This is a genomic window from Clostridium sp. CMCC3677, from assembly GCF_023845585.1.
In the GTDB taxonomy this organism is placed as follows: Bacteria; Bacillota; Clostridia; order Clostridiales; family Clostridiaceae; genus Clostridium; species Clostridium aquiflavi.
Genome location: NZ_JAMQHS010000016.1, coordinates 1 through 42,605 on the forward strand (window position 1 = coordinate 1; position 42,605 = coordinate 42,605).

A 42,605-nucleotide genomic window follows, 5' to 3' on the forward strand; every position below is an offset into this window, starting at 1 on the left:
ATGGAGCTGGCAATAGGAATCGAACCTACAACCTGCTGATTACAAGTCAGCTGCTCTACCGTTGAGCCATGCCAGCATTATTTACTTTTTAATTTATGGTGGGCACAACAGGGCTCGAACCTGTGACCCTCTGCTTGTAAGGCAGATGCTCTCCCAGCTGAGCTATGCGCCCATAAGATAAAAAATGGTGACTCCTAGGGGAATCGAACCCCTGTTACCACCGTGAAAGGGTGGTGTCTTAACCGCTTGACCAAGGAGCCATATTAATTTTTCGAAAATATTTTTTAAATGGAGCTGGCAATAGGAATCGAACCTACAACCTGCTGATTACAAGTCAGCTGCTCTACCGTTGAGCCATGCCAGCTAATTTAATTGGCGACTCAGAAGGGGCTCGAACCCTCGACCTCCGGCGTGACAGGCCGGCACTCTAACCAACTGAGCTACTGAGCCATCTTATGGTGGGCACAACAGGGCTCGAACCTGTGACCCTCTGCTTGTAAGGCAGATGCTCTCCCAGCTGAGCTATGCGCCCATAAGATAGAAAATGGTGACTCCTAGGGGAATCGAACCCCTGTTACCACCGTGAAAGGGTGGTGTCTTAACCGCTTGACCAAGGAGCCTTGGTTTTTTATTTTTCGTGACCGTGTTCCCGACCACATAGACTATAATACATAATTTTATATTATGTGTCAACACATTTTTTGATTTTTTTTATTATTATATTTTTATTTAGTGCTAAATCAACAATTTTTGCTCATTATTATAACTTCCTTTTATCTCATTAATAGCCTTCCCAAACCCAGATAACATCCTATTTCTATCCTGTATTTCTTTTTCAATTTTATTGATTTCATTAAAACAAATATTTAAAAAGTTTTCTTCAGAAACTTTATTGATATTTATGCTATACCCTTCTTTTTTGAAGTTTTGTCCTGAAGATAATACTTCTATAGGGAACTTATTATTTACAAATATTAATATTTCTTTATCCCATATACCCCTTCTATTTATCTTATATTTATCTTTTAATACATTTAATTCTATTACTTTTTCATTTATTTCATCTTCCAGGGACTCCAATAATGCCATATAAAAGAATACAGATATTCCTTTTGTCAGTTTAATTTTTAAAAATTGCTTATTGCTTATTAAAAATTCATCAACCTTGTTTTCAGGAATTAATTCTATATCTTCTATTTGAAATGTTTTTAAACCACTTCCTGTAGGATAATTTATTACAGCTTGATCAAAATTCATTCTTCTAATTTGAAAAACTGAATCATAGTCTTCTAGTTCTTTATTAATAACTTTTGCTTTCATAGCTAAAATCACCACTTCTTATAAATATTTTGGCTTTGTTTTAAGTTTATTATTCCTTGCTTTTAAGATTTATATTACTATGTTAGAATTTATTTAAGTAATTTAGAAAACACTTATATAAGTATTACTTTATAATTCATTTAAATATAAGGAGATTAACATATATGATTCATCATGATTTAATAGTTGTTGGCGGTGGAGCTTCAGGATTAATTGCTGCAATAATGGCTAAGGATTTAGGAAAAGATGTCGCTATAATAGAAGCAACTGATAGAATAGGTAAAAAAATTCTTACCACTGGAAATGGTAGATGTAATATATCTAATAATAATATCTGTTCTCCATTTGTTAATTTTCATAGCGAAAATAATAATTTTTTTACTAAAACATTAAATAAATTTACAATTGAAGATACAAAAAATTTATTTTTATCATTAGGTTTACCTATTGTAGAACTTGAAAATGGTAAGATGTTTCCAAAATCACTTCAGGCATCTTCAGTAGTTGATATATTGAGAATGTGTTTAGATGATAAAAATATTCCTCTATACACCAATTGCAAAGTTACAGATATAAGAAAATCAAAGAAATTCACCATTAATACAAATAATGAAGAATTTAAAGAATTTAGCTCTAGAAAATTAATTTTAAGCTGTGGTGGTAAATCTGCCCCTAAAACAGGATCTGATGGCTCTGGATTTAAACTTAGCAAAATACTAGGTCATAATATAGTAGAACCTCTTCCTGGCATTGTTCAGCTTAAATTAGACTATCCTTATTTGAAAGCATTATCAGGAATTAAATTTGATGGTGAAGTAAGTATTCTAGTTGATGGTGAAGTAATTAGAACAGAAAAAGGTGAAGTACTATTTACTGACTACGGAATATCAGGTCCACCAATTTTACAATTATCTTCATATGCTTCAAAAGCACTTTATAAGAACAAAGATGTAAAAATTAGTGTTGATATGTTCCCTAATGAAACAAAAGAAGAAATAGAGAATTTTATATACAGTCATTTTTCAATTTTTAACTATAGAGAAATTTCATCTTGTTTAATAGGTGTGATAAATAAGAAAATGATATCTACTCTTTTAAAGGATGTCGGTATTAAAGATATTCATTCTTGTTGCTCTGAATTAGATTGGAAGTATTTAAGTATATTGATTTCTAGATTAAAAAACTGGGAATTTAAATGCACTGGTACTAATGGATTCTCCAACGCTCAAGTAACACTTGGCGGAGTTAATACTAAAGAAATAGACGATAATATATTAGAATCAAAAATAGTGAAAGATCTTTATTTCTGTGGTGAAATAATGGATGTCCATGGTGATTGTGGAGGATTTAATTTACAATGGGCTTGGAGCTCAGGATGTTTAGCTGGTAAATCTGCTGCTGAAAAATAAATTTTAGTGTTTTAAAAACATAAAGCGATATCAAAGTATAAACATTAAACCCTACTTTGATATCGCTTTATTATCATTAATATTATTTTTTTATCCAATCTGCTTCTAAGAATGTTATTTCAGTTCCCTCATCATTTTTTATTTTATGATAAGTCTTTAAATTATTTTCATCTATTTGTCTTAAAGTCGCTGTTGACGAAATTGTTTTTCCATAAGTAGTTTCTTTAGCAAATAGCACTTTAATTCTATTTAATTCATATTCTTTTACTGTTTCAAGTGGAACTGCTTCAATGGCCCATTCTATATATTTTACGTTATTTACGTGCTTATTAGAGTCTATATCGCTATATCTGATTTGAAACTCTTTAATAAATTGTTCTTCTTCAACCTTTTCTATATCTTCCATTGATACATCATGATCTAAATCACCATCTACCCCATAAAATTCATATTGTTCTTTTTGTATTCTCATAGGTCTTCTCTTTTCAATATTTATTAAAAAGAATAGTGCTAATGCCTCTCCTATTAAAATACCATCTGAATCTTTAATAGAATATTTTCTTAATCCATAGAATTTTTTAAAACCTATAGCTTGTGTTGTTAAACTTATAGTTTCTCCAAACTTAGGATATCTGTACATTTTTATATCATACTTATAAAACACCCACGAACAATTATTCGTTGTACAGTATTCCATTCCTCCGCCTATTAATTCAGACTGTCTACTACCTACATCACATATATAGTTAATAATAGATGATAGCTTACATTTTAAATTTGAATCTACATCATAATAATTAACTTCATATTCTTTACTAAAAATCTTACCCATAATTATAATATTACTAAAGTAAAAATAATCCCTATTTACTGTGTAATATTTCCCCCCTCCTTTATATACATAATATCTATTATACTGCAAATTCTTCCTATATATAATGTTTTTTATACAGCACAGTTTAAATTTTTGTAAATCATAATTTAATAGTAAAAAGGCCATTGCATTTTTGCAACAGCCTCTTCTTTTTAAGTATTATTTATTTAATGCTTCTATTAATTCATCTAAATTAATTCCATGTACCATAGCAGCTTCTTCTATTGTTTCAGCTTGAGCTGATGGACATCCGACACATCCCATACCAAAGCTCATTAAAACTTCAGCCTTAGATGAATCATTTTTAACTACTTCACCAATTGTCATGTCCTTTGTTATCATATTTTTCACCTTCTTATTCATAAAACTCAATTCATACAAATATTATCTACTATGAATTATATTTTATACTAAAAGTAAAGTCAATAACATGAAAACTTAATATTATATACTATCTATTCTTATAGTTTGTTCTCTCTTTGGTCCAACACCTATTATAGAAATCTTAGTATCTGTAAATTCAGCTATTCTATTTAAGTATTTCTTAGCATTTTCAGGTAGTTCCTCATATGTTCTAGCTTCTGCTACACTATCATCCCAACCATCAAATTCTTCATATACTGGTTCACATTTAGCTAGATCTTCTAAACTTGCTGGGAAGTAATCTATAACTTTACCATCAAATTTATATCCTACACATACTTTTAATTTTTCTAATCCTGCTAGTGTATCTATCTTAGTAACAGCTAATGAAGTCAATCCACTTACTCTTGCAGCAGTTTTAACTATAACTAAGTCTAACCAACCACATCTTCTTGATCTTCCTGTTGTTACTCCATATTCATGACCCTTTTCTCTTATCCAATCTCCAGTTTCATCAACTAATTCTGTAGGGAATGGTCCTTTACCAACTCTTGTAGTATAAGCCTTTGTTATTCCTACTGCATTAGTTATCATGTTAGGTCCAATACCTATACCACTACATACACCACCAGCTGTTGTGTTAGATGATGTAACATAAGGATATGTTCCATAATCTATATCTAAAAGCATTCCTTGCGCACCTTCAAATAGTACAGTTTTGTTTTCTTTAATATTGTTATAAACATTAACTGAAGTATCTTGAACAAAAGGTCTTAATTTCTTTGCAAATTCTAAATATTCATTTAATATTTCACTAAAGTTTAAAGGTTCTCCACCTAATACCTTAGTAATATAGTCATTTTTCATTCTTATATTTTCTTCTAATTTTTCTTTAAAAACATCTTCATGCATAAGATCGCAAACTCTTATTCCACATCTTTCAAACTTATCTGTGTAACATGGACCTATGCCCTTTCCTGTAGTTCCTATATCATTTTTACCTCTTGCTTTTTCTTTTAAAACATCTAGTGTTTTATGATATGGCATTATAAGTTGTGCTCTATCACTTATGATTAATTTTTCTGGTGTAACTTTAACTCCTACACCTTCTAAATAATTTATTTCTTCAAATAGAGCTTTAGGATCTACTACTACTCCATTTCCAATAACATTTAATTTATCATCATATAGTATTCCTGATGGAATTAAGTGCAATTTATATTGCTTATCTCCAACTTCTACAGTATGACCAGCATTATTACCTCCTTGAAATCTAACAACAACCTCAGCTTCTTCTGCTAGATAATCTGTCATCTTTCCTTTTCCTTCATCTCCCCATTGGGCTCCTAAAACAATAAATGCTGACATTCGTTTGCCTCCTTAAATACAAGCTTTAATAGCTTTTATGTAAAAATATTTGGATGTTTATTTAATTTTTAAATAACTCTCCTTTTAAATATTAGCAAAGTCAAATCATATGGTCAACTAGGCATCGAATATTTTTTTGATTTTTTTAATAATAATTCGTATAATTGAATTATCATTAGAATTATACCGTTAAATTTTATAAAAACTATTGAGGAGTGTTGGTATGAATATTTATGAAGAATCTTTAAAGTTCCACAAAGAAAAAAGAGGTAAAATAGAAATTAAATCAACTTGTGAAGTAAAAAATTCTAAAGACTTAAGCCTAGCCTATACCCCTGGAGTAGCTGAGCCTTGTAGAGAAATACATAAAAATCCTGATAAAGCATATGAGTATACTAGAAAGTGGAATTCTGTTGCTGTTATATCAGATGGTACAGCAGTGTTAGGACTTGGTGATATTGGACCACTTGCAGCATTACCCGTTATGGAAGGTAAAAGTGTTTTATTTAAGGAATTTGCAGATGTTGATGCATTTCCTATAGTTTTAGATACTAAAGAAGTTGATGAAATAGTTTCTACTATTTGTAATATAGCTCCAACTTTAGGTGGAATTAATCTAGAAGATATTTCAGCTCCTAGATGTTTTGAAATAGAAAAGAAATTAAAAGAAAAATTAAATATACCAGTTTTTCATGACGATCAACATGGAACTGCTATTGTTGTTCTTGCTGGTATGATTAATGCTTTGAAAATAGTAAATAAAAATCTAGACGATATTAAAGTGGTTATAAATGGTGCTGGCTCTGCTGGAACTGCTATATGTAAATTGTTAATATCTTCAGGAGTTAAAAATGTTATTATGTGTGATATAAATGGAATAATTACAAAAGGTAAGGATTCTAATAATTCATATATGGAAGAATTAGCTCAAATAACTAATCCTAATAATGAGAGTGGTAACTTAAAAGATGCAATAAAAAATGCTGATGTATTTATAGGTGTGTCTGCTCCTAATATAGTATCAAAAGAAATGGTTAAGACTATGAATGAAAATGGAATAATATTTGCTATGGCAAATCCAACTCCAGAAATATTCCCTGAAGATGCAAAAGAAGCTGGAATTGCTGTAATGGGCACTGGACGTTCAGATTATCCTAATCAAATAAATAACGTATTAGCTTTCCCTGGCATATTTAGAGGTGCATTAGATGTAAGAGCATCAGAAATAAATGAAGAAATGAAAGTTGCTGCTGCTTATGCAATAGCTAATTCTGTTTCTAATGAAGAGTTAAGTGCTGAATTTATAATTCCTAAAGCATTTAATTTAGATGTTCAAACTATTGTTGCAGATGCTGTGAAAAAAGCTGCAATTGAAAGCGGAGCTGCACAAATATAACAATACTTAATTTAACTAAAATATTAGTTTTTATAAATTAAAGATATAACTTAGAAATTATTCAACAGTTATATCTTTAATAATTATATTTTAATTTATTACAATGCTTTATTGCCTCTTTCACCAGTTCTAATTCTCACACATTCTGCAATATCTATAACAAATATTTTACCATCTCCAACATCTCCAGTTCTTGCAATTTCCGAAATTAATGAAATAACTTCTTCTACCTTATCATCTTCAACAACCATTTTTACTTCTATTTTAGGCAATACATTTGTTATAACTTCACTACCTCTATGATATTCAGTCCAACCATATTGCTTTCCACACCCCATAACTTGGTTGATTGTCATTCCATTAATGTTTTTATTTTTTAAAGCTTCTTTAATCTCTTCAAGTTTTGAAGGTCTAATAACAGCTTCTATTCTCTTCACAATAAATTTCCCTCCTTAATCTAATCCAGTAAATGCAGGATAAGCAGATTCACCATGTTCAACAACATCAAGGCCATCAGCTTCTTCTGAACTTTCAACTCTAATATCACTAAATAATTTCATAACTTTTATAATTAAGAAAGTCATAATTCCTGCAAATATAATTGTTATTATAATGCTTAATATTTGAGCTATAAAAAGACGAGTATCTCCAAATAAAAGTCCATTCCATTGTGCCCCTGAGTTAATTGATGTATTACCAAAAAGACCAGTAGCAATAGCACCCCAAACTCCTCCCATACCATGACATCCAAAAGCATCAAGTGCATCATCATATCCAAATTTTGCTTTTACCCTTCCTATAAAAAAGAAACATATTGGTGATACAAGTGCTCCAATTATAATTGAAGACCAAATTGGAACAAATCCTGCTCCAGGTGTAATTGCAACTAACCCTACAACTGCGCCTGTTGCTGTACCAAGTACTGTTGGCTTACCATGTTTAACTTTTTCAATTAACATCCATGAAAGCATAGCAGCAGCTGCTGAAGTATTTGTTGTCATAAAAGCATGAACTGCAAGCGTTCCAGCTCCTAATGCACTACCGGCATTAAATCCAAACCATCCAAACCAAAGTAATGATGCTCCAAGTACTACAAGCGGTATATTGTGAGGCTTATATGACATCATACCATAACCTCTTCTTTTGCCAAGCATAATACAAGCTATGAGTCCTGAAATACCTGAACTAATATGTACTACATTACCACCTGCAAAATCAACTGCACCTAAAGCTTTAATTAATCCACCATCACCCCATACCATATGAGCCATTGGATAATAAACTAAAATTGACCAAGCTGCAATAAAAATAAATAATGATGAAAACTTCATTCTTCCTGCTAAAGATCCTGTTATAAGTGCTGGTGTTATTATTGCAAACATCATTTGAAATGCAGCAAAAAGCAATTGTGGTATATTACTTGCATATGCAGCATTAGGATGTGCTCCTACGCCAACAAGTCCTAATAAATTAAAACCACCTATTATTCCATGAAAATCATTACCGAATGACAATGAATAACCTATTAAAACCCACATTACAGATGCAAGACCACAACTAAAAAATGATGTCATAATTGTATTTAGCACATTCTTTCTTCTTTCCATACCACCATAAAAAAATGCAAGCCCAGGTGTCATTAAAAATACAAATGCTGAACAAATTATAATAAATGAACTATCTGCTAAATTAATTTCCATAAAAGTTCCCCCTTTAAATTAAAATTACTATTAATTTAAAAACTTTTAATTGCTAGCTTTAAAGTTTTAAATTTTTTTATAATTAATATAAAAAAAAGGAGTTAAAAAACTGCGAATGCATCGCATTTTTTAACTCCATTGTTTATGTTTTATAGTATATTATTCTCATATAATTTTGTCAATAATGTTTTAATATAAAATTTTGATTAACTTTTAAATATAATTTTGCTTACTTTTTATTAATTCATTTAACATCTGATATATTTTCTTACATTAAATATAAATGTTTATTATTTTTTATTACTCTTATATTTCAACATTTGATCATAATATTATAAATCCCATAGTTGCCATTAAATTTTTTAATCATTATAATTTGTAGTTTTTTTAATTTTATTTATAGATTTATATTTTTAAAAATTATTCACACAAATTTTCAAAATACTTATCCACATAAAATTTTTTTGAAATTTATCCACAATTCATAATTAAAAAGTTATCCCCAAAAAAAGTTTGAATTTTTGTCCACAAAACAGAGGGAGCAATATAATTTTTTATTTTTTATGATTAATTAAAAGAAAAACTATATTTATTTTTTTAAATTTTATAATTATATTTTTAATGTGTATTTATATATGCAATAGAGCTCTTAAGTTCAATTACTTAGTCCACTTCGCTTATGCATATATAAATACTCCATTAAAACATAATCTATTTCAGATACACTACATATTTTTAGACTTCTCTGCGCATTTATCCATAGCTTCTATAACACTGCTTCTAAAACCTAACTTTTCTAATTCAACTACAGCATCAATTGTAGTTCCACCAGGTGAACAAACTGCATCTTTTAATTCTCCTGGATGTTTTCCTGTATCTAAAACCATTTTTGCAGAACCCAATACACTTTGAGCTGCCATCTTATAAGCTTTATTTCTAGGTATTCCTAACTTTACTGCACCATCTGCCATAGCTTCTATAAACATAAATATGTATGCTGGTGACGATCCACATAAAGCAATAAATGCATGAAAATCTTTTTCTGATATTTCAACACATTCTCCAAAACTTTCAAATATCTTTTTACATACTTCCATATCTTCTTTAGATACATTTGCATTTGGACATATTGCAGACATTGCTTCTCCAACTAAGGCTGGAGTATTAGGCATACTTCTAATTATTTTATGCTTCTTGCTTATTAAATCTTCTAAATTTTCAATTGTAATCCCAGCTGCTACACTAATTATTAATTTATCTTCAGTTAAATAATCCTTAATTTCATTAATTACATCTTTAAACATATATGGTTTAACAGATAAAATAATTATATTAGAATTTTTGACTACATCTTTATTATTAATGCTAGCATTGATGTTGAATTTATCTTTCATATTGCTTGCTGAACTTTCTGTTTTTGTAGAAACAAATATGTTCTTAGATTCAAAAGATCCTGAATTAATTAATCCTCCAACCATAGAACTTCCCATATTTCCACAACCTATAAAACCAATTTTTCTATCCATAAATTAAGCCCCCATTTTTTTATTTTTATTACATTTTAAATGCGTGTTTTAAAATAACATTTTTAAATTCAATTACTCTGTACACCTACTTATGCATATATCAACACATTCTTAAAACATAGCCTATTTTTAAAATTTTCTCCACTATAATCATAGTATAGCTACTCTTCTATTTCATAAACTAATAATGACATTAGAAGGGAGGTTAATATCTATGAACAATGATTCTATGCTTTGTTATAACTCTTTATTAAATAAAGAAGATTTTATAAATTACTTTTTAGATAAAAAAACCTTAGACTCAAAAATTCCTAAGATTAACTTAAAAGAAACTTATAATTTTTATTATATAGATATATTATTTTCCTCTAATAGGAATTATTTTTTAGAAATCTTCTATAAGAATAATTTTTTAATTTTCGAATTTTATGAATATAATGATGTAAATTATAATTTTAGAAGAATTTATTATTTAGAAGATATTAATATAGAAGAAATCTCTCTTTTCAAAGAAAAAAAAGAAATTAAAATTAATATTCCTAAAGTAAAAAAAATTAGATGTATTTAAAAATAAAATTGCTAAATTGAGCTTTACTAGTTAGAAGTTGAGAAATGAGAGTTGAGAGTTTTAATTTAAAATCAAAGGCTTTAAAACGTATATTTTAAAATTCCAAATAAGAATTTTTTCTTGATTATCAGTATTGTCTTGAGATTTAAACTAAATACGCTCATTCTCAGTTTTTCACTAATAATATATCTTACCTGATATATTATTATTTTTAACTATTGATTTAAAAATAGTAATGTAAATATTTTTATTCTTTATGAATAACATCTAAATTTCCAAATTTACTGAATTGACCAAGCCATGCAAGTTTAGCTGTTCCTACTGGACCATTTCTTTGCTTTGCTATTATGCATTCAGCAATATTCTTATCTTCAGTTTCTTTGTCATAATACTCATCTCTATATAAGAACATAACAATATCAGCATCTTGTTCTATAGAACCAGATTCTCTTAAATCCGATAACATTGGTCTATGGTCTGCTCTTTGTTCTGGAGCACGCGATAATTGCGATAATGCTATAACTGGGCATTCCATTTCCTTTGCCAGCGCTTTTATCGATCTTGATATTTCTGATACTTCTTGTTGTCTATTATCACTACTAGTACTTCCAGACATAAGTTGTAAATAGTCTATAACTATTAAATCTATTCCATATTCCATTTTTAATCTTCTACATTTAGATCTCATTTCCATAACGGAAACCCCTGCTGTATCATCTATATAAACTTTTGCTTTAGATAATGGACCTGTAGCTCTAGCTATATTCTCCCAATCCTTATCATCTAACTCACCTGTTCTAAGTCTTAACATATCAACATTTGCTTCAGAACAAAGTAATTTATATGCTAATTGTTCTTTTGACATTTCTAAAGAAAATACAACTACGCTTTTTCCTTCTCTTAACGCTGCATGTTCTGCTATATTTAATGCAAATGTAGTTTTCCCCATAGATGGTCTAGCAGCAATAAGAATCATATCACCTTTTTGAAATCCTGATGTTTTAGAATCTAAATCTGCAAAACCAGAGCCTACCCCTGTAATTTCACCTCTATTATTAAAAAGTCTTTCTATTTCAAGAAAACCTCTTTCTAAAACGTCACTTAACGGTTCAAAATCCTTTGATGTTTTCTTTTCAGCTATATCAAATATTCTTTTTTCAGCTCCATCTAATACATTTTCAACTTCGCCTTGATTATTATAGCTGGATTCTATTATTGATGTTGAAGCCTTTATAAGTTTTCTTAAAACCGATTTTTCTTCTACTATTTTTATATAAGAAGATAAATTTGCTGTAGTAGGAACTGATGCACTTATTTCTGTTATATAAGTTACTCCACCTGCTCTTTCAAGCATTTCCGTACTTTTTAAGTTTTCTAATAAAGTAATTAAATCTACACCCATATCTTTTCTAAACATATCTAATATAGCTCTAAATATTACTTTATGACCATCTCTATAGAAATCTTCTTCTTCTAAGCTTTCTAAGACTTTAGCAATAGCAGATTTATCTATAATCATAGATCCTATTACCGATTGTTCAGCTTCTATACTCTGAGGTAAAGTTCTCATAACTTGTGATTCCAAAAACAGTCCTCCCTTTTTGAATTTAATAAAATACAATCTAAACTTTAATTTAAAATAAGCTTCCTAGTTCAAGGAAGCCTATTTCATTATTCAAAAACAATATCCATAATTTCTTCTATAGTACTTACTGATTTAACTTCTATATCTTTAAGACCCATTGGAATTTCTTTTTCATTATCTTTTGGAACTAAAACTCTTTTAATTCCTTTTCTTCTAGCACCATATATTTTTTCAAATATTCCGCCTACAGGTTTTATTTTTCCTCTTAAAGATATTTCACCTGTTACTGCTATATCTTGCTTTATAGGTTTCTTTAATAATGCACTTATTATGCATAATGTAATTGCAACCCCAGCTGATGGACCATCAATTTTTCCACCACCTATAACATTAACATGTATATCATAATCTTTTATATCTTTATCAGTTATGGCTCTTATAACTGAAGCTGCATTGAATACAGAATCTTTAGCCATAGAACCTGCTGTTTCATTAAATCTTACTACTCCAGCACCTTTCTTTTTAGCCTCAAAAACATTGGCTTCAATTTCAATAGTTGAACCTAAAAATCCACTTACTCCTAAGCCATAAATATGTCCTATTTCATATTCCTCAGTATTATCAAATATTTCAAAAGGAACATGTCTTCCAACAGACAATACTTCATCTAAATATTCTAGCTTTATTTCAACATTATCTTTGCTTTGCTTTTCTATGTATAATGCATATCCATAAGCATCTGTTAATATATTTACTGCTTTTCTACCTTCAAAAGTATAATTACTAATTTTCTTAGCAACACCTTCTTCTAAAGTAACATTTAATTTTTCAGAAGCTTTTTTAACTATAAGCTCTATATCATCAGAAGATAATGGTTCAAAATAAACCTCAGTAGCTCTAGATCTTAATGCTGGATTTATTTCACTTGGACTTTTAGTAGTAGCACCTATTAATACGAAATCAGCTGGTGCTCCATTATCAAATAAATATTTTATATATTTAGGAGTTGATTCATCATCTGGATCATAATATGAAGATGAAAATTCTACTCTTTTATCCTCTAAAACTTTTAAAAGTTTATTTTGTAATATATGATCTAATTCTCCTATCTCATCTATAAATAATACTCCTCCATGTGCTTCAGTAACTAGTCCTGGCTTTGGTTCAGGAACTCCTGCCTCTGATAGATACCTTTTACTTCCTTGGTATATAGGATCATGTACTGATCCTAATAAAGGATTAGTTATTTCTCTTGGATCCCATCTTAAAGTAGTTCCATCTACTTCAACAAATTTTGATTCATCATCAAATGGAGTAAAATTTAATCTTTTTGCTTCTTTTAAAGCAAGTCTTGCTGCAGTTGTTTTACCAACCCCAGGTGGTCCGTATAATATAATATGTTGAGGATATGGAGAAGACAATTTAGATATTAATGACTTTATAGCACGTTCTTGACCTACTACTTCATCAAAACTATCTGGTCTTAAAAAGCTCATGATATTTTTACTAGTTACTTTTTCATCTAAAGAAATTAAATTATTTAATTTACTCATAGTATTATTATTTTCAATACCTTTTTGCTTTTTAATTACAGATAATTTTACTTCATCAATATACTTTTCTTGTTTCTCCATTATTGCCTGTTCAACCTTCATTTCTATTTTGTTTTGAACATATTTTTTGGCAATCTCATCTACAATCAGTTCTATAATTATTTTTACTTCTTGTTCCAAGTCCTCTTCTTTAGGAATTCCTTTTTTTTCGCCCTCAGATAGTATAGTCTTTAAAGCAAACATTCTATCACAATTATCTTGTGATTTTACATATCTATCTAATTTAAATCTAACAACTCTAGATCTAAATGCACCTTTATCTAAAATATTTTTTGTTACATTAAATAAAGCATCTATTTGAGCTTCTATTGATAAATTCCCACTCATTATACTATTTAATAAGTTTGTTTCTTCATTTGATTTCAAAACAAATCCTCCTTATTATTGTGGAATTATATTTATCTTCATTTTTGTACTAACTTCAGGATATAATTTAACTTCTATATCATAATTTCCTGATAATTTTATTGTATCCATTACTATTTTCTTTTTATCTATTTCAACATTATATTGAGTTTTTATTAATGCAGCTACATCTTTACTAGTAATAGCACCAAATAATTTTCCACTTTCACCTATTTTAGTTTTTATTGTTATTTCTTTTCCCTTTAGCTCTCCAGCTAATTTTTGTGCTGCTTCTATTTCAGCTAATTTTTTCTTTCTTTCATTTTCTTTTTTGTTATTTAAGATATGCATATTTGAATCAGTAGCTTCTTGAGCTAATTTCCTAGGAAATAAAAAGTTTCTTGCATAACCATCTGAAGCCTCTATAACTTCACCTTTTTTGCCTATCTTTTTAACATCTTGTAATAAAATAACTTTCATAGTTAATCTCCCACCTTTAAATATTTTTTTATTGCTTCTTTTAAATCATAAACGACGTCTTCAATTTTAGCGTCTGATACTTTTGCACCTGCAATATTCATGTGTCCTCCGCCCCCTAGGGTTTCTAGAACTATTTGAACATTTACATCCCCAGCTGATCTTCCACTTATATATATATCGTTATTTATTTGTGCTAAAACAAAAGATACATTTATGCCAGATATATTTAATAGTTCATCAGCAGATTTGGCTACAATTACAGTATCCACATTTTTAGGGCATATTGCAATAGCTATATTGTCATTTACTTCTGCAGATTTTATTGCTTCTGCAATAAGTAAATAATTTTCTAAGTCATCACTAAATATTTTTTTGATTTCTATAGTATCTGCTCCTGATTTTCTTAAGAATGATGCTGCTTCAAATGTTCTTACTCCAGTCTTAAATAAGAAACCTTTAGTATCCATAAATATTCCTGCGAGTAATCCTTCTGCTTCAGTTCTAGCTAACTTAGGCTTATCAATCATATATTGAATCATTTCCGTAACCATCTCTGAAGTTGATGATGCATATACTTCTATATAATTTAATATATCTCCCTCAATCATATCAGGACTTCTTCTATGGTGATCTACAATAACCTTTCTCTTAGCATTCATTACTAGTTCCAAATCAGACACGTAGCTTTTATTGTGAACATCTACTACTATAAGCAATGAATCATCATCTAAATCATTTTTTGCTTTTTCTGTGGATATAAATAAATCATCATATTTAGGATCTTTCATTAGGTTATCTAAATAATATTCTATCGCATTTGTATCATTTTGTAATACAATCTTACACGATTTACCTAATTGCTTAATAACACTTGCTAAACCCATAGCTGCTCCAAAGCAATCCATATCAGGATTCTTATGTCCTATAATATAAACATTACTACTTACGAAGATTAATTCATTCAAAGCATGTGCTACAACTCTAGCTCTAACCCTAGTTCTTTTTTCTATTTCTTTAGTATTTCCACCAAAGAACTTTATTTCATCGTTACTTTTAACAACAGTTTGATCTCCGCCTCTACCTAAAGCTAATTCTTTTGCAGTATTAGCATATTTAGCATTTTCTGCTGGAGATATTCCCCCTCTGCCAATACCAATACTTAGTGTAACTTCAATTTTATTTCCTTTATCTATCTTAGAAATCTCATCTAATATTTTAAATTTCTCATCAATCTGTTTTTTTATAAAATTATCTTGAATAGATAGAACATATTTATTAGTATCATATTTTCTTATCATTGCTTTTAAATTATTAGCATATGCATTTATTGTTCTTTCTATTTCTGCAACTAATAAAGGTCTATTACTTTCTTCAGTTGTTTCTAGTGCTTCTGTGAAATTATCAACTTCAATTAACATAACACTTTCTTTTGTAGTTTCATAACCTATTATTTCAGTTACATCATTAAAATACACTAAATATAGTTCTTCATTATCTTCTATATTAATTTTAGTTGCATAAGTATCATATAATTTACCCTTTATCTTTAATCTTTGATGTAAGGTTTCCTTATCACTTAATATGCGTCCTAAATTTATACCTCTAGCTATACTTAAAATATTTTTGTTTAATGATTCTTCCTTAGATTTCAATTCAGTAAATATAGAATTGCTCCATACAATATCACCATTTCTTCTAATTAAAGCTAGAGGATGTACAAACTGAAATATATTACTCTCTATACCCTTATTAAGTTTTTCTATAAATTCATCAATATCATTGTCTTTTTTCCAATAATAATTTAATTGATAAAAATTATCCACTAAGTAAACTAAAAAAATTATTAATGCTATTCCTGGATAATTAAAATAATATAAAATTAATGAAAATAAAATTAATATAATCGGCTTAAGTAACCTCCTCATAGTTGTTACTTTATTCATAAAAAAGCCTCCTAAATTTATTGTTAATCTCTTCTATTATTGATATAGGTCTTAAGCTTACTTAGACTTTTACCATCTCTTTCAACCTCATCTTCAGCTCTAATTCCTAATTCTAAGTTTTCTTTCATAACATGATCAACCTCTGCAAAAGAATATCCTAACTTTTCTGCGAGAACATATAATATACTAATTGCACCTGAAATACAATCTAATATGGAATTACGAGTAACATTACTACCTTTTGTTAATAATCTGAAAAATTCTCCTATAATACATAATAATTGAGCTTTTAAATTTTCTATTATTTTAACACTAGTCATTATATTTAATTCATCTTTTTTCATCTATAATCACCTCACATTTCCCAACCCTGTATAATTATTTTAAATTTTTTTACTTACTAATGCAAGGCATATACATATTTATTTGTATTATTTTTCCATTTATTTATATAATTAAGTATAAATACGTTTAACTTAAAGATTTCTGTGTAATAAAAAACCCCTGATTTCTCAGGGGAGTAATTTTATTACTATTCAGTTGTGAATGGTAATAAAGCTATGTTTCTTGCTCTCTTAATAGCATCTGTTAATTGTCTTTGATGCTTAGCACAAGTTCCAGAAATTCTTCTAGGAAGTATCTTACCTCTTTCAGTAACATACTTTCTTAACTTGTTTATATCTTTATAATCGATAGACTCAGCTTTATCTACACAAAAAGCACAAACTTTTCTTTTAGATCTTCTAGCTCTTCCGCCAGATCTTCTATTATCTTCTCTGCTCATGTTATTCCCTCCTTACCTAAATTAGAATGGCATATCCCCATCATCTACTGGAGTTATGTCTTCTTCAAAGTTCATATCATCAAATGGATTATTTGATGATGAATATTCAGTGTTGTTACCATAATTAGCACCAACATTTCCTGAAGCATTTGATTTACTTAAAAACTGAACTTCTGTAGCAACTACTTCTGTAACATATCTCTTTGTTCCATCTTTTGCTTCATAATTTCTGGTTTGAATTCTACCGCTTATAGCCATTTGGCTACCCTTACTCATGTAATTCGCAGTACTTTCAGCTTGTTTGCCCCATACAACTACAGGTACAAAGTCTGCTTCTCTTTGACCAGATTTAGAATTATACTTATCAACTGCTAATGTTAAGGTAGTTACTGCTGTTCCAGCTCCAGGAGTAAATCTTAGTTCTGGATCTTTCGTCAATCTTCCGATTAAAACTACTTTGTTCATTTAAAACACCACCTTAAACTTCTTCCTTAACAATGATATGTCTGATTATACCATCAGTAATTCTGAATACTCTATCTAATTCTTTTGGTAATTCAGGACCAGCATTAAAGCTAACTAAAGTGTAGTAACCATCGCTAACCTTTGAGATTTCATAAGCAAGCTTTCTCTTACCCCAAAAATCAACATTTTCGATTGTTCCTCCACCATTTTCTATAACACCTTTAAACTTTTCGATGTTTGCTTTTACAGTTTCTTCATCGAATGATGGGTGTTGTATAAATATAGTTTCATACTTTCTCATCATTTTCACCTCCTTTGGACTAACGGCTGTGTTATTCACACAGCAGGGATTTCATTTTCTAATTATATCAGTGTAAAATCATTAATTCAAGTTTTTTTTACTTTTTATACTATTCTTCAGTTTTTATTACCTTTTTTGCTCTTGTTTGAAATTTACTTCTAGGAAGCATTATTATTCTACCGCATCCTGTGCATTTTATTTTTATATCTGCTCCTAATCTAATAATTTCAAACTCATATGAACCACATGGATGCTGTTTTTTCATTTTTACTATTTCACCAAGTTCAAATATTTCTATCATTATAAGTCCCCCTTTTCCATATTAGCACTTACTAATTGAGTCTTAGGATATGGTATTTCTATTCCCTCTTTATCCAATCTCAATTTTATTAACTTTCTTAATTCTCTTTCCATTTCCCATTGCTTAAGAGGTTTACTTTTTCCAATTACCCTAATTGTTACACTTGAAGCGTTTAAAGCATTTACCCCTAATACTTCTATAGGTTCTCCTATATCTTCATTACCTTGTTCAAAGTTTGAACAAACTTCTTTTATTATAGAAATTGCATTATCTATATTTTCCTCATATGCAATATCAACATCTACTATAAATCTTATATTGCCTCTTGAATGATTAGTCACTTCAATAATTGAACCATTTGGAATAGAATGAATATCTCCAGTAAAGTCTTTTATTATTGTAGTTCTAATTCCTATACTTTCAACTATTCCACTAAATTTTCCTACTGTTATATGATCGCCAACACCAAATTGATCTTCAAATAATATAAAGAATCCATTTATCAAATCCTTAATCAAACTTTGAGCACCAAATCCAACAGCTAATCCACCCATACTAGCAAACGTAAATGACAATCCATTAAATAAAGTAGATATTATAGAAGTTATACCTATAAAGTAAACTGAATATTTTAAAACACTCTTCAGCACTTCTCCCAGTGTTTTTGCACGTTGTGAGTCTAGAGATAGCATTGTATTGCTTTTTATTTGTCTTTCAACAAACTTTTTAATTAAGTAATTTCCTATTTTAATAGATATATACATTAATATAAATACACTAAGTATTCTTAATGATTTATTTACTAAAAATTCAATATTATTTAATCCTATTGATATATTACCTAATTTTATCTCCTCTTGACTCCAATTAAATTTTATTAAATAATTAACCATTAATTCAAGCACTCCTAATTTTTAATTTATTCAATTGAAACATATTCACTATTATCTCTTAAATATATATTTTTATATTCAAATTTATTATCTTTAATTACTTCGTTTATCACTTCTTTATCATTAATTCTAACACATATTCCACAACTTTTAGTTATAGAAGTTGGAGTCGGCATTATTTTAAATTCATATTTACTTTCTTGTAAATATTTTTCTGCAGCCATAGCATCAAAAGTATTTTTAAAGACTATTATATAATAATTCATTTTACACCTACCTATATTCATCTATTATTTATACATTATATTATATCTAATTTTAATAAATAATAAATATATATATTGATTATTTATCTTAATACTAAGACTCTATTTTAAATATGTATTTATATATAATACGTATAGTGAAATTGTAATTAAACTTTAAAAATTCTGTTCCACACTACTTATGTATATATCAATGCTCTGCTAAAATAAACCCAATTATAATTATGTACTTAATTTTAATGATTAATTTATCATATTACATTATAATTATATATGACTAAAATTAAAGGGAGATTAAAATGTTATACTTATTTATGATTTTTAAACCATTACTAATAGGTTTTATGACTGGATTTGTATCTGCTATTCCTTTAGGTCCTTCCGGATTAGAAGCTATTAATAGGTCTATTTCTCATGGGTTTAAAGAAGGATATAAAGTATCACTTGGCGCCGTATCAGCAGATCTTTTATATATAATAATAATAAATTTAGGATTATTTAACATGCTAAATAACAATAGAAAGTTTGAAGGATTATTTTGGATCATTTCAGGATTTGTTTTATTGCTGTTTAATAATATGTCTAATAATAAAAGTAATAATAACTTAAATTCTAAATCAATAAATATATCTAATTCACGTTCTTCCAATAGTTTTTTAGCTGGCTTTTTTATAACTTTTTTAAATCCTACTACACCATCATTATGGATTGCTTTAAGTGGTACAATTTTAAGCGTGTGGAGATTACATGGACGAGTTTATTTTACTTTTGCTTTATTAGCAATGATAGTCGGAAGCTTAACTTGGTTTTTTATTCTTAATTTATTAAGCATAAAAGGAATAAAAATGTGTAAAGATGATTTTTGTAACAAAACATCAAAAGTTTTAAATTATTTTCTTTTTATATTAAGTATACTATTTATTATATGGGGATTATTAAAATTTATTTTTTAGAGGTGATATTTTAGTATGGAAGTCTATTTAGATAATTCATCAACGACTTTTCCTAAGCCAAGACAAGTTGTTGATGCGATGTATAATTATATGATTAACGTGGGTGGAAATTCAGGCAGAGGAAATTACGTAAACTCAATAGAAAGTAATAAATTGCTTTATGAAGCTAGAGAAACTGTTTGTAATTTTTTTGGATTTAATAGTTCACAAAATGTTATATTTACTAACAATGTAACTACATCTTTAAATACACTTATCAAAGGTCTTTTAAAATGTGGTGATCATGTTATTACCTCATCTATGGAACATAATTCTGTAATAAGACCACTATTTTATGCAAAAGAAAAGTTAAATATAGAAATTGATATAATAAATGCAAATACACGAGGTTTTGTAAATCCTATCGATATTGAAAATAAGATAAAATCTAATACAAAACTTATAATTCTTACTCAAGCTTCAAATGTAATTGGTTCAATTCAAGATTTAAAATCTGTAGGGGAAATTTGTAAAAAAAATAATATATTTTTTATTGTAGATTCATCCCAAGGTGCTGGAGTGATTAATCTTAATATGAAAGAAATAAATGCAAATGCGGTATGTTTTACAGGACATAAAAGCTTGTTTGGTCCTCAAGGAATTGGCGGATTCATATTAGATAATAAATTAAATGAATCATGTGAATCTTTTATTCAAGGTGGCACTGGCAGTTCATCATACTCGTTAACTCAGCCAGAATTTTTACCTGATAAATTTGAATCTGGTACACTAAACATGCCTGGAATTGTTGGATTAGCTGAAGGAATTAAATATATAAATTCAGTTGGTATCAATAATATTTATGAACATAATAATTATTTATTAAAGCATCTACTTCAAGGTTTATTAAATATAAATGACTTAAATGTTTATGGAGATACAACTGGTAATAATTCTACAACTTGTGTATCTATCAACATAAATAACTTAGATACTTCAGAAACAGGTTATTATTTAGAATGTAATAACATTAAAACCAGAACTGGATTACATTGTGCTCCATTAGCACATAAAACAATTGGTACATATCCTGACGGAACAGTACGACTTAGTATTAGTAATTTTAATTCTATTGAAGATATTGATTATACATTGAAAATTTTAAATAAAATTGCCAAAGATAAATATATATAAAGGTAGCATTGTAGTGGTGTTATACTCATTTTTAGTATTCCTAAGTTTAATTACTTATTCCACCTTTACTTATGCATATATCAATATTGTCTTAAAACAGAGCCTAAAATAGGATTACTTATTTTTAAATGTATTTTAATTTTATTATAAGCATAAATTCTGAATAAAACCTCCCTTTAAAGGAAATAATTTCTTTAAAGGGAGGTTTTATATGAAAAATTCATTTTCTATAGATTCAAGTGTTTCTACTTCATATATAAAAATATGTGATTATTTATTTTCAGAGTTGAAACCAATATTAGACGAAAAAAGGAATATTGTTTTTCTCTGCATAGGAACTGATAGATCAACAGGTGATTGTTTAGGCCCTTTAATTGGATATAAACTTGAATTTTTATCTTATGATAACATTCATATATGTGGAAATTTAAAAAATCCAATTCATTCAAAAAATTTAATTCAAAGAATAAATGAAATAAATATAAAGTTTAATAATCCTTTTATTATTGCAATAGATTCTTGCTTAGGCAAAATAAATAATATTGGGAAAATTTTTATAGATAGAAAGCCTCTTTATCCTGGAAAAGCCTTAAATAAAGACCTTCCAGCAGTTGGAGACATTTCTATAACTGGTATAGTTAATATTTCTAGTAATTTTGATTTTCTAGTTTTGCAAAACACTAGATTATATACTGTTACAATGATTGCAGATATAATTTCAAAAGCTATATATCATTTTACTTTAAAAACAAAATCTACTAATGACTATACGTCAAACAATCATGTAATATCTTTTCCTAACAATTATAATTAATATTATATTTTTATACGCTAAAAATGTAACTACTAAATTTCAAGTTGAAAACCAAGATATAAAGTTGAAAGTTATTATTTTGAGCTTATGTAATTACATAAGCTCAAATCTACTCAAAATTTACTGAATTTAACTTTCAAATAAATTTCCATATCACTTATTGGATTGTTTTTCAAATCCAGTAATTTTATACTTTTCTATAAAAAGAGCTAGTTTGAAATATATTATATTTCAAACTAGCTCTTTTTAGTAATATAGATTATTTATGTTTTTTATTTTCATATTTATTAGCAGCTTCGTTTAATACATAAAGCTCTTCTTCTGAAAGATCATATCTTGATATTCCCTTATCAATTGGTTTTGCATATGTTGTACTTTCTTCTCGTGCATAAATTCCAGTTAATAATATTCCATCATTATTATCATCTAGCATAGCAATTGAAAAACTTAAGTCACTACCTACGTTTTCAAAAGCTTTATATCTCATAATAGCAACTTTTTGAACGCAATCCTTTATCTTTGTTTCTAGCTTACTGCATTCATTTAAAGTATTTTCGGCTGTTTCTCTAATATCATCAATACTATCTAGCTTTTCAAGCAACAATTCTTCTAAGTTTTTACCATTTGTGCCTCTCATTAATCTTCTGTATTTACTTTCTAATTTGTTTATTGAATTAATTAATACAAAAATTAAAATAAATAATAAAACAATTATAACTATCATACCTATAATTAGATATGGTGTTATTTGATTAATTATCCCAAATAATTTTTCCAACTAGGTCATTCCTTTCACTAAATGTTTCACGTGAAACATTTTACTGTATATTAATAATGTCTAAAATTCTTTGTAAATCTTCTTCAGAATAGTACTCTATTTCTATCTTTCCTTTATTTTTTTTATCTAGAATATTTACCTTAGTACCAAAATAATTCTGTAGTTGATTACGTACATCCTTATAATATGGATTTAATTCTTTTAATGGTTCTTTATTTGCTTTTTCACTATTTATATTTTTAATTAATCTCTCTAATTCTCTAACAGATAATTTATTGTCAATTACTTTTTGAGCTAATTCATACTGTAAATCATTATTATCTATTGCAAGCAATGTTCTACCATGTCCTTCTGTGATAATTCCTTCAATTAAGTATTGTTGAACTCTTTCATCTAAATTAATTAATCTCATTGTATTTGCAATTGTAACTCTAGATTTTCCAATTCTATTACTTAATTCAGATTGTGTTATTCTAAAGTCCTCTAATAATTTTTTATAAGCTAGTGCTTCTTCAATTGGATTTAAATCTTCTCTTTGAATATTTTCAATTAAAGATATTTCTAATATATCTTTATCACTTATATCCATTGTTATGCAAGGAAGTTCTTTTAATCCTGCTATTTTAGCAGCTCTCCATCTTCTTTCACCAGCTACAATTACAAATTCACTTTTGTTTACTTGTCTTACTATTAAAGGTTGAATTATACCATGTTGTTTTATTGATTGAGCTAATTCTACTATTTTTTCAGAATCAAATGCTTTTCTTGGTTGTTCCTTATCACTTCGTATTTTGTTTAGTGATATAAGCATATTATTTGATTTACTGTTATCAATGATATCTTCTTGCTTAATATTTTCATCTATTTCATCTGGTATAAGTGCACCTAATCCCTTACCTAGTCCAAATTTTTTTACCATTTTCATTTCCTCCTATTCCTGTTTAGATAAAAATTCTTTGGTTAATTTAACATAAGCTTCTGCACCCTTACACTTATCATCATATAACATAATAGGCAATCCAAAACTTGGTGCTTCTGCGAGTCTTATGTTTCTTGGAATAGTTGTTTCGTATACTTTGCTTTTAAAGTATTTTTTTACTTCATTAAATACTTCATTGCTAAGATTAGTTCTGTAATCATACATAGTCATGATTACACCTTCAATTTCCAAGTTCTTATTTAAAGATTTTTTAACTAATTGAATAGTATTAACTAATTGGCTTACACCTTCTAATGCATAGAATTCACATTGAATAGGAATTAAAACAGAATCTGAGCATGTTAATGCATTTATAGTTAGTAATCCCAATGATGGTGGACAATCTATTAATACATAATCGTATTCTGATTCAATTTCTTTTAATTTGTTTTTCATTATATTTTCTCTATTTTCTTTTCCTATAACTTCTATTTCAGCTCCTGCAAGCTCCATAGTAGAAGGTGCTATAAATAAATTTTCAACTAAATCAGTTCTTAATATTGACTCTTTTATAGGTATATCTGTTGTTAAAACATCATACATTGATACATTAAGATTTCTTTTATCAAGACCAAGACCACTTGTAGTATTTCCTTGAGGATCAATATCGATTGTTAAAACTCTATGTCCTGCCATAGCTAAATAACCACATAAATTTATATTCGTAGTTGTCTTACCAACTCCACCTTTTTGATTAAAAACACAAATTGTTTTCATAATTAAGCCCTATAAGAGCCTACACCCCCTCTCCCATATTAACATTATATATATATTCCATAAATAATAAAAGAATAATGTAATAAAAAAATAGTATATAAACCTGAAAAAATAAAATTTTTCTTAGTTTATATACTATTAATACTAAAAAGTCATAAATAAGTAATAATTTCAGCTAATCAATTACTTATTATTCTTTGGAATTTTAACTGTTACTTCAATAAACTCATCTGAATCCGTACAATCATATTCAGCAGGTATGTTAAATTTCTTAAATACTTGTTTTATTGTATTTACATACAATTTAGCTGGTAAAGTAGCTTTTATATTAGTTCTTTTCTTATTTAACTGTTTTCCTGCTAGTTTAAGCAATTCCTTATTAATTAATTCTTCTGTATTCTTCACATTAAGTCCGTCTTTTACTACCTTAGAAACAACTTTAAATTGAAGCTCTGCATTAGGTAAACTTAAAAGAGCCCTAGAATGTCGTTCAGTTAGTTTATTTTCAAGACACATTTGTCTCACCTTAGGATCTAGTTTTAATAATCTTAACTTATTAGCAATAGTAGATTGTTTTTTTCCTATTCTTTTAGCTAAATCTTCTTGAGTAAAATTATGATCATTAAGTAAATTACTATAAGCCTCTGCTTCTTCAATATAATTTAAATCTTCTCTTTGAAGATTCTCTAATAATGCTATTTCTGCTGATTCTGAATCAGTTATATCTACTATATTACATGGAACTACATCCAACTCAGCCACTTTAGCAGCTCTTAATCTACGCTCTCCTGCTACAAGTTCATAAGTTTCACCGATTTTTCTAACTGTTATTGGTTGTATAATACCATGTTGTTTTATTGATTGTGACAATTCCTCAATTGCCTCTTCATTAAAATATTTACGTGGTTGATATAGATTAGGAACTATCTTATCTATATCTATCTTGATTATTTCATTATTCATGTATCTAAACCCATCCCCTATTAAGTTAATATAACAATTTCAATACCAAAATCATATCATTTATATTCTATAATAGCTACATTTTTCCTTTAATTTGTTAATTGTTTTATAAAACAAATTTATTAATATTATCCAATAATCTGCAAACTATATCTGAATAAATCTATAAAATATAAATTAATTATTATAATAATGAAACTTATGTAAATAATTGTAAAATTATATTCACACTATTTTATAGGCTTTTTAGTAACATTTCCTGCTTTTCGTGGATATACTTTAGGACACTCTTTTATCTTCTTAACAATAACTAAGTTATGTTTTAATTCAGTATCTTCAATTTCAACTTCACATATATCTAGTAGTTGCCCTCCTAACGTAGCTATAGCCTTATCTGCATCCTTTATTTCTTCTTCCACTGATGGTCCTTTTAAAGCTATAAAGTGACCATTAATTTTAACATATGGCAAACAAAACTCTGATAAAACACTCATATTTGCAACTGCTCTAGATGTTGCTATATCAAAAGATTCTCTAAGATTTTTTTGTCTAGCTCCATCTTCCGCTCTTGAATGAATAGTAACTACATTTTTTAATCCTAATTTTTCTGTTACTAAATTCAAGAAATTAACCCTCTTATTTAATGAATCTAGCAAAGTAACTTGTATGTTTTCATTCATAATAGCTATTGGTATCCCTGGAAAACCTGCTCCTGTACCTACATCTATTAAAGTACTTGCCTTTTTAAATTCATCCCTCTTAAATGCCTTAATTGAATCTATAAAGTGTTTCTTTATTATCTCTTCATCTTCTGTAATAGCTGTTAAATTTACTTTCTCATTCCATTCTTGAAGAAGATTTTTATATATTATAAACTTCTCATATTGCTCTTTTGATAATTCTAACCCTACATCTTGTGCCGCTTTGCACATTAAATCATAAAATTTCATAAATACCTCCAATAAATTATTTATTATAATAATGTTCAAGATAAATAAGTAATACAGATATATCTGCTGGAGATACCCCTGAAATACGTGATGCCTGACCTATACTTATAGGTTTTATACTATTTAATTTTTGTTCTGCCTCTGTTCTTAAGCCTTTTACATTACTATAGTCTATATCCTTAGGTAATAGTTTCTTCTCAAATTTTCTAAATTGAGCTACTTGTTCAAGTTGGTTACTTATATATCCTTCATATTTAGCAATTATATTTATTTGTTCACCAATATCTTCTGAAAATTCTTGCCTTTCTGCATCTAAATCCTTTAAGCTAAAATAGTCAACTTCTGGTCTTTTTATTAATTCATAAAAACTTATAGGTTTTTTTAGTTCAGCTGATCCTACTGATAGTAAAAATTCATTTGTTTCTCTTTTATTAGTTATTTGTAATTTCTTTAATCTTTCTAATTCATTTTCAATTGTATTTTTTCTATTTAAGAAAGTCTCATATCTTTCATCTGTAACTAATCCTACTTTTTTTCCTATCTCAGTTAATCTAAAATCTGCATTATCTTGTCTTAAAATTAATCTATACTCAGCTCTAGATGTCATCATTCTATATGGTTCATTAGTACCCTTAGTAACTAAATCATCTATAAGAACTCCTATGTATGCATCTGATCTAGTTAATATCATTGGTTCTTCGCCTTTGATTTTTAATGCAGCATTTATACCAGCTACTAATCCTTGCGCACCTGCTTCTTCATAGCCTGAGCTACCATTAAATTGGCCAGCACCATATAAACCTTCAACATTTTTAAATTCTAATGTTGGTTCTAATTCAGTAGGATCTACAGAATCATATTCAATTGCATATGCAGTTCTCATTATTTCTACATTTTCTAATCCAGGTAATGTTCTCATCATTTTTAATTGAACTTCTTCTGGTAAAGATGAAGACATCCCCCCTACATACATTTCTAGAGTGTCTAGACCTTCTGGCTCAACAAATATTTGATGTTGTAATTTATCAGGAAATCTCATTACTTTGTCTTCAATTGATGGACAATATCTAGGACCTACTCCCTTAATACTTCCATTATATATTGGTGATCTTCCTATGTTTTCCTTAATCACATTATGAGTTTGTTCATTAGTGTATGTTAAATAACAAGATATTTGTTCTTTATCTATATTTTTGCTCATAAATGAGAAAGGTACTATTTTATCATCACCTGGTTGTTCAATCATTTTAGAAAAATCTACAGATCTTCTATTGATTCTTGCTGGAGTTCCAGTTTTAAATCTCCTTAATGAAATTCCTAAATCTAATAAAGATTGTGATAAATCATTGGCTGGGAATAAACCATTTGGCCCCCCAGAATAACTAACTTCACCTATTATTATCTTTCCTTTTAGATATGTACCTGTAGATAAAATTACAGCCTTAGCTCTAAAAATCCCTCCATTTTTAGTAATAACGCCTGTTATTTTATTATCTTCAACTAAAAGCTCAGTAACCTCAATTTGCCTTATTTGAAGATTTTCTTGTTCTTCTAATACTCTCTTCATTCTAAATTGATAGTCTTTTTTATCAGCTTGTGCTCTTAATGAATGAACTGCTGGTCCTTTAGACGTATTTAGCATTCTTGATTGAATGAATGTATGGTCTATATTCACTCCCATTTCTCCGCCTAATGCATCAATTTCTCTAACTAAATGACCTTTAGCAGTTCCCCCTATATTAGGATTACATGGCATCATAGCTATTGAATCTAAATTTATAGTACAAATTAAAGTATTTAATCCCATTCTAGCAGATGCTAATGCCGCTTCACATCCTGCATGACCAGCACCAACTACTACTACATCAAATTCCCCTGCTTCATAATTATATTTCATATACCACTCCTACTTTCCTACACAAAATTCACTAAAAATCTTGTTTAATACATCCTCTTCTAATTCATCACCTGTTATTTCCCCAAGTGCTTTCATTGCTGACGTTACATAAATAGAAATTAAATCTAAAAATTCATTAGCATTGACTCTATCTAATGCTACTTCACAATTTTCCAATGATCTATATAATGCTTGCTTATGTCTAACATTAGAGACTATTAAACTCTCACTATTTATATCTCCACTAAAAAATAACTCTTTTATTTTATTTTTTAATTCATCAATTCCATAACCAGTTTTAGCTGAAATATTTATTTGATTATCCAAATCAATATCTGCTATTTTTCTATCTAAATCCGTTTTATTTAATAATACTATGTGATTCTTGTCTTTTATAGTATTAATTATTTCCTTATCTTCCTCTTCCAACTCTCTAGATGAATCTAATATTAAAATAATTAGATCTGCTTCTTCAATCTTTTCTCTAGATCTTTCAACGCCTATCTTCTCAACTGTGTCCTCAGTCTCTCTTATCCCTGCTGTATCAGTTATTTTTATAGGTATACCATCTATATTTAAATACTCTTCGATTATATCTCTTGTAGTACCAGGAATATCTGTTACTATAGCTCTTTTTTCTTTTAATAGCACATTAAGTAAAGATGATTTTCCTACATTAGGCTTACCAATAATAACAACATTAAGACCATCTCTAATTATTTTACCTTCATCTGCCCCTTTTAATAGTTCCTTAACTTTTAAAATAGTAGTTTTTATTCCATCTTTAACCCTTAAAACTAAAGTATCATCAATATCTTCATCGTCTTCTGTAAAATCTACTCCGTACTCAATTAGTGCTAAGGTATTTAATAAATATTGTCTTATTTCTTTAATTTGCTTTGATAAAACTCCACCACTTTGCATAAGTGCTGACTTCATAGATAAATCTGTTTTAGCTTTTATTATATCAATAACTGCTTCAGCTTGACTTAAATCAATTCTACCATTTAAAAATGCTCTCTTTGTAAATTCTCCTGGTTCTGCAACTCTTGCACCCGCTTTAATAACCTGATTCATTACACTATTTGTTGATATAACACCACCATGACAGTTAATTTCTATTATATCCTCAGTAGTATAGCTATGAGGTCCCTTCATATAGCTTATAATAACCTCGTCAATTACATCTTTACTCTCAAGCTCTATAATATGTCCATATCTCATAGTATAAGTTTTCATTTGTTTTAAATCTATATTATTTTTACTAACAAATATTTTGCTAATTATATCTAATGCTTTACTTCCAGAAATTCTAATAATAGAAACTCCACCCTCACCAATAGGGGTTGCTATACCACAAATGGTATCAAATTCTCTCATAATCTGATTCTCCTCATGTTATTAATTTTGTGATTTATTTGTATTATTATAACCAATGAATATCGAATTAGTCAAAATCACATGCATTAGCTCTATTTTATCAAATTATTGATATCTGCATAAGTAAATTAAACTAAGTAATTGAACTTATGAATACTAAAATGAGTAAAGTCCAATTACAATGCCACTTTACCTACTATATATATCAAAATATGTTTAAAATATAGCTATATATTAAATTAAAACCAAAAAGGAAAGCCTCATCAAGGCTTTCCTTTTTAATTCTTTTTAAGTTCTACAACAACTCTTCTAAAAGGTTCTTTTCCTTCACTATAAGTGTTAACAAATGAATTATCTTGTAAAGCTGAATGAATTATTCTTCTTTCATAAGGATTCATCGGTTCTAGTCTAAATAGTCTGCCCGTTCTCTTTACTTTTTCAGCAGTTTTATTTGCAACATTCTTGAGAGTTTCTTCTCTCTTTTTTCTATAATTCTCTATATCAAGTACGATTCTTTTATATTGAATGCTGCTATCTTTGTTAATCATTAAAGAAATAAGGCATTGTAATGAATCTAAGGTCTCTCCCCTATAGCCGATAAGCAAGCCTAGTTTATCACCTGACAAACTTATATTTATCACATTATCTTGTTCCTTAATATCTATTTCTGCCTTTATGCCCATAGAATCAAGAATTTTGTTTATAAAATTTCTTATATCATCAATATAGTTATGTTTTAAGGTTACTTTTATTCTAGCTCGTTTAGTACTTATAAAGCCAAATAACCCTTTTGAACCACGTTGTAAAACCTCAACATCTACCATATCTTTTGTTGTATTTAACTCAAGTAAAGCTTTATTTAAGGCTTCTTCAACATTTTTCCCCTCTAATTCCACTGATCTCATTCCCTAATTCACCACCTTATTATATAAAGAAAGTATATATTAAAAAATTATTTTTTCTTTTTACTTTTCTTCTTTGTACTAGCTAAATTCTTAGGTTCTTCAACAATCATAGAAAAACTAGAATCTGAAGATTCTGAAACAGCTGTTTCTGCAGCTGCTAATGCAACCTTTTTCTTAGCTGGTAAATAATTTAAGAAATATGTTTGTATAGTTTGAATAACATTTCCTATTATCCAATATAAAACTAATATTGATTTAAAGTTTATTGACATAACTCCCATCATTACTGCCATAACTAAGCTCATAGTACCCATATTCATAGGTGAATCGTCCATTGGAGTAGCTTTTGTCATTAAGTAAGATGGTAAGTATGTTGATAAGGCTGCTAAAATAGGTAATATCATCGTCTTATCTCTAGCACCTAAATCTGCAATCCATAAAAATGATGCTCCATTCATGCCTTCTATTCTAAAGAATACATAATATAAAGCCATTAATATTGGTAATGGTAATAATGATGGAACACATCCTCCAGTTAAACTAACATTATTTTCTTTATAAAATTTTCTCATTTCTTCATTTAATTTTTCTGGATTACTCTTATATTTTTCTTGAATCTTTTTCATTTGCGGTTGAACCGCTTGCATTTTCTGAGTAGACTTTGCTGCTTTTATGTTAAGTGGCAATATAAGTAGTCTAATCATTAATGTAAATATAAGAATCGCTAACACATACGATAATCCAACATCTGAAACACCTAGGTTTAAGATGGAATCATGTAGATAATTGAATATATTAGCCATAAACTGAATTATCTTTTCAAACATTAAAATCTATACCTCCTAAACTTCATTACTTTACAGGATCATACCCACCTTTACAAAAAGGATTACACCTTAAAATTCTATACAGAGCCATTAAACTTCCTTTAATAACACCGTACTTATTTATGGCATCCAATGCATACTGTGAGCAAGTTGGCGTAAATCTACAACATGGACTTCTCCCAGGTGAAATAGATTTTCTATAAAATTTAATTAGACTTAATACAACTTTTTTCATCATAATATAAGCCTGCCTTTTTAATTAAATTCTTCATCGCCTTTTCAGTTTCAAAATAATTACTATCTCTCATAGGATTTCTTGCTACAAACACACAATCATATCCTTTTAATATATTATTATAATTTAATCTAAAGCTCTCGCTTAATAATCTCTTACATTTACTTCTAACAACACTGTTTCCAACTTTTTTACTTACAGAAATTCCCACTTTACTATATGCGATACCATCTTTGTCTTTGTTTCTTTTATTTTTCAATACATATAGAACCAAAGTCTTATTAGCAAATGATTTCCCTCTTCTATATACAATTATAAATTCTATATTTTTTTTTAATCTATAAATCATACGGTATTTCCATTACTCCTTTTTTCCTGCATTTGCAGAAAAAAGGCCACTTAATGCGGCCCTTATGCTGTTAATTTTTTTCTTCCTTTTTGTCTTCTATTTCTAAGAATGTTTCTTCCTGATTGAGTGCTCATTCTTTTTCTGAAGCCATGTTCCTTTTTTCTTTGTCTCTTTTTTGGTTGATAAGTCATGAACATTTAAAATGCACCCCCTTAATTTTTATTATTTATAGTAAAAACTATACTTTGCGGTTATTTTAAAATTACTTTTCTATTATATATATATCCTAATTTTCTGTCAAGATACAGTCTATTGTTGATAAATATTTATTAAACATAATATTTTTGTGGATAACTTATTGAATCTCCCTGTTTACTTATGATATTATAAATACTATAACTGTGAATAACTTAATTTAATAAATATTTATCCACAGCTGTGGATAAATATGTGAATAACTTGTTTACTTTTAATTTTATTTTTTAAAATTATTTTATATTTTCTCACTATAATTGAAATTATATACTATCGATTGATGTTTATATCTATTTTTTATAATTGTTGATAAGTATATAGTTTAATTTTTTTTCTAAATAAGTTATCCACATGTGTATAAGTTTATTCGCTTAGTCAACAATTAAAATATATTGTTTATTATATTGTTAATATCTTGTTAATAATTTATATATACCTTAAAAAAAATTTTTTTTTAATAATATTTGGAGGATAGAGATGGATGCTGACCTAAATAAATTATGGGAAAAAACCTTGAATATAGTAAAAAGTGAAATGAGTGAAGTCAGTTTCAATACTTGGATTAAAAGTTGTGAACCTATTTCTATATCTGATAAAAGTATAAAAATAAGCGTTCCAAATTCTTTTACTAAAGATATTCTAGACAAAAGATATAAAAGTTTGGTTGCTAATTCTATAGAAGCTGTTTGTTCTAAATTATATGATATAGAATTTTTAATAGAATCAGATCTTAATAATGAAGATGAATTAAATAGTAATGATAACTCTAGTAAAAGTATGAATAAAAATTCTAGAAGAAATATAGTTGTAAATGATGAAATGTCTTCAACTTTAAATCCTAAATATACTTTTAATTCATTTGTAATAGGTAATAGCAATAGATTTGCTCATGCAGCTTCACTTGCCGTTGCTGAAGCTCCTGCTAAAGCGTACAATCCTTTATTTATATATGGAGGCGTTGGACTTGGCAAAACGCATTTAATGCATGCAATCGGACACTATATTTTACAAAATAACACTAAAGCTAAAGTCGTTTATGTTTCTTCAGAAAAATTTACAAACGAATTAATAAACGCCATCAAAGATGATAAAAATGAAGAATTCAGAAAAAAATACAGAAATGTAGATGTTTTACTTATAGATGATATTCAATTCATTGCTGGAAAAGAGCGTACTCAAGAAGAATTTTTCCATACTTTTAATGAACTACATGACGCAAATAAACAAATAATTCTATCATCTGATCGTCCACCAAAAGAAATTCCAACATTAGAAGATAGATTAAGATCTAGATTTGAATGGGGCTTAATTGCTGATATTCAAGTACCAGATTTTGAAACTAGAATGGCAATTCTTAAGAAAAAAGCCGATGTAGAAAATTTAAAAGTAGCAAATGAAGTTATGGGATACATTGCTACAAAAATTAAATCTAATATCAGAGAGTTAGAAGGCGCATTAATAAGAATAATTGCTTATTCATCTTTAACTAATAGAGAAGTTACTGTTGATTTAGCTTCAGAAGCATTAAAAGATATAATTTCTAAAAAGCAAGGTAAACACGTAACTATAGCATCAATTCAAGAAATAGTTGCTAATTATTTTAACTTAAAAATAGATGATTTAAAATCTCAAAGAAGAACTAGAAATGTAGCTTATCCAAGGCAAATAGCTATGTATTTAAGCCGAAAACTAACAGATATGTCTTTACCGAAAATAGGAGAAGAATTTGGCGGTAGAGATCATACTACTGTAATTCATGCTTATGAAAAAATATCTGAAAATCTAAAGAATGATGAGAACTTACAGCATACTGTTTCTGACATTACAAAGAAGGTTTCTCAAAATTAATTAACATATGTACATAATAAGTATTGAATAACTTGTGGATAACTATATTTTAATAATACTATGTTGAAAACTGTGGATAAGGTATGCTTTTAGTTACCGACTTATCCACAATCTTTTTGCATAAAATTCCGTTGATATTACTAGGATTACAGTACTTATCAACAAATTAACAGCCCCTACTACTATTACTATTATATATAAATATATATCTATTCTAATTAAATTTAAAAATATATGTGAATAATTAAGGAGGATTTTTTATGATCTTTATATGTGAAAAACATAAATTATTAGAGGGTATTTCTATAGTTCAAAAAGCTATTACAGGAAAATCAACAATGAAAGTATTAGACGGTATTTACATAAATGCTACTAATGATGGTTTAAGATTAATAGGTTCAGATATGGATCTTAGTATTCAAACATTAGTTAAGTCAGATGTTTTGGACAAAGGTGAGATAGTTATTGATGCTAAAATATTTGGAGAGATTATTAGAAAACTTCCAAACTCTGATATAAAAATAGAGACAATAAAAGAAGATGTAATACAAATTACTTGTGAAAAATCAGTTTTCAATGTTGTATGTATGAATGCTGATGAATTCCCTTCATTACCTAATATTAACGAAGATTTAAAAGTAGAAGTTAATGAAAGCATTTTAAAAAATATGATTAAGGGAACCTCTTTTTCTATTGCACAAGATGAAGCAAGACCTATTTTACAAGGGATATTATTTCAAGTTAAAGATAGAACTTTAAATTTAGTTGCACTTGATGGATATAGATTAGCTATAAGAAGTGAATTTTTAGATAATGATATTAATTTAGAGGTTGTTATCCCAGGAAAGACATTAGTTGAAGTATCAAAAATTCTAGAAGATCATGATAAAAATGTAGATATAACATTTACTAATAATCATATATTATTTAATTTAGAAAATACTAAAATTATATCAAGATTACTAGATGGAAAATTTGTTAATTACATTTCATTATTACCTCAAGAACATAAATTATTAGTCACCGTAAAGAAAGAAGAATTACAAAACGGTATAGAAAGAGCATCTTTAATGGCCAAAGATGGAAATAATAATTTAATCAATTTAGACATTAAAGAAGACACTGTAATAATAACATCTAATTCTCAATTGGGAAAAGTTAGGGAAGAAGTCTCAATAAATTTGCAAGGCGATGAAATTGAAATTGCATTTAATTCGAGATATTTATTAGACGTTCTTAAGAATATGGAAAGTGATGAGATAATTTTAGAAATGACATCAGGAGTAAGTCCATGTGTCATAAAAGAAAAAAATGGAGAAAATTCTCAATATTTAGTTTTACCAGTAAGACAAATGAGATAAGGAGGAAGTAAATATTTATTAATATTTATGCAAAAATTATGAATAAAATTGAGATCAATACTGAAATTATAAAATTAGATGCATTTTTGAAATGGAGTGGAATAGCTTCTCTAGGATCAGAAGCTAAAATTTATATACAAGAAGGTTTAGTAAAAGTTAATGATGAAATATGTTTGCAAAGAGGAAAAAAATTGAAAGTTGGAGATGTTATAGAATTTAAAGATGAAAAATTTGAAATAGTTTAGTATAGCTTTTTAATTTTCTTAATAAACAGGCTATAACTTTTCTATTATGATATAATTGATTATAGGTGTATTTTATGTATATAAAAGCGATAATGTTGGTTAATTATAGAAATTATAATAATTCAGAGTTAAATCTTAGTGAAGGTGTTAATGTGTTTATAGGTGATAATGCCCAAGGTAAGACTAATATTTTAGAATCAATTTACTATTGTGCATTTGCTAAATCTCACAGAACATCACGAGATAAAGATTTAATAAATTGGAAAGAGAACGAAGCATATATAAGTTTACTTGTAGGAAAAAAAAGATTAGACAAAAGAATTGATATAAAAATTTTAAGAGACGGTAAAAAAGCTATAAAAGTTAATTCTATAAAAATAAATAAAATAGGAGAGCTTTTTGGAACTTTTAACGTAGTTATGTTTTCACCAGAAGATTTAAAAATAATAAAAGAATCTCCTGGGATAAGAAGAAAGTTTCTAGATATGGAGTTATGTCAAATCAATAAAAAATATTATTTTAATCTAGTTCAATACAATAAAATATTGAATGAAAGAAATATAATTTTAAGATCAAGAGATTTTAATAAGGATATTTTAGAGATATATGATTTACAATTAATAGAATATGCTGATTATATTGTTAAAGAAAGGTTAGAATATATAGATAAGATAAATTATTATGGAAAATTTATTCATAATGAAATAACTTCGGGAAAAGAAGACATAGTTTTCAAATATGATTCAGGAATAAAGTTTAAAGATAATTTCAAATATGCTTTTCTAGAAAAATTAAGAAGTAATTTGTTAAGAGATAGAGAACAAGGATTAACATCAATAGGCCCGCATAGAGATGACTTTAATATATTAATAAATAATATAGATGTGAAAAAATTTGGTTCTCAAGGTCAACAAAGAACTGCAGTTTTAACTATGAAATTTTCTTCACTTAAGATTATTAAAGAAATTACAAAGGAATATCCGATTTTATTACTTGATGATGTTCTTTCTGAGCTTGATATAAATAGAAAGCGATATGTATTGAGCACTCTTAATGATATACAAACAATAATTACTTGTACCGGTATAAATGATTTAGAAGATTACTTAGATGATAAATCTAAAGTGTTCAAAGTATGCAATGGAGAAATAGTGAATTAAAGGAGGAATATATAGTGTTTTTGCATTTAGGAGAAAATGTTGTAGTTCCTATAAAAGATATTATTGGAATATTCGATTTGGAAAATACTATGTATAGTTCAGATACTATACAATTTTTAAGATTAGCAGAAGAAGATGGCTTTGTACAAAGAATTACGAATGAAAAACCTAAATCTTTTGTTATTGCTGAAGTTAATAAAATGAGTAAGATATATCTTTCACCAATATCTTCTGCAACTTTAACTAAAAGAACTGATATAGAATATAATTCGTAAGTTAAAATTTTAGTTATAAATATTTTTAAATTTAGGAGGAGTCTGTTTTGGAACAAAATAATCAAAGATATGATGAAAATCAGATTCAAGTACTTGAAGGGTTAGAAGCTGTTAGAAAAAGGCCTGGTATGTACATAGGTAGTACTAGTTCTAGGGGACTACATCATTTAGTATATGAAATAGTTGATAATAGTATAGATGAGGCTTTAGCTGGATACTGTAAAAACATAGAAGTTAAAATTAATGAAGATAATTCTATTACTTCATCTGATGATGGAAGAGGAATGCCAGTTGGTATGCATCCTAAAATGCATAAGTCAGCAGTTGAAGTAATAATGACAATACTTCATGCTGGAGGAAAATTTGGTGGCGGAGGATACAAGGTATCTGGTGGTTTACATGGTGTTGGTGCCTCTGTTGTTAATGCTCTTTCAGAAAAATGTATTGTTACAGTAAAAAGAGAAGGACATATATGGAAACAAGAGTATAGCAAAGGTAAAGTGCTTTACGATTTAAAACAGGTTGGTAATACTGAAGAAAGCGGTACAACAATATACTTTAAACCTGACGCAGAAATATTTGATGAAGTTTTATTTGATTTTGATACATTATCTCAAAGATTAAGAGAATTAGCCTTTTTAAATAAAGGTATTAATATAACATTAATTGATTGTAGAAATGATAGAGAAGAAAATTATTATTATGAGGGTGGAATAAAATCATTCGTATCTTATTTGAATAGAAATAAGACACCGTTACATCCAGAGCCTATATACGTAGAAGGAATAAAAGATAAAGTTTCAGTTGAATTAGGATTACAGTATAATGATGGATATACAGAAAATTTATTTTCTTTTGCTAACAATATTGACACAATTGAAGGGGGAACCCATTTAGTTGGATTTAAAACAGCATTAACTAGAGCTTTTAATGATTATGCAAAAAGATTTGGATTTATAAAAGAAAATGATAAGAACTTTTCTGGTGATGATATAAGAGAAGGTCTTACAGCAGTAATATCTGTTAAAATTGAAGATCCTCAATTTGAAGGCCAAACTAAGACAAAATTGGGTAATAGTGAAGTTAAAGGAATAGTAGATTCTATAGTTAGTGAATATATAGGAATATTCTTAGAAGAGAATCCTGGAACAAGTAAAATAATTATAGATAAGGCTTTAATGGCAGCTAGAGCAAGAGAAGCTGCTAGAAAAGCAAGGGAATTAACAAGAAAATCTGTATTAGAAAGAACAACATTACCTGGGAAATTAGCAGATTGTTCATCAAAAGATCCTAGGGAATGTGAGATTTATATAGTCGAAGGGGATTCAGCTGGTGGATCTGCAAAACAAGGTAGAGATAGAAAATTCCAAGCTATTTTACCTTTAAGAGGTAAAATAATGAATGTTGAAAAACAAAGATTAGATAAAATATTAAATTCAGAAACTATAAGATCAATGGTTACTGCATTTGGTGGTGGAATAGGAAAAGATTTTGATATTGAAAAAATTAGATATAATAGAATAATAATTATGACTGATGCCGATGTTGATGGTGCGCATATAAGAACATTATTATTAACATTTTTCTATAGATATATGAGAGAATTAATAGAGCAAGGGCATGTATACATTGCGCAACCACCTTTATTTAGAGTAGGTAAAGGTAAAAAAGAAACATATGCTTATTCTGATGCTGAGTTAGATGCAGTATTACAGGATATGGGTGGAAAAGATAATTCGGTAGATATTCAAAGATACAAAGGTTTAGGAGAAATGAATGCTACTCAATTATGGGATACAACGATGGATCCATCAAAGAGAATTCTATTAAAGGCTGAAATTGAAGATGCAATGGCAGCTGATGAGATATTTACTATCTTAATGGGAGAAAAAGTTGAACCAAGAAGAGAATTTATAGAGCAAAATGCTAAGAATGTTGTTAATTTAGACATTTAGTACTTAATATGAGGTGAAGTACATGGAATTTAATGAAGGAAAAATTATATCTGTAGATATAAAAAATGAAATGAAAAAATGTTATATAGACTATGCTATGAGTGTTATAGTAGGTCGTGCATTACCAGATGTTAGAGATGGGTTAAAACCTGTTCATAGAAGAATATTATATTCTATGCAAATTTTAGGATTATCACCTGAAAAGGGATATAGAAAATGTGCTAGAATAGTCGGAGACGTTTTAGGTAAGTATCATCCACATGGAGATAGTTCTGTTTATGATGCATTAGTTAGAATGGCTCAAGATTTCTCAATGAGATATATGTTAGTAGATGGACATGGAAACTTTGGTTCTGTTGACGGCGATGGTGCTGCAGCAATGAGATATACAGAAGCAAAGATGAATAAGATAGCTGTTGAAATGTTAAGAGACATTAACAAGAATACAGTTGATTTTATGCCAAACTTTGATGGTGAAGAAGAAGAACCAACAGTTTTACCGTCTAGATTTCCAAATCTTTTAGTTAATGGATCATCAGGAATAGCAGTTGGAATGGCAACTAATATACCTCCTCACAATTTAGGAGAAGTAATAGATGGCACAATAATGCTTATAGATAATCCAGAATCTAGTGTACTAGAGCTTATGACTAAAATTAAAGGACCTGATTTCCCAACTGGAGCAACAATAATGGGTCATGCAGGGATTAGATCAGCTTATGAAACTGGAAGAGGTAAAATAGTAGTTAGAGCTAAATCAGATATTGAAGAAGAAAATGGTAGACATAAAATAATATTTACTGAAATACCTTACCAAGTTAATAAAGCTAAACTTATAGAAAACATTGCTGAATTAGTAAAAGATAAAAAGATTACTGGAATATCTGATTTAAGAGATGAATCAGATAGAGAAGGTATGAGAATCGTAATCGAATTAAAGAAAGATGCTAATCCAAATATAATATTAAACTTATTATATAAACATACAAAACTTCAAGATAGTTTTGGCGTTATTATGTTAGCATTAGTAAATAACGAAACAAGGGTTTTAAATTTAAAAGAAGTATTAGTTCATTATATAGACTTCCAAAAAGAAGTTATAACAAGAAGAACTACATTTGAGTTAAATAAGGCAGAAGCTAGAGCGCATATATTAGAAGGTTTAAAAATTGCACTAGATAATATTGATAGAGTAATAAGTGTAATAAGAAACTCATCTACAAGTGAAATAGCTAAAAATACTTTAATGGATGAATTTAATCTTTCAGAAAAGCAATCTCAAGCAATCTTAGAAATGAAATTAAGAAGATTAACAGGGTTAGAAAGAGATAAAATTGATGATGAATATGATGAATTATTAAAACAAATGGAATATTTAAGATCTATATTAGCAAGTGAAGAAAAATTACTAGGAGTTATAAAAGATGAACTTTTAGAAATAAAAGCTAGATATGGAGATGAAAGAAGAACTAGTATTGAACAAGATATGAATGAAATTAATATAGAAGATCTTATTCAAGAAGAAGATGTAGTTATAACTTTAACTAAATCTGGATATATAAAGAGAATTTCAGCAGATGTATACTCAGCACAAAGAAGAGGTGGAAGAGGAATACAAGCAATGTCAACGAAGGAAGATGATTTTGTAGATCATGTAATGATAACTTCGACTCATTCAGATGTATTATTCTTTACTAATAGAGGTAGAGTGTACAAATTAAGAGCTTATGAAATACCTGATGCTGGAAGGCAAGCAAAGGGAACCAATATAATTAATTTAATAGCTATTGAACCAGATGAAAAAATACAAACAGTATTAACAGTAACAGATAAGCGTAGAGATGGCTATTTATTTATGGGAACTAAGCAAGGTATTGTAAAGAAAACTCACTTAAATGAATTTAGAAATTTAAGAAAGAATGGACTAATAGCTATAAACTTAAGAGAAAATGATGAATTATTAAAAGTTAAGATTACTTATGGTGATGCTAACGTAATGTTTGTTACTCAAAATGGTTATGCATTAAGATTTAATGAAAAAGATGTTAGACATATGGGTAGAACTGCATCTGGAGTTAAAGCTATAACATTAAAAGGTGATGATGTAGCTGTATGTATGGATATTGCAGTTGATGATGAAGAATTATTAGTTATTAGTGAAAATGGATTTGGTAAGAGAACTCCTGTAAGTGAATATAAGATTCAACATAGGGGTGGAGTAGGTCTTATAACTTATAAGATAAGTGAAAAGACAGGAAAGTTAGTTGGTGCTACAGTTTGTAAGATTGATGATGAATTAATGCTTATCAATACTAATGGTGTAGCTATAAGAATAAATGTATCAGATATATCAAAAACAAGTAGATCTGCTATGGGTGTAACTCTAATGAGAACTAATGAAGAAGAGAAAATAGTTGCTATAGCTAAAATACTAAAAAGTGATGATGAAGATTTAGAAGAAAATGAATTTGAATCTAATGAAGAAATTGATTTAGTAAATGAAGATAATAGCTTAGATGAATTAGTAGAGAGAGCAGAAGACCATAGTGAAAATGATATTGATATAGAATAGATAAAGAATTTAAGTGATAAAATAAAAAAACTATGTAGGATTTTAGTTACTCCTACATAGTTTTTTTGTTTTATATAGGTATAAAATGCTAAATAAAAGCTTAGTTTAGAGATATAAAGTATATACTAAGAAGTAATGTCATCCTGGCGTGTCAATATAAGAAATATGAAGAAAATAAAAGTAAAATAAAGAATAGTATATATATTTTTACTATATAGAACTATACAATAATAGAGCTGTATAATATATATGGTAAGATAAAACACGTCGCTGAGAGATGCGATGAACAAGTTTAAGAAAATTAAGTTTTTAGAAATTGAATTTCAACTTAAAAAAACTTGTTGACAAGAAATAACTTAAGTGATATACTTAAGAAGTCGCTTGAGGGCGACACAATAAAACAAAAGTTGACAAGAAAGTCAACAATGAAAATTTGGTCTTTGAAAATTGAACAGAAATCAAGAAACATTAAAATAAACCAGCAATTCTTTATTTGAGTAAGTCAAGATTAAAC

The 42,605-nt window shown here is 28.0% G+C and carries 43 protein-coding genes and 7 tRNA genes; 13 read left to right on the plus strand and 37 right to left on the minus strand.

All coding sequences use genetic code 11. The annotated features are described in order from the left end of the window. Position 1 precedes the first annotated feature (1 nt). From NG901_RS15370 to NG901_RS15405, 8 genes are all read right to left on the minus strand, one after another. Positions 2-76: transfer RNA gene (locus NG901_RS15370), tRNA-Thr, on the minus strand. A gap of 20 nt (positions 77-96) precedes the next feature. Continuing rightward, positions 97-172: transfer RNA gene (locus NG901_RS15375), tRNA-Val, on the minus strand. Between the two features lie 13 nt (positions 173-185). Beyond that, positions 186-260 (minus strand) — tRNA-Glu (locus tag NG901_RS15380). Positions 261-289: 29 nt separating this feature from the next. Further along, positions 290-364, minus strand: a tRNA-Thr gene (locus tag NG901_RS15385). 9 nt (positions 365-373) lie between these two features. Then, positions 374-450, minus strand: a tRNA-Asp gene (locus NG901_RS15390). Between the two features lie 6 nt (positions 451-456). Further along, positions 457-532, minus strand: a tRNA-Val gene (locus NG901_RS15395). 13 nt (positions 533-545) lie between these two features. Beyond that, positions 546-620: transfer RNA gene (locus NG901_RS15400), tRNA-Glu, on the minus strand. 115 nt (positions 621-735) lie between these two features. Further along, a complete protein-coding gene (locus tag NG901_RS15405) occupies positions 736-1,320 on the minus strand; it encodes a hypothetical protein (RefSeq protein WP_252216499.1) in 585 nt (194 codons plus the stop codon). A 164-nt stretch (positions 1,321-1,484) separates the two neighbouring features. Between NG901_RS15405 and NG901_RS15410 the strand changes: the two genes are divergently transcribed. Beyond that, positions 1,485-2,729, plus strand: a complete 1,245-nt coding sequence (locus NG901_RS15410; RefSeq protein WP_252216502.1) for a BaiN/RdsA family NAD(P)/FAD-dependent oxidoreductase — start codon at positions 1,485-1,487, stop codon at positions 2,727-2,729. A gap of 82 nt (positions 2,730-2,811) precedes the next feature. Here NG901_RS15410 and NG901_RS15415 read toward each other — a convergent pair whose 3' ends face one another. The 3 genes from NG901_RS15415 to NG901_RS15425 form a co-directional block, all read right to left on the minus strand. After that, positions 2,812-3,561: an acyl-[acyl-carrier-protein] thioesterase gene (locus NG901_RS15415; protein WP_252216504.1), complete on the minus strand. Its 750-nt coding sequence runs from the start codon at positions 3,559-3,561 to the stop codon at positions 2,812-2,814. Between the two features lie 201 nt (positions 3,562-3,762). After that, the gene (locus NG901_RS15420) at positions 3,763-3,945 is read right to left on the minus strand and encodes a DUF1858 domain-containing protein (protein WP_003371961.1); all 183 of its coding nucleotides are present in this window, start codon (positions 3,943-3,945) and stop codon (positions 3,763-3,765) included. A gap of 102 nt (positions 3,946-4,047) precedes the next feature. Continuing rightward, positions 4,048-5,334 carry an adenylosuccinate synthase gene (locus NG901_RS15425; RefSeq protein WP_252216506.1) on the minus strand — a complete coding sequence of 429 codons (1,287 nt, stop codon included), beginning with the start codon at positions 5,332-5,334 and terminating at the stop codon, positions 4,048-4,050. 223 nt (positions 5,335-5,557) lie between these two features. Between NG901_RS15425 and NG901_RS15430 the strand changes: the two genes are divergently transcribed. After that, a complete protein-coding gene (locus NG901_RS15430) occupies positions 5,558-6,730 on the plus strand; it encodes an NAD(P)-dependent malic enzyme (protein ID WP_252216509.1) in 1,173 nt (390 codons plus the stop codon). Between the two features lie 98 nt (positions 6,731-6,828). On the opposite strand, the gene NG901_RS15435 is transcribed toward NG901_RS15430, so the two are convergent. The 3 genes from NG901_RS15435 to proC all read right to left on the minus strand — a co-directional run bounded on the left by NG901_RS15435 (position 6,829) and on the right by proC (position 9,956). After that, the gene (locus tag NG901_RS15435) at positions 6,829-7,167 is read right to left on the minus strand and encodes a P-II family nitrogen regulator (RefSeq protein ID WP_252216512.1); all 339 of its coding nucleotides are present in this window, start codon (positions 7,165-7,167) and stop codon (positions 6,829-6,831) included. A 15-nt stretch (positions 7,168-7,182) separates the two neighbouring features. Beyond that, the gene (locus NG901_RS15440; protein ID WP_252216515.1) at positions 7,183-8,430 is read right to left on the minus strand and encodes an ammonium transporter; all 1,248 of its coding nucleotides are present in this window, start codon (positions 8,428-8,430) and stop codon (positions 7,183-7,185) included. A 725-nt stretch (positions 8,431-9,155) separates the two neighbouring features. After that, the gene (proC, locus tag NG901_RS15445; RefSeq protein WP_252216518.1) at positions 9,156-9,956 is read right to left on the minus strand and encodes a pyrroline-5-carboxylate reductase; all 801 of its coding nucleotides are present in this window, start codon (positions 9,954-9,956) and stop codon (positions 9,156-9,158) included. A 214-nt stretch (positions 9,957-10,170) separates the two neighbouring features. Here proC and NG901_RS15450 point away from each other — a divergent pair, with 214 nt between their 5' ends. Next, positions 10,171-10,524, plus strand: a complete 354-nt coding sequence (locus NG901_RS15450; protein ID WP_252216520.1) for a protein phosphatase — start codon at positions 10,171-10,173, stop codon at positions 10,522-10,524. Positions 10,525-10,771: 247 nt separating this feature from the next. On the opposite strand, the gene NG901_RS15455 is transcribed toward NG901_RS15450, so the two are convergent. The 11 genes from NG901_RS15455 to NG901_RS15505 all read right to left on the minus strand — a co-directional run bounded on the left by NG901_RS15455 (position 10,772) and on the right by NG901_RS15505 (position 19,500). Next, positions 10,772-12,109, minus strand: coding sequence for a replicative DNA helicase (locus tag NG901_RS15455; RefSeq protein ID WP_252216523.1), 1,338 nt, complete (start codon positions 12,107-12,109; stop codon positions 10,772-10,774). Between the two features lie 86 nt (positions 12,110-12,195). Beyond that, positions 12,196-14,088 carry a Lon family ATP-dependent protease gene (gene lonC, locus NG901_RS15460; protein ID WP_252216526.1) on the minus strand — a complete coding sequence of 631 codons (1,893 nt, stop codon included), beginning with the start codon at positions 14,086-14,088 and terminating at the stop codon, positions 12,196-12,198. A gap of 15 nt (positions 14,089-14,103) precedes the next feature. Next, positions 14,104-14,547, minus strand: a complete 444-nt coding sequence (gene rplI, locus NG901_RS15465; RefSeq protein WP_252216528.1) for a 50S ribosomal protein L9 — start codon at positions 14,545-14,547, stop codon at positions 14,104-14,106. 2 nt (positions 14,548-14,549) lie between these two features. Then, positions 14,550-16,490, minus strand: coding sequence for a DHH family phosphoesterase (locus tag NG901_RS15470; RefSeq protein ID WP_252216529.1), 1,941 nt, complete (start codon positions 16,488-16,490; stop codon positions 14,550-14,552). Positions 16,491-16,513: 23 nt separating this feature from the next. Beyond that, the gene (locus NG901_RS15475; RefSeq protein WP_069680984.1) at positions 16,514-16,834 is read right to left on the minus strand and encodes a MazG-like family protein; all 321 of its coding nucleotides are present in this window, start codon (positions 16,832-16,834) and stop codon (positions 16,514-16,516) included. A gap of 188 nt (positions 16,835-17,022) precedes the next feature. Further along, positions 17,023-17,274 (minus strand): 30S ribosomal protein S18, encoded by a 252-nt coding sequence (rpsR, locus tag NG901_RS15480; RefSeq protein WP_252216530.1) that lies wholly within the window; start codon positions 17,272-17,274, stop codon positions 17,023-17,025. A gap of 21 nt (positions 17,275-17,295) precedes the next feature. Then, entirely contained in the window at positions 17,296-17,739 is a 444-nt protein-coding gene (locus tag NG901_RS15485) for a single-stranded DNA-binding protein (RefSeq protein ID WP_252216537.1), read from the minus strand. A gap of 13 nt (positions 17,740-17,752) precedes the next feature. Next, on the minus strand, positions 17,753-18,040 hold the full coding sequence (gene rpsF / locus NG901_RS15490; RefSeq protein ID WP_252216633.1) for a 30S ribosomal protein S6: 288 nt from the start codon (positions 18,038-18,040) through the stop codon (positions 17,753-17,755). Between the two features lie 109 nt (positions 18,041-18,149). Continuing rightward, the gene (locus tag NG901_RS15495; protein WP_252216539.1) at positions 18,150-18,341 is read right to left on the minus strand and encodes a DUF951 domain-containing protein; all 192 of its coding nucleotides are present in this window, start codon (positions 18,339-18,341) and stop codon (positions 18,150-18,152) included. Next, on the minus strand, positions 18,341-19,234 hold the full coding sequence (locus NG901_RS15500) for a mechanosensitive ion channel family protein (RefSeq protein WP_252216540.1): 894 nt from the start codon (positions 19,232-19,234) through the stop codon (positions 18,341-18,343). Before NG901_RS15500 ends, NG901_RS15495 begins: the two co-directional genes overlap by 1 nt. A gap of 26 nt (positions 19,235-19,260) precedes the next feature. Further along, positions 19,261-19,500 carry a putative Se/S carrier protein gene (locus NG901_RS15505; protein WP_252216541.1) on the minus strand — a complete coding sequence of 80 codons (240 nt, stop codon included), beginning with the start codon at positions 19,498-19,500 and terminating at the stop codon, positions 19,261-19,263. A gap of 299 nt (positions 19,501-19,799) precedes the next feature. Here NG901_RS15505 and NG901_RS15510 point away from each other — a divergent pair, with 299 nt between their 5' ends. The 3 genes from NG901_RS15510 to yyaC all read left to right on the plus strand — a co-directional run bounded on the left by NG901_RS15510 (position 19,800) and on the right by yyaC (position 22,440). After that, entirely contained in the window at positions 19,800-20,453 is a 654-nt protein-coding gene (locus NG901_RS15510; protein ID WP_252216542.1) for a LysE family transporter, read from the plus strand. A 15-nt stretch (positions 20,454-20,468) separates the two neighbouring features. Further along, a complete protein-coding gene (locus NG901_RS15515; RefSeq protein ID WP_252216543.1) occupies positions 20,469-21,626 on the plus strand; it encodes an aminotransferase class V-fold PLP-dependent enzyme in 1,158 nt (385 codons plus the stop codon). A gap of 211 nt (positions 21,627-21,837) precedes the next feature. Then, the gene (yyaC, locus tag NG901_RS15520) at positions 21,838-22,440 is read left to right on the plus strand and encodes a spore protease YyaC (RefSeq protein ID WP_252216545.1); all 603 of its coding nucleotides are present in this window, start codon (positions 21,838-21,840) and stop codon (positions 22,438-22,440) included. A gap of 259 nt (positions 22,441-22,699) precedes the next feature. Here the strand turns inward: yyaC and NG901_RS15525 are convergent, their stop codons facing one another. The 12 genes from NG901_RS15525 to rpmH all read right to left on the minus strand — a co-directional run bounded on the left by NG901_RS15525 (position 22,700) and on the right by rpmH (position 32,617). Further along, positions 22,700-23,218: a DUF4446 family protein gene (locus tag NG901_RS15525; protein ID WP_252216552.1), complete on the minus strand. Its 519-nt coding sequence runs from the start codon at positions 23,216-23,218 to the stop codon at positions 22,700-22,702. Positions 23,219-23,258: 40 nt separating this feature from the next. Then, positions 23,259-24,137 carry a ParB/RepB/Spo0J family partition protein gene (locus NG901_RS15530; RefSeq protein ID WP_252216557.1) on the minus strand — a complete coding sequence of 293 codons (879 nt, stop codon included), beginning with the start codon at positions 24,135-24,137 and terminating at the stop codon, positions 23,259-23,261. 12 nt (positions 24,138-24,149) lie between these two features. Further along, positions 24,150-24,914: a ParA family protein gene (locus NG901_RS15535; RefSeq protein WP_286673978.1), complete on the minus strand. Its 765-nt coding sequence runs from the start codon at positions 24,912-24,914 to the stop codon at positions 24,150-24,152. A gap of 183 nt (positions 24,915-25,097) precedes the next feature. Then, the gene (noc, locus tag NG901_RS15540) at positions 25,098-25,877 is read right to left on the minus strand and encodes a nucleoid occlusion protein (protein WP_252216567.1); all 780 of its coding nucleotides are present in this window, start codon (positions 25,875-25,877) and stop codon (positions 25,098-25,100) included. A 230-nt stretch (positions 25,878-26,107) separates the two neighbouring features. Next, complete coding sequence (gene rsmG / locus NG901_RS15545) at positions 26,108-26,827, minus strand: 16S rRNA (guanine(527)-N(7))-methyltransferase RsmG (RefSeq protein WP_252216570.1); 720 nt, start codon at positions 26,825-26,827, stop codon at positions 26,108-26,110. 16 nt (positions 26,828-26,843) lie between these two features. Then, on the minus strand, positions 26,844-28,724 hold the full coding sequence (mnmG, locus tag NG901_RS15550) for a tRNA uridine-5-carboxymethylaminomethyl(34) synthesis enzyme MnmG (RefSeq protein ID WP_252216573.1): 1,881 nt from the start codon (positions 28,722-28,724) through the stop codon (positions 26,844-26,846). A 9-nt stretch (positions 28,725-28,733) separates the two neighbouring features. After that, a complete protein-coding gene (mnmE, locus tag NG901_RS15555; protein ID WP_252216588.1) occupies positions 28,734-30,104 on the minus strand; it encodes a tRNA uridine-5-carboxymethylaminomethyl(34) synthesis GTPase MnmE in 1,371 nt (456 codons plus the stop codon). A gap of 278 nt (positions 30,105-30,382) precedes the next feature. Next, complete coding sequence (jag, locus tag NG901_RS15560) at positions 30,383-31,009, minus strand: RNA-binding cell elongation regulator Jag/EloR (RefSeq protein ID WP_252216590.1); 627 nt, start codon at positions 31,007-31,009, stop codon at positions 30,383-30,385. Between the two features lie 47 nt (positions 31,010-31,056). Then, entirely contained in the window at positions 31,057-31,836 is a 780-nt protein-coding gene (locus NG901_RS15565; protein ID WP_252216592.1) for a membrane protein insertase YidC, read from the minus strand. Positions 31,837-31,861: 25 nt separating this feature from the next. Further along, positions 31,862-32,071, minus strand: coding sequence for a membrane protein insertion efficiency factor YidD (yidD, locus tag NG901_RS15570; protein WP_252216637.1), 210 nt, complete (start codon positions 32,069-32,071; stop codon positions 31,862-31,864). After that, positions 32,043-32,420: a ribonuclease P protein component gene (gene rnpA / locus NG901_RS15575; RefSeq protein WP_252216594.1), complete on the minus strand. Its 378-nt coding sequence runs from the start codon at positions 32,418-32,420 to the stop codon at positions 32,043-32,045. Before rnpA ends, yidD begins: the two co-directional genes overlap by 29 nt. A gap of 62 nt (positions 32,421-32,482) precedes the next feature. Next, positions 32,483-32,617 carry a 50S ribosomal protein L34 gene (gene rpmH, locus NG901_RS15580; protein ID WP_252216606.1) on the minus strand — a complete coding sequence of 45 codons (135 nt, stop codon included), beginning with the start codon at positions 32,615-32,617 and terminating at the stop codon, positions 32,483-32,485. Between the two features lie 535 nt (positions 32,618-33,152). On the opposite strand from rpmH, the gene dnaA reads away from it, so the two are divergent. The 7 genes from dnaA (at position 33,153) to gyrA (ending at position 42,091) form a co-directional block, all read left to right on the plus strand. Next, a complete protein-coding gene (gene dnaA / locus NG901_RS15585; RefSeq protein WP_252216607.1) occupies positions 33,153-34,523 on the plus strand; it encodes a chromosomal replication initiator protein DnaA in 1,371 nt (456 codons plus the stop codon). A gap of 260 nt (positions 34,524-34,783) precedes the next feature. Next, positions 34,784-35,884 carry a DNA polymerase III subunit beta gene (gene dnaN, locus NG901_RS15590; RefSeq protein ID WP_252216609.1) on the plus strand — a complete coding sequence of 367 codons (1,101 nt, stop codon included), beginning with the start codon at positions 34,784-34,786 and terminating at the stop codon, positions 35,882-35,884. 38 nt (positions 35,885-35,922) lie between these two features. Beyond that, complete coding sequence (locus NG901_RS15595) at positions 35,923-36,129, plus strand: RNA-binding S4 domain-containing protein (RefSeq protein ID WP_252216617.1); 207 nt, start codon at positions 35,923-35,925, stop codon at positions 36,127-36,129. 74 nt (positions 36,130-36,203) lie between these two features. Then, entirely contained in the window at positions 36,204-37,289 is a 1,086-nt protein-coding gene (gene recF / locus NG901_RS15600; RefSeq protein WP_252216619.1) for a DNA replication/repair protein RecF, read from the plus strand. 14 nt (positions 37,290-37,303) lie between these two features. After that, complete coding sequence (gene remB, locus NG901_RS15605) at positions 37,304-37,564, plus strand: extracellular matrix regulator RemB (RefSeq protein ID WP_252216622.1); 261 nt, start codon at positions 37,304-37,306, stop codon at positions 37,562-37,564. A gap of 47 nt (positions 37,565-37,611) precedes the next feature. After that, entirely contained in the window at positions 37,612-39,519 is a 1,908-nt protein-coding gene (gyrB, locus tag NG901_RS15610; RefSeq protein ID WP_252216624.1) for a DNA topoisomerase (ATP-hydrolyzing) subunit B, read from the plus strand. A 22-nt stretch (positions 39,520-39,541) separates the two neighbouring features. Further along, entirely contained in the window at positions 39,542-42,091 is a 2,550-nt protein-coding gene (gyrA, locus tag NG901_RS15615) for a DNA gyrase subunit A (RefSeq protein WP_252216631.1), read from the plus strand. Positions 42,092-42,605: the final 514 nt, after the last annotated feature.

Excerpts from the sequence above, each read along its gene's own strand:
- dnaN (WP_252216609.1), top strand. The coding sequence starts at position 34,784 with ATGATCTTTATATGTGAAAAACATAAATTATTAGAGGGTATTTCTATA.
- noc (WP_252216567.1), bottom strand. The coding sequence starts at position 25,877 with ATGAATAATGAAATAATCAAGATAGATATAGATAAGATAGTTCCTAAT.
- NG901_RS15505 (WP_252216541.1), bottom strand. The coding sequence starts at position 19,500 with ATGAATTATTATATAATAGTCTTTAAAAATACTTTTGATGCTATGGCT.
- dnaA (WP_252216607.1), top strand. The coding sequence starts at position 33,153 with ATGGATGCTGACCTAAATAAATTATGGGAAAAAACCTTGAATATAGTA.
- yyaC (WP_252216545.1), top strand. The coding sequence starts at position 21,838 with ATGAAAAATTCATTTTCTATAGATTCAAGTGTTTCTACTTCATATATA.
- rsmG (WP_252216570.1), bottom strand. The coding sequence starts at position 26,827 with ATGAAATTTTATGATTTAATGTGCAAAGCGGCACAAGATGTAGGGTTA.
- NG901_RS15430 (WP_252216509.1), top strand. The coding sequence starts at position 5,558 with ATGAATATTTATGAAGAATCTTTAAAGTTCCACAAAGAAAAAAGAGGT.
- rpmH (WP_252216606.1), bottom strand. The coding sequence starts at position 32,617 with ATGTTCATGACTTATCAACCAAAAAAGAGACAAAGAAAAAAGGAACAT.
- NG901_RS15530 (WP_252216557.1), bottom strand. The coding sequence starts at position 24,137 with ATGGTAAAAAAATTTGGACTAGGTAAGGGATTAGGTGCACTTATACCA.
- NG901_RS15450 (WP_252216520.1), top strand. The coding sequence starts at position 10,171 with ATGAACAATGATTCTATGCTTTGTTATAACTCTTTATTAAATAAAGAA.
- NG901_RS15415 (WP_252216504.1), bottom strand. The coding sequence starts at position 3,561 with ATGGGTAAGATTTTTAGTAAAGAATATGAAGTTAATTATTATGATGTA.
- rnpA (WP_252216594.1), bottom strand. The coding sequence starts at position 32,420 with ATGATTTATAGATTAAAAAAAAATATAGAATTTATAATTGTATATAGA.
- NG901_RS15410 (WP_252216502.1), top strand. The coding sequence starts at position 1,485 with ATGATTCATCATGATTTAATAGTTGTTGGCGGTGGAGCTTCAGGATTA.
- NG901_RS15475 (WP_069680984.1), bottom strand. The coding sequence starts at position 16,834 with ATGAAAAAAGATGAATTAAATATAATGACTAGTGTTAAAATAATAGAA.
- NG901_RS15425 (WP_252216506.1), bottom strand. The coding sequence starts at position 5,334 with ATGTCAGCATTTATTGTTTTAGGAGCCCAATGGGGAGATGAAGGAAAA.
- rpsR (WP_252216530.1), bottom strand. The coding sequence starts at position 17,274 with ATGAGCAGAGAAGATAATAGAAGATCTGGCGGAAGAGCTAGAAGATCT.
- NG901_RS15515 (WP_252216543.1), top strand. The coding sequence starts at position 20,469 with ATGGAAGTCTATTTAGATAATTCATCAACGACTTTTCCTAAGCCAAGA.
- NG901_RS15595 (WP_252216617.1), top strand. The coding sequence starts at position 35,923 with ATGAATAAAATTGAGATCAATACTGAAATTATAAAATTAGATGCATTT.
- NG901_RS15420 (WP_003371961.1), bottom strand. The coding sequence starts at position 3,945 with ATGATAACAAAGGACATGACAATTGGTGAAGTAGTTAAAAATGATTCA.
- NG901_RS15440 (WP_252216515.1), bottom strand. The coding sequence starts at position 8,430 with ATGGAAATTAATTTAGCAGATAGTTCATTTATTATAATTTGTTCAGCA.
- NG901_RS15405 (WP_252216499.1), bottom strand. The coding sequence starts at position 1,320 with ATGAAAGCAAAAGTTATTAATAAAGAACTAGAAGACTATGATTCAGTT.
- mnmE (WP_252216588.1), bottom strand. The coding sequence starts at position 30,104 with ATGAGAGAATTTGATACCATTTGTGGTATAGCAACCCCTATTGGTGAG.
- gyrA (WP_252216631.1), top strand. The coding sequence starts at position 39,542 with ATGGAATTTAATGAAGGAAAAATTATATCTGTAGATATAAAAAATGAA.
- NG901_RS15565 (WP_252216592.1), bottom strand. The coding sequence starts at position 31,836 with ATGTTTGAAAAGATAATTCAGTTTATGGCTAATATATTCAATTATCTA.
- NG901_RS15500 (WP_252216540.1), bottom strand. The coding sequence starts at position 19,234 with ATGGTTAATTATTTAATAAAATTTAATTGGAGTCAAGAGGAGATAAAA.
- NG901_RS15485 (WP_252216537.1), bottom strand. The coding sequence starts at position 17,739 with ATGAACAAAGTAGTTTTAATCGGAAGATTGACGAAAGATCCAGAACTA.
- NG901_RS15510 (WP_252216542.1), top strand. The coding sequence starts at position 19,800 with ATGTTATACTTATTTATGATTTTTAAACCATTACTAATAGGTTTTATG.
- NG901_RS15470 (WP_252216529.1), bottom strand. The coding sequence starts at position 16,490 with ATGAATAAAGTAACAACTATGAGGAGGTTACTTAAGCCGATTATATTA.
- mnmG (WP_252216573.1), bottom strand. The coding sequence starts at position 28,724 with ATGAAATATAATTATGAAGCAGGGGAATTTGATGTAGTAGTAGTTGGT.
- rplI (WP_252216528.1), bottom strand. The coding sequence starts at position 14,547 with ATGAAAGTTATTTTATTACAAGATGTTAAAAAGATAGGCAAAAAAGGT.
- jag (WP_252216590.1), bottom strand. The coding sequence starts at position 31,009 with ATGAGATCAGTGGAATTAGAGGGGAAAAATGTTGAAGAAGCCTTAAAT.
- NG901_RS15495 (WP_252216539.1), bottom strand. The coding sequence starts at position 18,341 with ATGATAGAAATATTTGAACTTGGTGAAATAGTAAAAATGAAAAAACAG.
- NG901_RS15535 (WP_286673978.1), bottom strand. The coding sequence starts at position 24,914 with ATGAAAACAATTTGTGTTTTTAATCAAAAAGGTGGAGTTGGTAAGACA.
- yidD (WP_252216637.1), bottom strand. The coding sequence starts at position 32,071 with ATGAAAAAAGTTGTATTAAGTCTAATTAAATTTTATAGAAAATCTATT.
- recF (WP_252216619.1), top strand. The coding sequence starts at position 36,204 with ATGTATATAAAAGCGATAATGTTGGTTAATTATAGAAATTATAATAAT.
- proC (WP_252216518.1), bottom strand. The coding sequence starts at position 9,956 with ATGGATAGAAAAATTGGTTTTATAGGTTGTGGAAATATGGGAAGTTCT.
- rpsF (WP_252216633.1), bottom strand. The coding sequence starts at position 18,040 with ATGAGAAAGTATGAAACTATATTTATACAACACCCATCATTCGATGAA.